This is a genomic window from Calyptranema fuscum S582, assembly GCF_055793305.1.
Window position 1 is genome coordinate 1 of sequence record NZ_JBSLYH010000044.1, and the last position, 57,671, is coordinate 57,671.

49 protein-coding genes, 1 tRNA gene, 1 pseudogene and 1 other annotated feature (1 of these 52 running past the window's edge) are annotated in these 57,671 nt (G+C 48.5%); of the genes and pseudogenes, 14 read left to right on the forward strand and 37 right to left on the reverse strand.

The features are described from left to right. Positions 1–99 precede the first annotated feature (99 nt). Positions 100–1,734, reverse strand: coding sequence for a protein kinase domain-containing protein (locus ACR6Z4_RS24235; RefSeq protein ID WP_479719910.1), 1,635 nt, complete (start codon positions 1,732–1,734; stop codon positions 100–102). 980 nt (positions 1,735–2,714) lie between these two features. On the opposite strand from ACR6Z4_RS24235, the gene pheT reads away from it, so the two are divergent. Both pheT and ACR6Z4_RS24245 read left to right on the forward strand, forming a co-directional pair. After that, positions 2,715–5,195 carry a phenylalanine--tRNA ligase subunit beta gene (gene pheT, locus ACR6Z4_RS24240; RefSeq protein WP_479719911.1) on the forward strand — a complete coding sequence of 827 codons (2,481 nt, stop codon included), beginning with the start codon at positions 2,715–2,717 and terminating at the stop codon, positions 5,193–5,195. Between the two features lie 83 nt (positions 5,196–5,278). Next, on the forward strand, positions 5,279–5,548 hold the full coding sequence (locus ACR6Z4_RS24245) for a YciI family protein (protein ID WP_479719912.1): 270 nt from the start codon (positions 5,279–5,281) through the stop codon (positions 5,546–5,548). Positions 5,549–5,700: 152 nt separating this feature from the next. Here ACR6Z4_RS24245 and ACR6Z4_RS24250 read toward each other — a convergent pair whose 3' ends face one another. The 15 genes from ACR6Z4_RS24250 to ACR6Z4_RS24320 all read right to left on the reverse strand — a co-directional run bounded on the left by ACR6Z4_RS24250 (position 5,701) and on the right by ACR6Z4_RS24320 (position 19,527). Further along, a complete protein-coding gene (locus tag ACR6Z4_RS24250; RefSeq protein WP_479719913.1) occupies positions 5,701–6,453 on the reverse strand; it encodes a tetratricopeptide repeat protein in 753 nt (250 codons plus the stop codon). A 434-nt stretch (positions 6,454–6,887) separates the two neighbouring features. Continuing rightward, positions 6,888–8,531 (reverse strand): hypothetical protein, encoded by a 1,644-nt coding sequence (locus ACR6Z4_RS24255; protein WP_479719914.1) that lies wholly within the window; start codon positions 8,529–8,531, stop codon positions 6,888–6,890. 258 nt (positions 8,532–8,789) lie between these two features. Beyond that, positions 8,790–10,754, reverse strand: coding sequence for an SPFH domain-containing protein (locus tag ACR6Z4_RS24260; RefSeq protein ID WP_479719915.1), 1,965 nt, complete (start codon positions 10,752–10,754; stop codon positions 8,790–8,792). Between the two features lie 11 nt (positions 10,755–10,765). Then, complete coding sequence (locus ACR6Z4_RS24265; protein WP_479719916.1) at positions 10,766–11,491, reverse strand: DUF1449 domain-containing protein; 726 nt, start codon at positions 11,489–11,491, stop codon at positions 10,766–10,768. Positions 11,492–11,862: 371 nt separating this feature from the next. Further along, the gene (gene mutY, locus ACR6Z4_RS24270) at positions 11,863–12,993 is read right to left on the reverse strand and encodes an A/G-specific adenine glycosylase (protein ID WP_479719953.1); all 1,131 of its coding nucleotides are present in this window, start codon (positions 12,991–12,993) and stop codon (positions 11,863–11,865) included. A gap of 60 nt (positions 12,994–13,053) precedes the next feature. Then, positions 13,054–13,398, reverse strand: a complete 345-nt coding sequence (locus ACR6Z4_RS24275) for a DUF760 domain-containing protein (protein ID WP_479719917.1) — start codon at positions 13,396–13,398, stop codon at positions 13,054–13,056. Positions 13,399–13,950: 552 nt separating this feature from the next. Then, positions 13,951–14,343, reverse strand: a complete 393-nt coding sequence (gene rplL, locus ACR6Z4_RS24280; RefSeq protein WP_479719918.1) for a 50S ribosomal protein L7/L12 — start codon at positions 14,341–14,343, stop codon at positions 13,951–13,953. A gap of 131 nt (positions 14,344–14,474) precedes the next feature. Continuing rightward, a complete protein-coding gene (gene rplJ, locus ACR6Z4_RS24285) occupies positions 14,475–15,014 on the reverse strand; it encodes a 50S ribosomal protein L10 (RefSeq protein ID WP_479719919.1) in 540 nt (179 codons plus the stop codon). A 51-nt stretch (positions 15,015–15,065) separates the two neighbouring features. Further along, positions 15,066–15,221, reverse strand: a sequence feature (ribosomal protein L10 leader region). A 59-nt stretch (positions 15,222–15,280) separates the two neighbouring features. Beyond that, entirely contained in the window at positions 15,281–15,997 is a 717-nt protein-coding gene (gene rplA / locus ACR6Z4_RS24290; protein WP_479719920.1) for a 50S ribosomal protein L1, read from the reverse strand. 77 nt (positions 15,998–16,074) lie between these two features. After that, on the reverse strand, positions 16,075–16,500 hold the full coding sequence (rplK, locus tag ACR6Z4_RS24295) for a 50S ribosomal protein L11 (protein WP_479719921.1): 426 nt from the start codon (positions 16,498–16,500) through the stop codon (positions 16,075–16,077). A gap of 7 nt (positions 16,501–16,507) precedes the next feature. Continuing rightward, a complete protein-coding gene (nusG, locus tag ACR6Z4_RS24300) occupies positions 16,508–17,134 on the reverse strand; it encodes a transcription termination/antitermination protein NusG (protein ID WP_479719922.1) in 627 nt (208 codons plus the stop codon). Between the two features lie 2 nt (positions 17,135–17,136). Then, on the reverse strand, positions 17,137–17,406 hold the full coding sequence (secE, locus tag ACR6Z4_RS24305; RefSeq protein ID WP_479719923.1) for a preprotein translocase subunit SecE: 270 nt from the start codon (positions 17,404–17,406) through the stop codon (positions 17,137–17,139). 60 nt (positions 17,407–17,466) lie between these two features. Continuing rightward, positions 17,467–17,539 (reverse strand) — tRNA-Trp (locus tag ACR6Z4_RS24310). Between the two features lie 146 nt (positions 17,540–17,685). Then, a complete protein-coding gene (gene rplS / locus ACR6Z4_RS24315) occupies positions 17,686–18,048 on the reverse strand; it encodes a 50S ribosomal protein L19 (protein WP_479719924.1) in 363 nt (120 codons plus the stop codon). A 273-nt stretch (positions 18,049–18,321) separates the two neighbouring features. Continuing rightward, on the reverse strand, positions 18,322–19,527 hold the full coding sequence (locus ACR6Z4_RS24320) for a phosphoglycerate kinase (protein ID WP_479719925.1): 1,206 nt from the start codon (positions 19,525–19,527) through the stop codon (positions 18,322–18,324). A 173-nt stretch (positions 19,528–19,700) separates the two neighbouring features. On the opposite strand from ACR6Z4_RS24320, the gene ACR6Z4_RS24325 reads away from it, so the two are divergent. Next, entirely contained in the window at positions 19,701–20,108 is a 408-nt protein-coding gene (locus ACR6Z4_RS24325) for a universal stress protein (RefSeq protein ID WP_479719926.1), read from the forward strand. A 285-nt stretch (positions 20,109–20,393) separates the two neighbouring features. Here the strand turns inward: ACR6Z4_RS24325 and hemJ are convergent, their stop codons facing one another. Both hemJ and ACR6Z4_RS24335 read right to left on the reverse strand, forming a co-directional pair. Continuing rightward, positions 20,394–21,014 carry a protoporphyrinogen oxidase HemJ gene (gene hemJ, locus ACR6Z4_RS24330; protein WP_479719927.1) on the reverse strand — a complete coding sequence of 207 codons (621 nt, stop codon included), beginning with the start codon at positions 21,012–21,014 and terminating at the stop codon, positions 20,394–20,396. A gap of 154 nt (positions 21,015–21,168) precedes the next feature. Then, positions 21,169–21,393: a DUF2811 domain-containing protein gene (locus tag ACR6Z4_RS24335; protein WP_479719928.1), complete on the reverse strand. Its 225-nt coding sequence runs from the start codon at positions 21,391–21,393 to the stop codon at positions 21,169–21,171. Between the two features lie 1,206 nt (positions 21,394–22,599). Here ACR6Z4_RS24335 and ACR6Z4_RS24340 point away from each other — a divergent pair. From ACR6Z4_RS24340 to ACR6Z4_RS24350, 3 genes are all read left to right on the forward strand, one after another. Further along, positions 22,600–23,805 (forward strand): N-acetylmuramoyl-L-alanine amidase family protein, encoded by a 1,206-nt coding sequence (locus ACR6Z4_RS24340; protein ID WP_479719929.1) that lies wholly within the window; start codon positions 22,600–22,602, stop codon positions 23,803–23,805. An 8-nt stretch (positions 23,806–23,813) separates the two neighbouring features. After that, entirely contained in the window at positions 23,814–24,740 is a 927-nt protein-coding gene (locus ACR6Z4_RS24345) for a 2-hydroxyacid dehydrogenase (protein WP_479719930.1), read from the forward strand. Between the two features lie 654 nt (positions 24,741–25,394). Next, on the forward strand, positions 25,395–27,266 hold the full coding sequence (locus ACR6Z4_RS24350) for an APC family permease (RefSeq protein ID WP_479719931.1): 1,872 nt from the start codon (positions 25,395–25,397) through the stop codon (positions 27,264–27,266). A gap of 176 nt (positions 27,267–27,442) precedes the next feature. Here the strand turns inward: ACR6Z4_RS24350 and ACR6Z4_RS24355 are convergent, their stop codons facing one another. From ACR6Z4_RS24355 to ACR6Z4_RS24375, 5 genes are all read right to left on the reverse strand, one after another. Continuing rightward, positions 27,443–28,783 (reverse strand): homoserine dehydrogenase, encoded by a 1,341-nt coding sequence (locus ACR6Z4_RS24355; protein WP_479719954.1) that lies wholly within the window; start codon positions 28,781–28,783, stop codon positions 27,443–27,445. A gap of 281 nt (positions 28,784–29,064) precedes the next feature. Further along, entirely contained in the window at positions 29,065–31,062 is a 1,998-nt protein-coding gene (locus tag ACR6Z4_RS24360) for a sensor histidine kinase (RefSeq protein ID WP_479719932.1), read from the reverse strand. A gap of 747 nt (positions 31,063–31,809) precedes the next feature. Further along, the gene (locus ACR6Z4_RS24365; RefSeq protein WP_479719933.1) at positions 31,810–33,504 is read right to left on the reverse strand and encodes a glycoside hydrolase family 3 N-terminal domain-containing protein; all 1,695 of its coding nucleotides are present in this window, start codon (positions 33,502–33,504) and stop codon (positions 31,810–31,812) included. A gap of 22 nt (positions 33,505–33,526) precedes the next feature. Continuing rightward, a complete protein-coding gene (gene rbfA, locus ACR6Z4_RS24370; RefSeq protein WP_479719934.1) occupies positions 33,527–33,904 on the reverse strand; it encodes a 30S ribosome-binding factor RbfA in 378 nt (125 codons plus the stop codon). A 65-nt stretch (positions 33,905–33,969) separates the two neighbouring features. After that, complete coding sequence (locus ACR6Z4_RS24375; RefSeq protein ID WP_479719935.1) at positions 33,970–34,173, reverse strand: DUF751 domain-containing protein; 204 nt, start codon at positions 34,171–34,173, stop codon at positions 33,970–33,972. Between the two features lie 881 nt (positions 34,174–35,054). Between ACR6Z4_RS24375 and ACR6Z4_RS24380 the strand changes: the two genes are divergently transcribed. Continuing rightward, positions 35,055–35,882, forward strand: coding sequence for a DNA adenine methylase (locus tag ACR6Z4_RS24380; protein WP_479719955.1), 828 nt, complete (start codon positions 35,055–35,057; stop codon positions 35,880–35,882). On the opposite strand, the gene ACR6Z4_RS24385 is transcribed toward ACR6Z4_RS24380, so the two are convergent. Beyond that, positions 35,883–36,881 carry a 3'(2'),5'-bisphosphate nucleotidase gene (locus tag ACR6Z4_RS24385; protein ID WP_479719936.1) on the reverse strand — a complete coding sequence of 333 codons (999 nt, stop codon included), beginning with the start codon at positions 36,879–36,881 and terminating at the stop codon, positions 35,883–35,885. It abuts the gene before it with no gap. A gap of 173 nt (positions 36,882–37,054) precedes the next feature. Here ACR6Z4_RS24385 and ACR6Z4_RS24390 point away from each other — a divergent pair, with 173 nt between their 5' ends. Together ACR6Z4_RS24390 and ACR6Z4_RS24395 are read left to right on the forward strand one after the other, a co-directional pair. After that, positions 37,055–38,026 carry a phosphodiester glycosidase family protein gene (locus ACR6Z4_RS24390; RefSeq protein ID WP_479719937.1) on the forward strand — a complete coding sequence of 324 codons (972 nt, stop codon included), beginning with the start codon at positions 37,055–37,057 and terminating at the stop codon, positions 38,024–38,026. Positions 38,027–38,468: 442 nt separating this feature from the next. Further along, the gene (locus ACR6Z4_RS24395; protein ID WP_479719956.1) at positions 38,469–39,302 is read left to right on the forward strand and encodes an alpha/beta fold hydrolase; all 834 of its coding nucleotides are present in this window, start codon (positions 38,469–38,471) and stop codon (positions 39,300–39,302) included. Between the two features lie 70 nt (positions 39,303–39,372). Here ACR6Z4_RS24395 and ACR6Z4_RS24400 read toward each other — a convergent pair whose 3' ends face one another. Together ACR6Z4_RS24400 and rlmB are read right to left on the reverse strand one after the other, a co-directional pair. After that, positions 39,373–39,651 (reverse strand): DUF1816 domain-containing protein, encoded by a 279-nt coding sequence (locus tag ACR6Z4_RS24400; RefSeq protein ID WP_479719938.1) that lies wholly within the window; start codon positions 39,649–39,651, stop codon positions 39,373–39,375. Positions 39,652–39,728: 77 nt separating this feature from the next. Further along, positions 39,729–40,607, reverse strand: coding sequence for a 23S rRNA (guanosine(2251)-2'-O)-methyltransferase RlmB (gene rlmB / locus ACR6Z4_RS24405; RefSeq protein ID WP_479719957.1), 879 nt, complete (start codon positions 40,605–40,607; stop codon positions 39,729–39,731). Between rlmB and ACR6Z4_RS24410 the strand changes: the two genes are divergently transcribed. After that, positions 40,606–41,019 (forward strand): hypothetical protein, encoded by a 414-nt coding sequence (locus tag ACR6Z4_RS24410; protein WP_479719961.1) that lies wholly within the window; start codon positions 40,606–40,608, stop codon positions 41,017–41,019. The genes rlmB and ACR6Z4_RS24410 overlap by 2 nt on opposite strands. Positions 41,020–41,416: 397 nt before the next feature. Here ACR6Z4_RS24410 and ACR6Z4_RS24415 read toward each other — a convergent pair whose 3' ends face one another. The 4 genes from ACR6Z4_RS24415 to ACR6Z4_RS24430 form a co-directional block, all read right to left on the reverse strand. Continuing rightward, positions 41,417–41,845, reverse strand: coding sequence for a Mini-ribonuclease 3 (locus ACR6Z4_RS24415; RefSeq protein ID WP_479719958.1), 429 nt, complete (start codon positions 41,843–41,845; stop codon positions 41,417–41,419). A gap of 655 nt (positions 41,846–42,500) precedes the next feature. Further along, the gene (locus tag ACR6Z4_RS24420; RefSeq protein WP_479719959.1) at positions 42,501–42,869 is read right to left on the reverse strand and encodes an STAS domain-containing protein; all 369 of its coding nucleotides are present in this window, start codon (positions 42,867–42,869) and stop codon (positions 42,501–42,503) included. Positions 42,870–42,983: 114 nt separating this feature from the next. Next, entirely contained in the window at positions 42,984–43,715 is a 732-nt protein-coding gene (gene radC / locus ACR6Z4_RS24425) for a RadC family protein (protein ID WP_479719939.1), read from the reverse strand. Between the two features lie 375 nt (positions 43,716–44,090). After that, on the reverse strand, positions 44,091–45,221 hold the full coding sequence (locus ACR6Z4_RS24430; RefSeq protein WP_479719940.1) for a geranylgeranyl reductase family protein: 1,131 nt from the start codon (positions 45,219–45,221) through the stop codon (positions 44,091–44,093). A gap of 699 nt (positions 45,222–45,920) precedes the next feature. On the opposite strand from ACR6Z4_RS24430, the gene ACR6Z4_RS24435 reads away from it, so the two are divergent. Further along, complete coding sequence (locus ACR6Z4_RS24435; protein ID WP_479719941.1) at positions 45,921–46,097, forward strand: family 2 glycosyl transferase; 177 nt, start codon at positions 45,921–45,923, stop codon at positions 46,095–46,097. A 179-nt stretch (positions 46,098–46,276) separates the two neighbouring features. Here the strand turns inward: ACR6Z4_RS24435 and ACR6Z4_RS24440 are convergent, their stop codons facing one another. Then, positions 46,277–47,566 (reverse strand): M23 family metallopeptidase, encoded by a 1,290-nt coding sequence (locus ACR6Z4_RS24440; RefSeq protein WP_479719942.1) that lies wholly within the window; start codon positions 47,564–47,566, stop codon positions 46,277–46,279. A 506-nt stretch (positions 47,567–48,072) separates the two neighbouring features. After that, entirely contained in the window at positions 48,073–48,945 is an 873-nt protein-coding gene (locus tag ACR6Z4_RS24445) for a biotin--[acetyl-CoA-carboxylase] ligase (protein ID WP_479719943.1), read from the reverse strand. An 88-nt stretch (positions 48,946–49,033) separates the two neighbouring features. Here ACR6Z4_RS24445 and pgeF point away from each other — a divergent pair, with 88 nt between their 5' ends. Then, complete coding sequence (gene pgeF, locus ACR6Z4_RS24450; protein ID WP_479719944.1) at positions 49,034–49,849, forward strand: peptidoglycan editing factor PgeF; 816 nt, start codon at positions 49,034–49,036, stop codon at positions 49,847–49,849. Between the two features lie 150 nt (positions 49,850–49,999). Next, positions 50,000–52,810: an O-linked N-acetylglucosamine transferase, SPINDLY family protein gene (locus ACR6Z4_RS24455; RefSeq protein WP_479719945.1), complete on the forward strand. Its 2,811-nt coding sequence runs from the start codon at positions 50,000–50,002 to the stop codon at positions 52,808–52,810. A gap of 171 nt (positions 52,811–52,981) precedes the next feature. Here the strand turns inward: ACR6Z4_RS24455 and ACR6Z4_RS24460 are convergent, their stop codons facing one another. From ACR6Z4_RS24460 to ACR6Z4_RS24480, 5 genes and pseudogenes are all read right to left on the reverse strand, one after another. After that, positions 52,982–53,407, reverse strand: a complete 426-nt coding sequence (locus tag ACR6Z4_RS24460; RefSeq protein ID WP_479719946.1) for an ExbD/TolR family protein — start codon at positions 53,405–53,407, stop codon at positions 52,982–52,984. Positions 53,408–53,542: 135 nt separating this feature from the next. Then, positions 53,543–53,950: an ExbD/TolR family protein gene (locus ACR6Z4_RS24465; protein WP_479719947.1), complete on the reverse strand. Its 408-nt coding sequence runs from the start codon at positions 53,948–53,950 to the stop codon at positions 53,543–53,545. Between the two features lie 17 nt (positions 53,951–53,967). Further along, the gene (locus ACR6Z4_RS24470; protein WP_479719948.1) at positions 53,968–54,660 is read right to left on the reverse strand and encodes a MotA/TolQ/ExbB proton channel family protein; all 693 of its coding nucleotides are present in this window, start codon (positions 54,658–54,660) and stop codon (positions 53,968–53,970) included. A 98-nt stretch (positions 54,661–54,758) separates the two neighbouring features. Further along, entirely contained in the window at positions 54,759–55,556 is a 798-nt protein-coding gene (locus ACR6Z4_RS24475; protein WP_479719960.1) for a sensor histidine kinase, read from the reverse strand. Between the two features lie 162 nt (positions 55,557–55,718). Next, positions 55,719–56,597 (reverse strand): annotated as a pseudogene (locus ACR6Z4_RS24480) (ROK family protein); the annotation flags it as partial. Between the two features lie 188 nt (positions 56,598–56,785). On the opposite strand from ACR6Z4_RS24480, the gene ACR6Z4_RS24485 reads away from it, so the two are divergent. After that, positions 56,786–57,671 carry the 5' end (the start) of a thioredoxin domain-containing protein gene (locus tag ACR6Z4_RS24485; RefSeq protein ID WP_479719949.1) on the forward strand. The gene runs 1,244 nt beyond the window's last position, so only the first 886 of its 2,130 coding nucleotides appear in the window; it begins with the start codon at positions 56,786–56,788; its stop codon lies beyond the right edge, outside the window.

Below are 57,671 nucleotides of genomic sequence, written 5' to 3' on the forward strand. Positions count from 1 at the left end.
TCGTGAGGCGACGTTGCTGATTTTGGGAATGAATTCGAACGTGAAACCGCAGGTTTCACGCTCGAATTCATTCTGATATTAGGCAATGTCTATATTGCTTTACCACAAGCCTCGCTTGCCACTGGGATGAACCGTAGCCCAATTTGTCCGAGCCATCGCTAATTGGTCATCTGTCACCTTTGCGCCGGTCAAATCAGCTCCGCAAAGATTGGCACCTCTCAAATTGGCATGGCTGAGATAGGCATAGCTTAAGTCTGCTCCACGCAGGTCTGCGCCTTGTAAATCGGAGTGGCTCAAATATGCCCGTGCCAAATTTGCATTTTTTAAGCTGGCTTGGGTGAGGCTGGCGCGTCCAAAGTCGGCACTGAAGAGGTTCGCGTTTTGAAAGTTGGTCTTTCGTAACTTGGATTGGTGGAAATTGGCACCGGAGAGATTGACTTTCGATAAATTCAACGCACTCAGCTCGTGAGAGGTAAAATCTCGTTTGCCTTTTCCGTAAGCAGCTAATAGCTCATCGGCAGATAGTTTGCGAGTGACAACAGCTTCACCGCCCGCAGAGTTGCTGCCACGTTCTGTGCTAGCAGGAACGGATCCGGGGTAAGTCGGCGATCGCTTACGAGAGATGCTAGTTTGAATGCCCGTAGAATCAGACATACCAGCCTTGGCATTGCGGGCACGAATCGCCGCTGCCATGCGGGCAGACGGAGAAGAGGGGGATGTGGCGTCGCCTAAGTCAATTGAATTATCAGAATTGGGAATGAAACCACCGCCCGCGACAGGTTTCTTTGGCGGGCGATTGGATTTCGACACCATGCTCTGTTCCAGGCTATCCAGATAGGGTTCCAAGTCGAGTGCTCGTAACACCTCTCCAGCGTTTTGATAGCGATGCCGAACCGAGACTTCCAACATTTTTCTCAGGACGGTGGCAAAGTGCTCACTGACATGCACCTGATCTTGCCAGAGCATTTCGCCATTAGCAGGGTCGTAGTCTAGATCTTTTGGAGATTTTCCGGTCAGTAAATAAATGCAGGTGACCCCTAGCGCATAGATATCACTGGCATAGACCGGACGCATTGCCATTTGTTCGGGGGGCGCATAGCCCGGAGTGCCGATTGCGTAGGCAGTGAGTGCGGTTTGCTCGGTAGCCCCGGCGCGGACTGGGTTCACCTGGTCTTTGACGGCACCAAAGTCGATGAGGACTAGTTTTTTGTCTTGCGAACGACGAATGAGGTTGGCGGGTTTGATATCTCGATGGATGACCTGCTGGGAATGAATGTATTGCAACATGGGCAATACTTCACTTAAAAATTGCTTAACCCCTGCCTCACTGAAGGGACCCGCTCGTTTAACCTCTTGTTGCAGGGTAAACCCACTGATGTATTCCTGGACCAGATAAAATTCTTGGTTGGCTTCGAAATAATCGAGCAGTCGGGGTACCTGAGGATGGTTGCCGATTTTACCTAACGTCTTAGCTTCTCGCTTAAATAAATCTCGCGCCATTTGTAGAACATGGGGCGAGGAGGCAGCCGGGCGCAGTTGTTTAATTACACAATAGGGGCTGCCGGGGAGAGATTCGTCTTGTGCCAAAAATGTAGCCCCAAACCCACCATGCCCAAGCGCCTGGATGACCCGATAGCGATCGCGCAGTAGCAATTTAGACCCACACGCCTGACAGAGCTCTGTGTGGGTTAAATTTTCAGGGTTAGGGCACGCTGGGTTTAAGCAATAGCTCATTCGGCATTACTCGCTTGATTAACCGCGCGGTGTCTCTCATTCAATCTTAAATATTCGACACCCTTCTTCTCTATTATCTTTCCAACAAAAGGGTTGGAAAGCGCCAATTCTTCGAGAAATCTCTTAAAGAGTTGCTAAAGCTATTTCTATTTTGCTTGAAGTCTGGATTAAAACCCATAGATTTATCGTGAATCTCTATTTTCCTTTATCAAAACAACGTATTGGAATCCGGCATGGCTAAACAAGATTGGAGCGGATCTTAGCATTGAGTGGTGATCAATCAGATGCTCTACGTATCTTTACTGAGTTATTTCTGCTCCCGATTCAGCCATCAATTTGGTAGTGCAGCAATCAAACCTATGAGCAGGAGTGTAGACTGCAAGCCCTGACATTTCTGAACCCCAATTTATCAGCCATTAGGCTTAGAGTGTTTTCACTTAACCTGGATTCTTGCCATTGATTCATACCTGATTCATACCAGGAAATAGAACACAGCGGAGTTGCAGAAGAACGTTTTACAAAGGTTTTACCCCAGCATGACACCGCTTGAATTGGAGTGAGGTGGGGTGTAGGACTTGACGGGGGTAATACTCGTTTTGCAAGGCAGTAGGGGATAATTACAGAAGATTCCTGACCTATTATCCGATCTCTTTACAAATCTAATGGATCTCAGCTGTCTGCTGAAGCCCCTCATCCACCCTTAAGATAGAGAGTGTCTTAACCCTTGACCAGATTTTTTGCAGGATGGGGGTAGTGATTGAGGGTGGTTTGACAGGCTTATGTTTTTTAGACGTAGAACATTCAGAAAAATTAATTTTATAAAGCAGACATTAGTGTTGTAAATTATCTATTTTGAAACCTTGGGTTGAGGGGTTTCACCCCCTACGAACGCTGAAAAATTTATGTTTTGAAGTGCTAAACCCTGCAAACGTTACTAACACAAAACGAGTTAAAGACTGTACCGAGGAAAGAGTAAGTAAATGCGTATTTCTCTCAACTGGTTGCGGGAACTGGTAGACCTGACCCTGACGCCAGAAGAACTGGCGGATACTTTGACAATGGCAGGGTTTGAAGTAGAAGACATTGAAGATCGCCGCACCTGGGCAAATGGTGTGGTGGTTGGGAAGGTGTTGAGCTGCGATCGCCATCCCAATGCCGACAAGCTGAGCGTTTGCCAGGTGGATATTGGTGCAGCAACGCCATCCAACATCGTCTGTGGAGCGAGTAACGTTAGAGCCGATATTTATGTACCCGTGGCAACGTTAGGCACCTATCTGCCGACGGTGGATATTACCATTCAACCCCGAAAATTGCGCAGTGTGCCGTCTGAAGGCATGATTTGCTCATTGGCAGAGGTTGGTCTAGCAAAAGAGTCTGAAGGAATTCATATTTTCCCAAATGACACCTTAGAAGTGGGTGCCGATGCGCGCCCCCTGCTGGGATTAGATGATGTCATTTTGGATTTGACATCGACTGCGAACCGGGCAGATGCCTTGAGTATGGTTGGGATTGCCCGTGAGGTGGCTGCCCTCACCGGAGCAACGTTGAAACTCCCGACGATTGAAGAGATGGCGGTGGATTTAGAGGGTGCCGACCTTGCCATCTCGATTCGTGAAACAGGAGCCTGCCCCATTTACATTGGTACCCTGGTCAACCATGTCAAGATTGCCCCGTCTCCGGTATGGCTGCAACGTCGATTGCAAGCGGCGGGTACCCGCCCGATCAATAACGTGGTTGATATTACCAATTACATCTTGTTGGAATGGGGGCAGCCGCTTCATGCCTTTGATCGCGATCGCTTACAGACGGTTGCCGAACACTCAAATCTCGATATTGGAGTTCGTTTTGCTTACTCTGGCGAAACCCTCACGACTCTGGATAGCCAACAGCGGACTTTGCAAGAACAAACCCTGCTGATTACGGCGAATGACAAACCTGTGGCGCTTGCAGGGGTCATGGGAGGTGAAAGCACGGAAGTTCATTCAGAAACTCAAAATTTGCTATTAGAAGCTGCGATCTTTGACTCGGTTGCGATTCGGCGCTCGGCGCGCACTCAAGGCTTACGCACAGAAGCGTCAGCTCGTTATGAACGCGGGGTCAACCAGGCTGAGTTGGCGATCGCCTGTCGTCGGGCACTTCAATTGCTGACCGAATTGGCGGGTGGAACCGTGACCACCCAAGCGATCGCCGATGCTCGACCCGACAGAGCGATCGCAACCCGCACGATTGAACTCCGTCTTGAACGAGTCAATCAGGTTTTAGGACCTGTACAACTCAATGGCGCTGCCACCGGGCAACTGGCTCAAGACGATGAAGAGATTGAAGTCACTGAGCTACAGGCAGCAGATATTGAACGCACGTTGACTGCGTTGGGATGTCAGCTGACCCCGGTGACGGCAGGGCAGGTTTGGTCGGTGGTGCCGCCACCTTATCGTTACCGTGATTTAGAACGGGAAATTGATCTGATCGAAGAGATTGCCCGTTTGTATGGCTACAACAAGTTTTGCGATACCTTGCCGAGTAAGTCTGAACTGGGCTACCTATCGATTGATCAGTTGCTAACGCGAAAAATCCACAGTGCCCTGCGGGCAGTCGGTCTGACGGAAGTGATGAACTATTCGTTGGTCAAACAATTGGGCACTGAAACTCAAGTAGTTTTGACGAATCCTCTGTTCACCGAGTATTCTGCACTGCGGACGGCTTTGATTCCCGGGTTAATTGACTCGTTCCAATACAACCTGGAGCAGGGCAACGGTTCCCTCAATGCCTTTGAGATCGGGCGTGTCTTTGGTCGTGACCAAGATGGGTTGGGAGAAGCCGATCGGGTTGCTGGCATTATGGGGGGTGATAATCGCTATGGGCGATGGCTCAATAGCGGTCGAGAGCAGCCAATGAGCTGGTTTGAGGCAAAAGGAATTTTGGAAAGTGTCTTTCGTCGCTTGGGTGTGGGGGTTGAGTTTCAGCCAGATCGACGCGATCCTTTACTTCATCCCGGACGCACTGCTTCACTTTGGATTCAGGGCGATCGCCTGGGTACCTTAGGACAACTCCACCCGCAAGTGCGTCGAGAACGGGGGTTGCCCGATGAAGTCTATGCCTTTGAACTGAGTGTTGATGTGTTGCTCAATCATATGGATCAGGATGAAGCCCTGGTGCCTGTGTTCAAGGCTTATTCGTCCTATCCGTCCTCCGATCGAGATATTGCCTTTTTTGTCCCGGTTCAGTTTTCGGTTGCAGAAATTGAACGGGCGATTAGAAAAGCGGGGGGAACGTTGTTAGAATCGGTCGAACTCTTTGATGAGTATCGCGGAGAGAATGTACCGACGGGCAAGCGCAGTCTGGCATTGCGACTCGTGTATCGGGCAGGCGATCGCACCCTGACCGAAGAAGATGTCGAACCGATTCACCAAAAAGTTAGAGAAGCGCTGGAAGAAAAATTCTCTGTCGCACTCAGAAGTTAAATCTTGTTCCCATGAACGTCAGAAGGTTTCCCTGTAGGGAAACCTTCTGACGTCGATTTAGATTGAGTTAAGGAAATGAACTGATGCCAAAATATGTGTTGTGGGGAAGTTACTGCGACAACGTTTTAGAGAAACGGGCACCCTTTCGCCAAGCCCATCTCGATCGCTTAGCGCAACTCAAGCAATCAGGTGCTCTGGTCACCCTGGGACCTACGCAAGACCTGACCAAAGTGTTTGGTGTTTATGAAGCTGCTGATGAAGCTTCTGTTCGGCAACTGGTCGAAGCCGATCCCTATTGGCAAAATGGGATTTGGACGGAATACGAAGTCATGGAATGGATTCAAGCGTTTTAAGCAACGTGAAAGGAGAGTCGCTAAGGAATGGGAATTAAATAACTCCGGTGATGTATTGTACGGGCGAACGGCCGTTCGCCCCTCCAGACGATTCAATATTCGATCTTATTCAATCCACAATCCTAAACGTCTGACCTTTCACATTGGGCAAGTTATCGTGCCAATGCTTTCAGCATCTTTTCGCCTTCACGAACAAAGCTTCGATTTCTGCGGAAGTGATAAGGGGTCGAACTCTTAATTTTGATAATCATTGTTTCCAGTACTTCGCGAGCCTGGTGCATATTGCCCTGACGCTGTTCAATTTTTGCCAACAGCATATAGGCTTCTGGATGTGTCCATGATTTCAGATGTTGTTCTAAATGTGCCTTGGCAGCATCTAAAACGCCCATTTGAAACAGCACACGTCCGTAAGTCAGTGATGGATCGCCATACATAAAATCAGGTCTTACCCGTACCAATTCTTTTAAATAAGGTTGGGCATCGCTAAATTTCTTTTGATCGAGTGCAATGCAGGCATTGCCCCAAAGTGCCTGGACGTTGTCTGGTTCGCGGTTTAATGCCTGAGTGTATGCCTCTGCTGCTTTAATGCGATCGCCCATGTCATACAAAATATTGCCCAACTGCACATACTGATGGGCTTTGCCAATATTTCGAGCCGCTGCTTCTGCTTGCCACAGGTCATCTTGCCGAGTCCAGCGTCTGAAGAAAGCAGGGAGGGGGAACTGAGCGCGGGGCAGCCAACGACTGATGAAGTAGAGAAAAGCCCCAATGACGTTGAGAAAGATCAAAAGCCATAGCCAGGTCTGGCGATCGCGCTCATTTTGAATGCAGTCGTAGAGCATCCAAACCCAAAATACCGTACCGACCATGCCAAGGGGACCAAGCAATGAAAACAGTTGCAGCACAAGACACCTCTGGGGCAATTACAACTCTTCTTTAAAGACTTCCCGGTCAACCTTGAGGATTAACGATCAACCGGGCTAATTGTGACGACCAAAATAACCGACTGCATTCGGTTAAATTTTCCGAAAACTACAATATTTTTTTGCCGGATTCCTAACTTCCAGACAAAATGAATCATTGCTTGCAACAATTTTCAATTCTTAAGCCACGGTTTTTTGTTGTGTGCCGCGCAGAGCAAGACACACAACAAAAAACTAAACATACCCAATCGCGAAGTGCGGTAACTCAAATCCGCGACGTCAAATAACCCTCTTCTCCTAGTTGAGAGAGAAGAGGGCAAAGGTTTTAGCAATTAAGTGTTAGCTCGACTTTTAGCGTTTCTCGGGCAGGCGATGCAGAAATAGAATCTAAAAACCAGTTTTTGAAATCTCAAGCTTTAAGTTTGATTGAGAATTGTTCGGGCGATCGCACTGTAATCCTGTTTTAACTCTTCAATCTTTTCTGGATTGGGTGGCTTGGCTCCGACTGCCTGTTCAAATTCGTTAATATGTTGCGAGGTATCAAAATAGTTGGGTTCAACCCGCAAAATTGTGGCTGCATAGCTTTCAACGCATTTAAGCTCTACCGCCTGCGGATCTGAGGAGATCAAATCTGAGATAGGAATTCTAAACGATAGGGCGATCTCGCCATTTTCATCGAGCAAACATTGACTGCGAACTAGAGCTGCGAGAACATCTTGGACTGGACTTTTGGGTAGGGCAAGTCGCTCTGCCAAGATCTCTTTGATATCAGCTAGGGGAGTGGGTTGTGCCTGCGCATCAATTAATTCGATGAGCGCTGTAATCACAGGGAGGCGATATTCTGGCAACGGACGCAAGCCAGATTTATTTAAAAATGCTGACAGGTTATTAATTTGATTAGGAGATATTTGCAGAGCATCTGACGTCAGTTCATTGTCTGAAAGTCCTAAAGCCTCTCGAACTTTGTCTAGAAAATTACCTTGATTGGAAACCGTAATGTCGTGTAGATCGGTAAGTTCATTGGTTAACTCGTTGGGTAGTCCTAAGATCACCAAAAGCGATCGCTGTTTTGGAATACTAAGAATTCTACGAATAGAACTATATTTCAGAACATGTCTGTTGTAATCGCCTGTTTTACATTCGATCCAGAGCGGTTGTTGATCAATTAAGAAAAAGATATCAATTTCAAAATCATTTTCATTTGGGAGAATGATCCTTGAGTTTGCTAGATAGCTATAATCCAGTTTTAATTGAGTAAATAAAGCACTAATTTTAAGATAAACAAAGCGTTCGAACCAATCACCTGTCAAGAAATTATTAACCTTGCCATCTCGCAATGGTGTCACTCGAATAACTTTTGTTTCTTTGTTATATTTACAGGGCACTAATGCATATTTATCGAGCCGATTACCAAAACTCGTAATATCGTTGATCTCTTTTGGATCTTTTCCGGATAGGTTAAGGCTGAAGCTGTTGCCGTCCGATATGTTGCGTTTGAGACGGTTATAAAACTTTGATAGATGTTCAAAGCGATCGCCTAAAAATGTGGCAATTTCATCGAGAATTTTATCTTCCGCAGCGGGTTGACGATAACTTCTGATCGTAATCCCTCGATTAATTAACCAACTGGCAGCTTTCGGTAAGTTTTCATCTTTTGGTAGAGCATCATCTCTGATTAAAGAATCTGCGGCAAGCGTTGGTAATAATACCTGAGAAATCTCTCGTTTGGTTCGTTCTGTTAATTCTAATGACTGAGATCCTGCGGAATTAGATAATGAATCGTCTGCTAGAGTTTGACCGGATTCAAACTTTAGATGTTTAATTTCAGTCGTCAGTTCTTCCAGCCGATTTAACAGTCCAGATTCTATCTCTTGTTCTGCTTTATTCGTCTGATGAATGACTTTTTGAGCTGCGGGTAATCGATATCTAACTAAATTAAAAATTTCATCAAGCCGAGCGTTTAATTGCTGACGTTGTTTATTGTGCAATTGGTTCTGTCGAATATTCAGCCCAATTAATATGGCGATACCAATGATTTGTGCAATGTCAAGCGATGTCATGGCTTGCCTGCTCCTGCATGGTTAGACTCACTGGGAGAATGAGTCTTGAACGCTGCATAAATCAGGAAGACTGCATTCTCAGAGCATATCGATATCCCGGTATATTAGCCCGATCATAGAAGAGCGATTCGATTTATTTCATGTTTTTTGAGAAATTGTATCGCAGTTTCCCATCATGGCTCCTAAAATACACATCCTGGAATGGAGGAACTGGAGTTTTCCCAGCAGGAAAACTCCAGTTTCTTCAATCGATGGGGTCTAAACTGAATCTGAGCCTTCTTCTTTGATAATTTCAACGGTCGCAGAATTATCTTTTTTCATCAGCTGGCTAATCTGATTCAAAATAGTGCCCAATTTTCCTTCATCCAGCAAGGTATTGATCAAGGACAAACCACTGGTCGAGAGCAACAATTTGCTGATATCTTGGGCACCGTTGCTACCGTTGCCATTGGCACCTGGAAATGAATAAATCCGGGCATCTCCCAAAACGCCGGGTTGGGGAGCGAGTGCTTGCAAAACTTCGGGCAGTTTTGCCGATAGGTCGGGCCAAATGGTTTTAATCACTTCAGCCGTTAAGTTGGCATCGCTAATGAGATTGTTGGCTCGCATTTGGGCTTCTATCCCTTCGGCTTCTGCGATCGCCTTAAGGCGATTTGCCTGAGCCAGGGTTTGAATCGCTTCGGCTTCTAGCTCAGCGGCTTGCTTGGCAATTTCGGCTTGCCGACGCCGACGGAACACATCGATTTCAACCACGTTTTGGTCAGCAATCCGACGTTCTTCGGCTTCTCGTTGGGCAGCAATCACGGTTAATTGTCGTTGCCGTTCTGCCACCTCGATCTCTGTAGCCGTTGCTACTGAGGCTTCTGCCCTGGCGCGTTGTGCTTCTGCCTCAAAGCTTTCTTTGCGTTTTCCGGCAATGGCGATCGCCACATTTTCTTGAGCAATCCTAGCCAACCGCTCCGACTCTGCCACCTGCACCTGCGATTCTAAGCGATTAGATTCAACGGTCTTCTGTCGCGTAATCTCAGCGACTTCAGCATCTTGCTGTTGCAATGCCTGTGCCACTTTTAACTGTTTATTGCGTTCTTCCAGGGCAATATCGGCATCGATTTGGCTTTGCTGAAGCGACAGTTTTCTGCGAATTTCTTCTTCGGCAACCGATTTTTCTTGCAAAATTTTGGTTCGCTGAGTGGTCGCCGCTTCCCGATCTTTAGCTTCTTGAATTTCGCGTTCTTTCTGAGCTTTCAAACCCTCGACCTGGAGTTGTTGTTCGAGTCGAGCGCTTTCTGTTTCTTGCTGAATTTGCAGCGTTCGCTTTTCGGCATCTAATTCTTTCTGCTCAATTGCCACTTGTGTGGTCAATTCTACTTCCCGTTTTTGTTGAATCGAACGCTGAATGGTCTCTGTTCTTAACCGCACCCCTTGAGCATCGAAGAAATTATTTTCATCGTAGGTATCGCTTTCTTGAATTTCAGAAATGGCGATATTGTTCAACGTCAATCCCACTTTGGCTAGGTCGGGTTGCATCAGATTCAAAACTTCTTGAGCAAACCCTAATTTGTCGGAATCAATTTCTGCCAAACTCTTAGTTTTTGCAGCTGCCCGAATGGCATCATCTGCCCGTTTTTCTAGAGCATTCTTAATATCATCAGGGGTAATTCGATTGCCCTGAGATAGCCGCGCGGCAGCTGTCAATACATCTTCTTCAGAGGCATTAATGCAGACATAAAACGTCACTCGCATATCTGCTCGCAAATAATCCTGCGTGCGAACCGCTAGTTTGCCTGTGCGTTCTACATCAATTGAAATCTCTCGTAAAGGGACACGAGTTAATTCATGAAAAGCGGGAATAACAACGCAGCCACCGTTCAAAATAACTTTCTTGCGCTTTGAAAATAATCCTCCTGTATGAACGAAGGCTTCGTTGTTGGGGGTGATCACATATAGCCGACTGAGTGACCACAGGGTAATGAGAATAAAAATGACAAATCCGACAACGGCTGCTGCACTAAAGGTGAGGCTATTGAGTTGCCCAGCCGGAGGTAATGTGGCAATTGAAGAGGTTGAATTTAACGGATGTTGTGGAGGAGATTGGGCTAAAACGATGGGTTCTGTAGAGTCATTTTGGGAATGATGGATGGCAGATGCGATCGCATCAAAGTTATCGATGTCTTGAGTTGAAATAGCCGGTAAGGATTGAATGAATGTCAGCCAAAATAACATAAGTCAGATACCTAGCGAGAATCTTTTAATCGCGATGAATTTGTAAACCAATTGTCTTGATCAGTACTATCTTTGACGACAACGCAGTAGATTGAATTGGATCGTTCAATTACTAAAACCTTTTCACCTCTTTGTGGAACTACAACTGCCCAATTGGGTAAAACGGCATTTACTGTAACCAAATTTTTTGCCGGATCAAGAACATCAACCTGACCAATTTTTCCCTCACTTAAAAGCGGAATTTTGCCGGTGCTAACGGTACCCAGGCAGCCTACTAAGCGATCGGCACTAGCGTCTTCGCCAAACGCCGCAAACAGTTGACCAATGGGACGGGAAATTTGTCCGCCAATAATAAATGCCAGCACCATCGATCCGAGAAAAATGAAACCTGTCAAAATGCCGCTCACAAGGCTGCCCAAGGTATCTGCGATCGCTACATTTAGACCCCAGCCCAGCAACCCCCAAAGGCTTAGATCCATGGCAATGAGTAGCAACAGCGGAGCTTTGCCGACACCAAACCATCCCAGTAGCGAAGCAAAGCTAAAACCTCCGTCTCCATCGACCTCCGTGTCTATATGAAGCGGTGTGTGATGGACATCCGCATCCACATCCACATCCGCATCCGTATCGATATCTATATCGTCATCGCCTGTCCCCGAAATAACAATGAACAGGAAAAGCAATATGCCTGCTCCTAAAAGAATCCAATAGGGCAGGTTAGAAAGATCAAACAACATGGTGGAGCCAGATAAAACTGTAGCGAACCAAACCTAAGATAGCTGTCCTGGCAGGCAATTAGTGATGGAAAAACAAGTTTTTTAATCTTCGGGGTACAAGACTGCCATGTTGTAACGGTTTGTGTTTGAGCGCACGGCAACGCCGTGCGCTCAAACACAAACCTCTTGAGGCACAAGATTTTAAGGCATGTTTTAAAACTCGCTAAGAAAGTTGTTTTTTCGTGCGCGAAGCGCACGAAAAAGCAACTTTTAAAACAGAACCCCAGGAATTTGACTATTAGGATCACAAATTAAATAACCTGTAATTCTTTTTGAGGGAGCGACGGCTCCGCCGTCGCTCCCTCAAAAAGAATTGGGTTTTACTAAATCTACTATCCTTGGAAGGTTGCAGGTTTACCAGCTTGTTTCAAAGCTTCGATAATTTCTATATTTGCTTTAGGAAAGGGATATTGCTCTAAATCGTCTGGCGTCACCCAACGGACTTCATCGCATTCTAAAGGTTGGGGTTCGCCACTGAGATGTCGGCAGTGATAGACGTTGAGGGTCACTCGAAAATGGCTGTAGGCATGGTCAACGGTAGTCAGGCGATCGCCCACCTCAATTTCGATGCCTAATTCTTCTTGAATTTCTCGTCGAATGCACTCTTCAACCGTTTCTCCGGGTTCAATTTTGCCTCCGGGAAATTCCCAAAGCCCGCCCAATAGACCTTCTTGACGACGTCGATCGATCAAAATCTGCTGGCGATCGTTCCAGATCACAGCGACCCCAATGTGTTTGTGGGGGATGGGCAGACGGCTTTCAGAGATAGGGAGTTCGTTTTGCATCTTCAACGTGTAAGCGCGACACTGTGTAATCCAGGGGCAGGCAAGACAGTCGGGGTTTTTGGGCGTACAAAGGGTGGCACCCAGATCCATTAATGCCTGGTTAAAATCGCGCGGATTAATCGGATCAACCAGCGCTGTTGAGCAGTTCCAGAGGTATTTCAGTGCTTTGTTGGGTGGGATAGTTAACCCCAAGACGCGTGCCAGTACCCGTTTTACATTACCATCTAAAATCGCCCATGGTTGGTTAAATGCGGCACTGAGAATGCCACCTGCGGTGGTTTGACCAATTCCCGGTAAGCTTAAAACTTGTGCGAATTCCGTGGGAAAGTATCCTTGATGCTGCTGTGCGATCGCCTGTGCAGCTCGATGTAAATTGCGCGCTCTGGCATAATAACCCAGCCCTTGCCATGCCTTGAGAACTTGCTGCTGATCGGCTGCTGCCAGGGCTGCAATGGTGGGAAATTGGGTTAGCCAGCGTTCGTAATATGGAATGACGGTTTTGACCTGGGTTTGTTGCAGCATAATTTCTGAAACCCATATGTGATATGGATCACGGCTCTGCCTCCAGGGTAAATCTCGGCCTGATTTCCCATACCAATTCAATAAGCTCCGGCGCAATTCCCCTACAACAGAACTCGGCAGATCAAGAGGCTGACCTGCCGAGCTTTTATCCCGCAATAATGACTTAGACTTCAATTTGGACTTCAACGCTTACTCGTCGTCACTTACTCATTGTCTTTACTCACCGTCTTGAGCAGCCGCATTAACCGCTTGCAAAGAAGTCTCAAAATTCATCCGCTGCTCCGCATTCCGCAAGAAGTAACCGCTGACCATTGCCGATGCCAACAAACGACCTAAATTTTCGCGGCTGGTTGTAATCATGACATTGAAGTTGTCAGATGGCAACGCACCCAGCATTCCGATAATATTTCGCTCAATGACCTGAAAAACTTCTTTTGACCCCGGATTTGAAAGGTGTGCGATCGTTTCGGGAGGCATGGACTGCACGTACTGCCACAGCTTGTTGGCTGATTCAGCATCACCTCCAAACAATTCGGAAACCTGATTAGATGTATTGTTCACGATTGGAACCTCACTCAAACAGCTGATAACAAGTGTTTCTGTTGCTTTAGTTAATACTTTAACAGTCCAAACAAAATGTCACAGTCGGTGGAACCGAACCCCAAATGGTGGGTTTATTCACCCAAACAATCCCTTTCCTATGAGGTAACGCCAGGTGAGTTTCGCGAATGTAATGGTGAAAAAGCGGCACTCCGTGCTGCTTTTTCACCATTACATTCGATTGCTGAGTGAGTCGCAGCCTTTACGCTAATGCTGACGGAAATTGTCTACCAATTTAAACAGATTGCACGGCACATCAATCTAGTGTAAGGACGCATGGCGATGCGTCCCTACTGTATCTGGTGCGATCGCTAATTAAATTGGTATCAGTCGCTATATTGGGCACAAGAAAGGGGGCACATTGTGCCCCCTTTCTTGTAGATGAACGTTATTTGTCGCAACCGAAGGGCTGGTGAGGACGGGATACAGATCTCGTCCTAATTAACCATTCAATTGCTACAGAATCGCTTTGAACCGCAATTTGCAGGATTCGGCTCAACCTTAAGACGCAAATTACTTGATGGCTACTTTGCCACCAGCGGCTTCGAGGGCTTTCTTAGCTTCTTCGGCAGCTTCTTTAGCGATCGCTTCTTTGACGGCTTTAGGTGTAGATTCGACCAATTCTTTAGCTTCTTTCAGACCTAGCCCAGTCAATTCACGCACTGCTTTAAGCACGGCGATCTTCTTATCAGCTGGAACTTCTTCCAAAATCACGTCAAATTCAGTTTGCTCTTCAACTTCCTCAGCCGGAGCAGCTGCACCCGGAGCTGCCATCATCATCATCCCGCCCGCAGGAGCCGCAGCGGTTACACCAAATGCCTCTTCGATTTGCTTGACTAGTTCAGCCGCTTCTAGCAAAGTAATCGATTTGAGCTTTTCCAAAATATCATCAGTTGCAGCAGACATGGATTGAACTCCTGTAATTGTGTCAGCAATGTATGGTCAGTAATCAAGTGGGGTCGCGATGCGCGAACTCTCACTTACGAGTGGCAAGCTTTTCTTCACAATCAATGCTGGAAAAGCTAATTTGGCAAAGCTTATGCAGCTTTGTCGTCTTGCTCTTTGTCTGCAACAGCTTGCAAAGCACGAGCCAACGATGCCGGAACTTCGTTGATTCCAGTTGCAACCTTGGCAGTCACAGCGTTGATCGCTCCAGCAATTTGAGCAATCAGCTGTTCCTTGGATGGTAAATCTCCAATAGCCTTGACATCTGCCTCGGTCAATTGGCGTCCTTCCATGACACCGCCACGAATGACGGTCTTTTTGGACACCTTCTGGAAGTCTTGATATGCCTTGATTGCGCCGCCAATATCGTCTTTAATCAGCAAAAATGCGGAAGATTCTTTGCATAAATCGGACAGATTTTGCCAATTGGCATCGTCTTGAATCGCGATCTTCATCAAGGTATTTTTCGTGACCTTGCACTCTGTTCCTGATGGACGAAGACGATTACGCAGATCGGTAATCTCAGCCACTGACAATCCTTTGTAGTCGATGACAATCGTCATCTGAGACTGACTCAAGCTTTGCTTAAGCTCAGTAACAATCTCTTGCTTGCCCTTTAGCGTTCTACCCATTCTTGTCTCACCTCCTTGTAGTCGGGTATAGAATTTGCCAAACTTTATTATTCAACTGATTAAAAAACCTCGGACATAAGCCCGAGGTTACAAGCAAAATCCAACGTCTGCCCAATGCAGTTTTTGGTTGGTATCTATGCTTACAAACCTCGGCAGGAAATTAAGCGTCTCAGCACCTGCTGTCTTTGGCTTGGCTATTCAGTTGAACAAAATGTCTATACAGCTCTAATCCTTGAAAAAATTGGATAATGCAGAATCACCGAAACCTAAGCCGTTTCACCTGCTTTCATGTCACGCAGAGCGTTGATATCTACCTGGATAGAAGGTCCCATTGTGGACGCGACATAGATCGTGCGCCAGTAACGACCTTTAGCCCCAGATGGACGGTTGCGGTCAATGGTTTCTTGCAATGCTTTGAGGTTGACTAACAAATCTTCCACAGAAAATGCAGCCTTCCCAAACATAACATGGACGATCCCGGTTCGATCGGCACGGAATTCTAATTTACCTGCTTTGAATTCTGCGATCGCTTGTGCCACATCAAAGGTAACAGTTCCACCCTTCGGAGACGGCATCAAGCCGCGAGGACCTAAGAGACGTCCTAACTTAGCAACCTGTGGCATCATGTCGGGGGTTGCAATCAACACATCGAAATCCATCATGCCTTTTTGGATTTCGTCAATCAATTCTTCGGAGCCAGAGATATCTGCACCTGAGTTAGAGGCTTCCGTAACTTTTTCACCTCTAGCAATGACTGCCACCCGTACTAACTGACCTGTTCCCTTTGGCAGAGCCACCGTTGTCCGCAACTGTTGGTCGCTATATTTGGGATCAATTCCCAAGCGAATATGCGCTTCAGCAGATTCAGGGAACTTGGCAGTTGCCGTTTCTTTGAGTAGGCTCAGCGCTTCTAATGGTTCGTAAGCGCGATCTTCTACTTTCTTTTGCAACTCTTGCAATCGACGAGATACTTTTCCAGACATGGTTTATGCTTCTCCTGGGGTAATGGCGAGATAGCAATCTCTCCCCCAATAAAGGTCTAAAAAATTCTTGTGGGAAACTAGCTTGTAACCGTAACACCCATGTTACGGGCTGTTCCTTCGATAATATTCATCGCTGCCTCAACATCATTGGCGTTAAGGTCAGGCATTTTTGTTTCTGCAATTTCACGCAACTGCGCTCTAGTAATCGAACCCACCTTTTTCTTGTTGGGTTCGCCTGAGCCTCGCTCAATTCCGGCTGCCTTTTGAATTAAGACAGATGCCGGAGGTGTTTTTAGGACAAATGTGAAACTCCGATCTTCATAGACAGAAATTTCAACCGGGATAACAAATCCAACTTTTTCAGCTGTTCTTGCGTTGTATTCTTTGCAGAACATCATGATGTTGACACCATGCTGACCCAGTGCAGGACCAACCGGCGGAGCAGGGTTTGCCTTGCCTGCTTGAAGTGCCAACTTAATAATTGCAACTACTTTCTTTGCCATTGAATGACTAACTCTGTTTCTGAACCTGATTAAATTCCAATTCGACGGGCGTGTCTCGACCAAAGATCGATAGTAAGGCTTTCAGCTTACTGCGTTCAGGGCTAACTTCAATGACCTCGCCCTCAAAGTCTTTGAATGGTCCCGATAGAACTAGAATCTTGTCGCCAGCAGCCATATCAACCTTGACGACAGGTTTTTGTTCTTGCGCTTGCTTGAAGATACGTTCGACCTCTGAAGCCCCGAGGGGAACAGGCTTAACGTGTCCTCGACCTCTACCATACCGACGCTTTTGTTCTGCTCCAACAAAGTTGATGACGTTCGGCGTGTTTTTGACGACCTGCCAACTTTCATCGTCCATAACCATGCGAATGAGCACATAGCCAGGAAAGACTTTCTCCGCTGATTCTTTAGGCTTACTTCCTTTTTGCTGCTTCAGAATCGGGGTTTGAGGAATCTCAATTTGCAAAATGCGATCGACGACATCCAATGTTTCGATGCGCTGCAATAAGTTGAGCTTCACGCGGTTCTCGCAACCAGAAGCAACCTGAACGGCATACCATCTGGCGGACGTTGCCGGAATGGCATCGTCTTCGTCAGATGGCAAAAAGTTTTCTGAATCTTCTGAGGCAAGCATGGTCAAAAAATTTGGTGAGAAGCCCAACTAAACAATTTATCAACCAAATAAATGATTGAGGCAGATAAGCTGACCATTAAGATAACGGCGATAGATTCACTGATGAGTTGCTGACGGCTAGGCCAAACGACTTTATCAAGCTCTTCTCTCGTTCCTTTGGCAAACTCAACAACGCTGAACCCCCCTTGGGTTTCTTGTGTGGCTGAGTCATTCTTTTTAGCTACCTCTTTTTTCGGAGCTTCGTCCTTTGTAGCTTCGTCTTTATTTGCCACAATACCCCTGCCCCATCAATTTATTTAGTACCAGGATGTCTGAAATTACGAAAAATCGAGCGCGCCCTGGAGGACTCGAACCCCCGACATCAGGTTTTGGAGACCTGCGTTCTACCAACTGAACTAAGAGCGCATGACCTGAGCTGTTTTGATTGGAATGCCTTTCCTAGTCTAGCAGGTAGTTGGCAATTCCCCTTAGCTCTTAACAATATAGTGTTTTATCGCGCTTTGCCTCAACGTGTGAAGACTCGAAGAGATTTTGAAGCGTGACTACATTGTTTAGATTGCCCGATCAAAACGCTGTTTGAGGCGAGTTGCCTTACCAATGCGATCGCGCAAGTAGTACAGCTTGGCTCGACGAGCTTTACCTCGACGGATAATCTGGATACTGGCAATGCGGGGAGAATGGAGCAAGAAGACTCGCTCAACGCCGACTCCCTGGAAAATGCGGCGTACAGTCACGGTTTGGTTAATCCCGGAGCCACCTTTGGCAATGACTGTGCCTTCGTAGGGCTGTACCCGTTCTTTACCACCTTCTTGAATGACTACGCCAAACTTGACGGTGTCGCCCACATGGATGATGGGCAAATCTTGCTTCATTTGCTCCGCTTCAATAGAGCGGATGATTTCCTGGGCACTCATATACCAAATATTAAAAGTCGCAACTTCTCAGTATAGTCAAAGGGAAGTCCGGAAGTCTAGATTTAAACTCAAATCTGTTTTGAGTCGAAAGTGGACTTCTTCCTGGCGCTACGCACCGGGGTTTGGACGGGATCCAGGGGTAGAACCTGAATACGATACATAAAAAGGTTTATGGCGTGGGCGAAGCCCACGCCATAAACCTTTTTGCTTGGCAGCCTAACAAAGGGGGAGCATTGCTCCCCCTTTGTTAGGCTGACTTAGCTGTGATCAAAATTAGGCATCGTCAAGAGCCGCAATTCCTGGCAATTCTTTGCCTTCGAGCAGCTCAAGACTTGCGCCACCCCCTGTGGAAATGTGGCTCATTTTTTCAGCGACACCGACTTTTTCGACGGCTGCCACGGAGTCTCCACCCCCGATGATGGTGATGACGCCTTTGCCCGTTAAATCTGCCAGCGTGTGGGCGATCGCTTCCGTCCCGGCGGCAAATTTATCGAACTCAAATACGCCCATTGGCCCGTTCCAAATGGCGCTCTTGCACTGTTCCAGGGCTGCCTGGAAGACTTTTACAGAGTCAGGACCGATGTCTAGACCCATCCAGCCATCTGGAATATTGTTGATGCTAACGGTTTGAGCGTTGGCATCTGGGGAAAAGTTGTCGGCGACCACTACATCGGTGGGCAAGAGTAAGTCAACACCTTTCTCTTTTGCCTTGATTTCTAGCATCTTTGCTAGTTCTAGCTTGTCTTCTTCGACCAGAGATTTACCCACATTTAAGCCTCTGGCTTTGTAGAAGGTAAAGATCATGCCGCCGCCGATTAAAAGTTTGTCTACTTTTTCGAGCAGGGTTTCGATGACCCCAATTTTACTAGAGACTTTCGATCCACCCACGATCGCCGCCAGGGGTCGTTGGGGATTTTCAATGGCATTTTGTAAATATTGCAGTTCTTTTTCGATCAAAAAGCCAGCTACAGACGGCTTGAGGAAGTGGGTTACCCCTTCGGTAGAGGCATGCGCCCGGTGTGCCGTACCAAAGGCATCGTTGACATACAGATCGGCAACAGATGCCAGTTTTTTGGCAAATTCCGGATCGTTTGCTTCTTCTTCCGCATAGAAACGGACGTTTTCGAGCAAGGCAACATCGCCGTTTTTCATTCCAGCAACGGCATTGGCAACCTCATCACCGATGCAATCGTTGCACTTGATCACAGATTGACCGAGTTGCTCAGAAAGACGATTGGCGACTGGCGTCAAACGCATCGATTCATTTACCTTCCCTTTGGGGCGACCAAAGTGGCTGGTTAAAATGACTTTTGCACCCTTGGATGTTAGATATTGAATGGTGGGTAAAGCCGCTCGAATGCGGGTGTCGTCAGTGATGTTACCCTTGTCGTCTAAAGGCACATTGAAATCAACCCGTACTAAAACTCGCTTCCCTGATAGATCTGATTCCGTTAAGCTGGCTAAAGCTTTTTTTGCCACCGCGTTAACCCCCTAAATGAGTCTTTTTACCTATTTAGTATTGTAAAGCGTTGGGGATCATTAACGGTTAGTATCTGGGTGCTCAGCTTTTGAGAAAATTGTAGTAGAGAGCTAAGAACTATAAAGTATGTTGAGTGATCGTGCTCAAGAGCTAGACATCAGAGAGGCGCATTATGTTTAAGACTGTCTTATTTCCGTTGGACGAGAGCCGTGAATCTCGTGAGGCAGCTGATATGGTGGCAAATTTAGTCAAGACGTTAGGCAGTCGGTTGTTTCTCCTGTCGGTTGTGGAATCTTCAGAAGAGGGTGAGCCAGCAGCGGCAGAGATGGCTTCGCCAGAGGCGATCGCCGAACTCTTGCAAAGTGCTAAACAGCTTTTTGATACCCAGGGAATTACGGCTGAAGCGATCGAACGACAGGGTAAACCGGCATTTGTCATTTGTGATGTGGCAGATGAAATTGGGGCAGACCTGATTATTATGGGTTGCCGAGGTCTGGGTTTGACGGAGGAAGGGGTCGCCGAAAGCGTGACCAATCGAGTCATCAACTTATCTCCTTGCCCAGTTTTGATCGTGCCTTAAGGTCTCAGATAAATGAACCTGTCATTTTTTTGGAGAGAGCGATGGCTTCGCCGTCGCTCTCTCCAAAAAAATGACAGGTTCACTTAGGACGGCTAAAGCGATCGCATGGTTCATCAGGACGATGTTGTGGGGCGCTTCGCGCCCCACAACATCGTTTCTGGACTTAACGAACGTGCATACCGCTATATCATCTGCTTTTCAGGCGTAAACAGCGAAGTGGCATCCTCTGGAGGATGCCACTTCGCTGTTATTTAATTGTTATTTAGAGAGTATTAGCGATGGCTTTCAGGTGGAAGCTTTAGTAGCAGGTTCACTAACACTTGCCTCATGACTGGCTGCCATAGAAGAGGTTAGGGTTGCCATCTTCTCTTTATCTAAGCGACGTTTTTTGGCATAGAGCTGAATGGTGGCTGCCATCGCTATAATCATTGCCAAAATTGCCCAAGCCGTGATGTCAGTTGGCAAGCTGCCTTTAAATACAACTAGCAAGACGATGATGACTAAAAGCACGGTGGGTGCTTCGTTGAGCCATCGCATTTGTTGCCCATTCCAGGTAAATTGCCCCTTTGCCATCTGTTTCATTAGGCGACCACAGTAAAAGTGGTAGGCAATGGTGGCGGCAACAAAGGCTAGCTTAATGTGCAGCCAGGTGTTTTTGAGTAAGTCTGGAGCAACGATAAGAAGGGCGATCGCCATAGAGACGGTCAATACCATACCTGGTGTTGTAATCAGGTTGTATAGCCGTTTCTCCATGATTTGATACTGCTGCTGGAGAATAGAGCGAGCAGGCTCTGGCTGTTCATTTGCTTCCACGTGATAGACAAATAGACGCACCAGGTAGAACAAGCCAGCAAACCAGACTACAACCCCGATAATGTGAAATGCTTTGAACCAAAGATAAGACATGGTCTAGATCCTACGTCTCCTACCAGATCTATCTGAAATTGTCCTGGGATAAAAGCTTAAAGATGGTGCCAAAACAACGTTCAGATACATCTGCTATGCAGACTTTATTCTATCGACTTGAGTCATGTCAGGCATAGAGCAGAGGACGGAATGACTAAACAGCGTGTTTAAACAGAGTATCGAGATACACTCTCGCGGCTCTGCGGTAGCTGCGGGATGAATCTGGCGTCTCACTACATCCATTTTGCAAAAGAAAAAGGGACAAAGCAGCGCAGAATACACGGTCTTGATCCCAATCAGGATGAGAATCTAAGTAGACCTGAAGTGATTCATGCAGTTCCTCTGGAATTTCTGCCAGGATGCTGACGGTTGCGTTCATAGGAACCTCTATAAGGCATTAGGTGAACAAAATTAGACATCTTAGAGCCTCTATCCGGAGCGTTAACGGTTCGTGCCAATGGGCGCAATACGCTAACGTTTCCAATCACGGTGCGGATAGGTGCTGCATTTGAACTCTCAGACAGGCGATCGCCTGACGTAGAAATAAACAGGACAAATCAGACCCTATTGGTGCCCAGAGCGTTGTCGAAATGGTTTGGACAAGTTCTGAGTGACCTCAAGTCGATCTGGATTGGTTAGGTGGGTCGCATCATTGTGCGTCAGGAGGGGGTGGGGTTGTCAACTTGAAAAAATGGGAGAGCGAATTTCATACAAAAACCAGATTTACGAATGAATCAGCTTTTGAATGCGATCCCCGTTACAATCCGTTACAAAAACCTGGCTCTTCTCATTAAATTTGTCGTAGGTGGCAAATTCCCCAGATCCATCCGCTAACCTTTATCCCCCCGTTGCCGGTTGTGGAAAACGCGAAGCTGCCTGTGGAAAACTTCGATACTCCTGTGGAAACTATGTGGAACAGGTGGGGAAAAGAAAGTGATAAGTTAAGAATTGTTTCATGTGGGACAACGTCTGGAAAAGTCAGAAATCGATGAACAGAAGTCTTGAAAATGGTAGGTTTCTGTTACACTGATCGGCGGATTGATCGATCGGGTAGCGCAGACGAAAAACAAAAATGTTTAGATTTCGTAATCTAAAATTTGATGAATGCTACCGTTTGCTTACAAATCAGGAATGCGCCGAACTGTGGGAAGGCTGTGGAATTCTAAAGGGAACGGCGGCAAAATCGCGGTTGATGGGGTGCCGATTGTTCGGGCGTGTGGAGTTGTGAACAATCTCGGCTGAAGGCGATCGCCGTTGGGCTTTTTCGGGCTGATGTTTGAGGGCAATCGGTTTTGCGTCGCCTGTCTGAGCAAAGTCCCTTTAAGTGTTGCCCTGAAGTTTTTAGGTCAAATCAAGCTTGACTGATATAAAAAACCCTGGTATTTCTACCAGGGTACAAGGTGATCTCATCCAACAACTAAATTTCAGTATTCCCAGGTTTGCGTTGACCGTAACGAGAACAACCGTTTCTGCCGATAGTTTCTCGGTGGAAGGGAGTTTTACACCGGATCTGCTGTTCAACGCCCGGACTGATCAGGTCTGAGACAGCAGTATCCTGTTTTTGATTTACTGAAGGAGATTAAATTTGGGTTGGTGTCGCTTCCTATCCGCTAGTTTTGGTGTTTCTGTTGTTCTTTTAGGAGTTTCCCCAACTCAAGCCCAGGTCAAACAGACTTGTGTATCGCAAGATACTTCGCCCAGTGCATTGGCTCAGTCCGGTTCATTGGCTCAGTTGACCGATTTTTGTATGGCAGGCGATCGCACCGCTGCATCGATCATGGCGATCGCCTCCGTCCCCGCTATACTGACCGCTCAAACCTCTTCTGAACCAACCACCGATAGCCCTCGCCAACGGGCACAGATTCAATCGCTGAGTTGGTCGGCAGAGGGTAATCAGCTGATCATTACTGCCGATCAGCCGATCACATTCAGCAATGGCTGGGATCGAGCCACCGCAGATTATCAAATCACCATTCCCCATGCCCGCTTAACGCCATCGGCGATCGCCCCCCAACCTCCTGAAAATAGTCCCTTCTTGCAAATTCGGTTGCGGCAGGCAGACCCCGATACTGTGGTGATTTTGGTGAAACCTGCGGCTGGGATTCACATCGGCAGAGTTGTTCAGCCCGACAATCAATCGATTGCGTTGCCCCTCTTACCGGCAGGCACCACGAGTCCTGTGGTGGGTTGGACATCGGGTGATTCTGTGTCAGCGATCGCATTACCCTCTGTTGGCGATCGTCAGATTGTGATCGTGATTGACCCTGGTCATGGAGGCAACGATCCGGGGGCGATTGGCATTAACCGCCTGCGCGAAGTAGATGTGGTCAATCCGATCGCCTTTCAGGTTGCTGAATTGCTAGAGCAGCAAGGGGCACAAGTCGTGTTAACCCGTTCTGACAATCGCACGCTGACGTTAGACCAGCGGGTACAAACGGCAAGTCGTGCCAGAGCTAACCTGTTTGTTAGCATTCACGCCAATGCCATTAATCTCAGCCGTCCAGATGTTAATGGGTTAGAAACTTACTACTATTCATCTTCTAGTCTGCGGTTAGCCGAAACGATTCATGCGAGTGTGTTGAGTGCATCGGGTGTTCCCGATCGCAGAGTGCGGCAAGCCCGATTTTATGTCTTACGGCACACTACAATGCCCGCTGTTTTGGTAGAAGTTGGGTTTGTGACGGGTGCCGAAGATGCTCAACGGTTGTCTGATGCCGAATATCGTTATTTGATGGCACAGGCGATCGCCCGTGGCATTTTACAATATGTCACCAGCAGTTCATCGCCTTAGAATTACTTATGAAAATCGTGTTTCCTGACTACGCCGATCTGCTGGAAGACGACAAAACTCGCATTCGCCAGCTGGGAGACGTCACTTTCTACGACGATACGCAGGATAGTGAAGCAGAAACGATTCGTCGGATTGCTGGGGCAGAGCTGATTGGGGTGAGCTGGGTCGATATTACGGCAGCAGTGATGCAGCAGTCGCCCAATTTGAAATATATTGTGGCGTTAGCGGTGGGCTATGACCAGATTGATGTCAAAGCGGCAACAGCCGCAGGCATTCGAGTGATCAATTGCCCGACTCACAATGCCCTGGCAGTGGCGGAATATACGATTGGGGTGATGATTGCGGTCACCCGGCAGATTTTGCCTGCCAATCGGGCACTTCAGTTGGGCGAATGGACACCAGTTCAATATTTGGGGACAGAGTTACAGGGAAAGACGCTGGGTTTGATCGGCTATGGCACGATTGGTCAAGAGACGGCACGGTTGGCACGAGCCTTAGGGATGCAGGTAAAGTGGGCAACATCAACAACCTCATCAGAAGCGTTAGACGATCTGATTGCCACTGCCGATATTCTGAGTTTGCATGTGCCACTGACTCCCAAAACCCATCATTTGCTGGACGAGCGTCGGTTGCATTTACTCAAACCGTCAGCCTATCTAATTAACACGGCGCGAGGGGCGATCGCCGATCAGTCTGCGCTACTCAAAATTTTGCAAGCCCATCAAATTGCTGGAGCCGCGCTGGATGTGTTTGACCATGAACCCGTTACGGGGGCACCCAATGCAGAAATTATGGAGCTGGTCAAACTGGGGCAGGTGCTGGCAACGCCTCATATTGCTTATAACACCGAAGAGACGATCGTCAGGCTTGGGGCAGAATTAATCCGCAATATCCAGGCTTGTCTGACGGGAGCACCGATTAATCTGGTGAATTAAACGTGAATTTCAGTCCCGTTGAGAGTGAAAATTAAAACGTAAGTTAATGGATCAGGCAATGTCTGAATCTCTAACCCGTTTGCTTGAAAAAAGGATATCTCTCTAACCTGAAAGCCTACGTTTTTATGTTAGAAAAACACCTGAATCAGCGATCGCATAGTGTCCGTTGGCACAGCATAAAACTCTCGATAAAACTATAGTGCGACGCGCTCAAAACCGGGATAGTGATGGGTTGAGATACTGTACTCTACATAGCGTCTCAACGCACTATAGCGGTACGCATTAGAGTTAGGACGGGGCGTAGGGGTGGAACTCCTGCGTAGGGGCACCGCCCCCACCCCCCAATGTCCTGACTAGATTGCGTAGAACCATATTCGTCTTAACTCGATAACGTCGGGCTAGATCGCGATCGCCAATAGATTATCAGAGGCGTACCCCGAAGAGGTTCGTCTCTCACAACTCGCGTATTTTACAGCTCCTTTCAGACTGCTATCATTCATGGAATTCATCTCTGCTTTTGGCGCTGCGGATGGCAGAGATCGGTGTTCTGCATAGAAATATGTATCCCCAAATTGTTCTACCCAACATCAGTTTTCTCCGTCATGCCCCGTTCGTAAAACTGATTTATTACCTTAATCGCTTCAATAGTTGTCTATGGCTGTTCTGTCTTCGCTCAAACGGTTTTTTATTGGTAAGACACTCCCAACCAGTGCTCACACCGAAGAAAGGCTCAGCAAAGCTGAAGCTCTTGCAGTTCTCTCGTCGGATGCATTGTCTTCGGTCGCCTATGCGACACAGGAAGCACTCCTGGTTTTAGTGGCAGCAGGAACAAGTTCTAATGTGTTGGGATTATCGATCCCTATCTCATTTTCTATTGTGTTGCTGTTGGGTATTGTAGTCGTGTCTTATCGGCAGACCATTCGTGCTTACCCCAAGGGGGGTGGATCGTATATTGTTGCTCGCGAAAATTTGGGGCTTTACCCCGGCTTGATTGCTGGGGGGTCGTTGATGATCGACTATGTCTTAACCGTGACGGTCAGTGTGACTGCCGGGGTAGAAAACTTAGTTGCTGCCTTACCTGCGTTGCATGGGTTTTCCGTTGATTTGTGTCTCACCTTTATTGTGTTGTTGACACTCGTCAACTTACGAGGGGTACGGGAAACGGGCAAGTTGTTCATGCTGCCGACTTATACCTTTGTGTTCAGCATGTTTATGCTGATTATTTTGGGATTGGTTAGACAGGCGACCGGAGATGTGGTGACGGACGCGGCATCGGTGAGTGTGGCAACGGGGGCAACCGAAAGCCTGAGTTTATTTCTCATCCTTCGAGCTTTTTCTGCGGGCTGTACGGCTTTGACTGGGGTAGAAGCAATTTCTGACGGAGTTCTGGCGTTTAAACCGCCCGAATGGAAACATGCTCGTCAGACTTTAATCTATCTGGGCGTTTTGCTCAGTGTGATGTTTTTGGGAATTAGTTATGTTGCCCATCTCTACCACATCGTGCCGGATCTATCGGGTAAGCAGACGGTGATCTCGCAACTGGGGAACCAAATTTTTGGCTCCGATCCGCTGGGTAGAGGAATGTACTATTTTGTCCAGATTTCTACACTTCTGGTCTTGTTATTAGCTGCCAATACGAGTTTTGCGGATTTCCCCCGGTTGTGTTATTTCCTGGCGCGAGATGGATTTTTGCCCAGACAGTTATCGATCCTGGGCGATCGCCTGGTGTATTCCAACGGCATCTTGATGCTCAGCGTATTTGCTGCCATTTTGGTAATTATTTTTGGTGGCAGCACGACGGCATTAATCCCACTCTATGCCGTTGGGGTGTTTACCTCATTTACCCTATCGCAAGCCGGAATGGTGCGGCATTGGTTTAAAGAGCGATCGTCCGGATGGCAACCCAGTGCCTTAATGAATGGCATTGGCACCTTCTGCACGGCTCTTGTCTTGATCGTGGTGATTTGGACAAAGTTTAGTCGGGGTGCATGGCTGGTCATTTTAGCAATTCCCTTATTAGTCCGCTTTTTTGTTGCCGTGCATCGCCACTATGAAGATTTTGCCGCCAGAATTAGCCTGAAAGAATTACCTCCCCGTAGCTACATTGAACGACCCAAAGGATGGGTTGTGACCCATCCGGCTCTGGTGGTGATTGGACAACTCAATCGCGGTACGATCGAAACGCTCGACTATGCCCGTAGCATTGCGGACGAAATCGTTGCAGTCCACGTCGATATTGGTTCTACCGATCGAGAGGAAATGCAACGGCGCTGGCAGCAAGTCGCGCCCGATATTCCTTTGGTGATTTTAGATTCGCCCTATCGCTCGGTGGTCAGCCCAATTTTGGATTATGCCAAGCAGTTTGAAGCTCGATACCCGGGTATCTTATCCACCATCATCATTCCGGCAGTGGTGCCCCGCAACTGGTGGGAAAGTATTTTGCACAACCAGACTACATTTTTCCTCAAAGCTTCACTGAGAGCCAAACGAAGTCGCGTTGTTACGACCGTTCGCTATTACTTATAGTAGCCGAAGGGCTGGTTAGGGCAGATAGGACAGGGGTTCTACCCCTGCACCCCGTTCTAATTGACCATTCAATTGCTATATAAATGGTAGTCCTGAATCAGAGCTGATGCAGAGCGTTGGGATTCCTGCCCAAAGGGCAGGAATCCCAACGCTCCCCAGTGCTTTTGCATAGGGGGTTAAAGCACTCGCAGCAAACTCGCAACGCTATCTAAAGCGTCAAAGCTGCGAATTTCTTCGAGCGCCCGATGGAAGTTGCCCTCTTGGACAGAGTGGGTAACGACAACAATTTCAGCTCTGCCGTCGCGCATACCAATCTGCACAACCGATTCTAAGCTGACATTGTGGTTGCCAAAACAGGTTCCTAGTTTGCCAATTACACCCGGACTATCTTTGGTTAAGAACCGGACATAAAACCGTGTTTCCAGTTCTTCCATGGGCGTAATCGTGCAATAGTGCTGGTGTGAACACGCCAACAGTGGGTCGAGCAGAGGGGTGCCGTCTGCTTGCGTAGCGGTGGTTCGACCGACTTTGAGAATGGCAGCAATATTGAGAATATCGGATACTACAGCACTGGCGGTCGGACCTGCCCCCGCACCGGGTCCGAAGAACATGACTTGTCCGATAGGTTCTCCTTCGATCAAGATGGCGTTATAAACACCACTGACGCTTGCCAGGGGATGGCTCTTGGCGACCAGGGTGGGGTGGACTCTGACCTGAAGTTGATCTTTTTTCTCCAGGGCTTCGTCGTCGAGTGGATAGATATCTCGTTTGGCAGTAGCTAATAGCTTGATCACAAACCCCAGTCGGTCGGCATAGCTGATGTCGGCAGCCGTGACCTTGCGAATGCCTTCGCAGTAGACTTCTTGTAACTTAATCCGTCCACCAAAGGCTAAAGATGCCAGGATAGCAATTTTGTCGGCAGCATCAAGTCCTTCGACATCGGCGGTGGGGTCGGCTTCGGCATATCCTAATCTCTGGGCATCCGCCAGAATTGTTTCAAAATCTCCCCCTTCGGTTTGCATCCGGCTGAGGATGTAGTTGGTGGTGCCGTTAATAATGCCCATTACCGTGTGAATTCGGTTGGAGCAAAGGGATTGTTTTAACGGCTCAATAACAGGAATACCACCTGCCACAGCTGCTTCGAGCAAGACATAGACGCCTGCTTTGTTAGCCGCTTCAAAAATCTCTTCGCCAAACCGAGCGATCGCCGCTTTATTCGCCGTAACGATGTGTTTACCATGGGCGATCGCCTGAAGCATCAGCGATCGCGCCGGTTCCAGCCCACCGATCACTTCTACGACAACATCAACCGCTGGATCAGTGACGATGGATTCCAGGTCGGTCGTCAACATGTCTTGGGGTAAGTCAACAGAGCGAGGTCTATCGAGCGATCGCACGCCTACTTTATAAAGTTCAATTTCTTTCAGCAGAGGATGCCGAAAAGAAGGATTGAGCAAAATATCTGCTGTTCCTGCACCAACCGTTCCGAGTCCGAGTAAACCGACCTTAAATGCCACGATTTCAACCTGTTTCAAACATCTTCCTTCCAATTGTAAGGATGTGTGGTCAATCAGTGCAGTAGTTCTTAAAGACGCTGATATATAGCAATCCTATGTGATTTGTGAAAATGATCAGTTGTGAAAGCGCTCGCCCGGAGGGCGGGCGCTTTCACAACTGATTTAGGATTGCTATAGCAGGTCTAAATGAGGTGTGAGATAAGCGGGTTATGAGAGGCGAACCCCGCAGGGGTTCGCCTCTCACACCTCATTTGGGATTGCTATAGTTCAGGGTCATTGCGTTAGGACGGCGGCTCTAGTTTGGTCGGCAAATAGATTGTGAATATGGAACCCTGACCGCTTTCACTGCTCACCGTAATCGCTCCACCCATGAGCTGGCAGAGTTTGTGGGTAATGGCTAACCCCAGCCCTGTTCCCCCATATCGCCGGGTTGTAGATTCATCGGCTTGGGTGAAGGGTTGAAAGACTCGTTTAACCTGATCGGGGGTCATGCCAATGCCGGTATCGATGACTTGAAAACGAATCAGGGAGGGGTGGAGGGATGAAGGGGTGGAGGGGTGGAGGGGTGAAGGGGGGGACAACTCTTGAACGTTGTCGTGTTTCGTCGATCTGCCTTCTATGGCTTCGATCGCTGCGTCCTGTTGCTCTTTCGCTCTGTCTCGTTTTATCGCTTCATCCGTTAGGGTTGCGATGGTGCCATCGAGTTGTAGCTCTGCGGTTTCTGCGGGTTGGACGATGAGCGTAATTGTGCCGTTGTGGGTAAATTTGCAGGCATTGCTAATCAAATTGAGCAAGCACTGGCGAATGCGAACGGGGTCGCCGTACATTTTTCCCAGATCTGCTGAGTAATCGACGGTGACGATATTAGAGTTTTGATTTGCCAGGAGCTTCAGCGTTGCTGCAATGTCTTCGATCAGGTCTGACACTTCAAAGGTTTCCAGAGACAAGTTCATCCGCCCAGATTCAATTTTGGTCAGATCTAGCATGTCTTTGATTAAACCCAGGAGATGTCTACCCGCACTGTGAATTCGTTGTAGATCTTCGACAAAATGAGAATTTTGACTGACTTTAAAGTCCTCCAGAAGCATTTCGCTATAGCCAATGATCGCGGTTAGGGGGGTGCGGAGTTCGTGACTCATGTTAGCGAGGAACTGGCTTTTGGTGCGGCTGGCAACTTCGGCGGCTTCTTTGGCTTGTTGCAAAGAAAGGGCAACTTTTTGGCGATCGCCCTCATAGCTTTCTAATGCTTGCAACATCTGGTTAATCGCGGTTGCCAGGTCTGCCAGCTCATCTGCACCTCGGACGGAAACCCGACCCGACAACCCAGTCTTAATATCGATCGCCCCTACTTCGGTGCTGAGATTGGTTAACCGTGCCAACACAAGTTTCTCTAACAACAGCACAGCTGCCAGTCCAAAGATTAGATCTAACAGCACAATCGCGGCGGCAAAATAGCGGAGGGTGACTTGGCTCTGCTGATAAATGGTGCGTTTGCTATCCACCCGGACTAACACCGTGGGTTGGTCGTAGATATCAGGTAGCAGCGTGTATCCGGCAATGATGTCCTTGCTGAGCGGCTTGATGACAATGGGTATCTCAGTCGAGAGTTGGCGTGAGATATGGTCTAGATCGGGCGGTAGCGTCGTATCGGTTGCCGATTTTAAAACCAGTGACAACCGAGTAATTTCTGCCAGATGCTGCATTTCTGACTGGTCGATGTATTGACCAAAAACCATCGTTCCACTCACGGGTCCTTCGCCTTCGTCATTAAGAATCGGGAGGGACGCAATCAGCATCAATTTTTCTGACAAAACCATAATTCCGGTAATCGTGCTGTCTGGATCGGGATGATCCAACAGGCGATCGCCGGGCACCAAACGAGTCTGAATAGCCGCTGGCAACGGCAGAGGTTGTTGTGTGTCGGGATCTAAAACCGTGCCATACAAAAGCTGCCCGCTGGTATCTAAAACAGCCACCATATCGGCTTGCAAGACTTGCAAAGCAGAGGGGTTGAGATAATTTTCAGGAAAGTCTGGGTTACGACCCTGGGCAAAGTCTCGGGTTGCACTCCAGGATGACTCGCCCGAAAAACGGTCGCTAAACTGGCTACTAAACTGATTCAGGGCATTGACGGCACTATCTACCAGTTCTGCCGTCTTCTCGGTTTCGACACGCTGAAAACTACCCCCCAGAATGATAGCGGCGATCGCATATAATCCTAGATTCGCACCGACTAAGATTGCACCGACAATAAGCAGAGCCTTCTGACGCAGCTTCATGAATTTGAGCGAAGACGTTGGTTGAGTAGAACTGAGTAGCTGGGGGCAAGTGACTGACAGATACGTTGGGGGGTTCCAGCATCACGGATCGGGGATTGAACCAAACTCATACCAATTTAATTAAGAGCACAACAGATCTCTGTACGGGCTTGGCAGTGCCAAGCCCCTTCTGAACTTTTACGTGCCTAAAGATTCGTTTAAATCGGTATCAATTCTGGTTCAGAGAGCGACGGCAGAGCCGTCGCTCTCTGAACCAGCCTGACAGGTTAGGAAATCCGTCAGGCTAAGGATCACAAATTCATTAAAACCCGGACGTTTATGTTTGGAAGCGCGGCGGAGCCGCGCTTCCAAACATAAACCTTCGGTTTATTCAATCCACGATCCTAAGTAAAGTTTCGGGTCTATCGTTCGATTAGGTTCGAGACGAAATCCATCCTGATCTCATGTGAAAACAGTCATACAATATCGATCCACCCGTTCGAGCGAGAGTCCGGACAGCTCTTTTGGCAAAATCGGGTATGGCTAAACCCTGGTACGAATTTGGCGATCAACGCAAAGGTCTCATCGCCAAGTTCATCGCCAAGTTCATCGCCAAACCAGCAACGCGTTTGGCAAAATTGACACGGTAATCGGTAGGGACGCTTGAGCAGGGAATGGGCGTGTTTTTAACTCAGTATAAAGTGCTACTCCTGGCGGAGCCTCGTTTTGTTGGACACTTTTACAGATTGCACGAGTCCTGCATTCCGGTCAGGTCGTAAATTGGCGATCGCCTGATATAAGGGTTTGAGATACCAAATCCGCGTGGGAAAAGAGCTTGTTAAGAGCGATCGCCTGGGCGCTGGGCATCTGTCCGTAGGTAAAGACATAGGGAATGTCGGGAGCCAGGTGCGGCAAAAACTGCTCCAGGCTGTAAGGGCTGCCGTAGAGCACCAATGCTTGTAATTGCCGAGTTTTTTGCAAAGCGTGCAACCAATCTTGAGCCATTTGGGTGAGTTTGGCATTGCCCCGAAATGGATTGCCTCGGATAAACACTTGTAATAAGGTCGGTTGTTGCGGCTGAGAGGCAGATTCAAATGCCAGGGGTGGTGTATGGCAATCAATCAGATGCAGTTGATAGCCCCGTGTTTGGGGTAAAGCGATCGCTGGAGCCTGTCGCCCTAGAAAATGGCTCTGGAGGATGTCATCGAGCAGGATGAGATTGAGCGGGGGAGATTGGGGGGAGGTGGGAGGTGGGGAGGATAGGGGAGATGGGGAGGATAGGGGAGATGGGAAATGGGAGTGGAGGGATTGGTGTAGGATTGCGTCAACGGTGGCGATCGCATCGGGTTGAGCTATCTGATTCAGCTGAATTGGGGGTGGAGCAATGGTTTCCCATTGGTGAGATGTGTCGCCTGTTAATGAAGCAGCGCAGGTTTTTTGTTTGGCGCGCCAGATGCGTTCAACAGATGCCTGAATCTGGTCTAGCGAAATTCGTCCGGTTTCTACAGCATGGCAGACGGCGGCGATCGCGGCTTCTGGGTCGGCAGGCATCAGCAGAATATCGGCTCCGGCTTCGACTGCCAGCACGGGGGCTTCGTTGCTGCCATAGTGCTGAGCGATCGCTCCCATAATCAGGGCATCGGTCACAATCAGCCCGTCAAATCCCAATCTCTGGCGTAGGATATCGGTAAGAATGGGGCGCGATAGTGTTGCCGGATAGGTGGTATCGATAGCGGGGAGTTGCAGATGGGCGGTCATGACCGCATCAACACCGGCGGCGATCGCGGTTTGAAAGGGCAGCCATTCAATGGTTGCCAGTCGCTCTAGAGAATGGGGCAAAACAGGCAGGCTGAGATGAGAATCGGTTGCGGTGTCTCCATGCCCTGGAAAGTGCTTGGCAGCAGTCAATACAGGATGCTGTTGTGCTCCGCGAATAAAGGCAGTGGTTAATTGACTGACGATCTCAGGCGTTTCTGCAAATGCCCGCACGTTAATCACCGGATTTTGGGGATTATTATTCACATCCACGACGGGAGCCAAAGTCCAATTCAGCCCAATCGCCAATGCTTCTCTGGCAATCACATCTCCCATCTGTTCGGCAAGTCGCAGGGCAGTGGGCAAATCTTGACGGGCGATCGCCCCTAATGCCATGGGGGGTGGAAACCAGGTTGCTCCAGTAAATCTTTGCCCCACGCCTTCTTCAATATCTGTGGCTAAGAGCAAAGGAATGGTTGCCCAAGCTTGTAATTGCTGCGATCGCAATCCCAGCTCAGCGGCGCTCCCGCCCAGCACAATCACGCCCCCAACGCCCAACGTTTCTATCCAATGCTGCAACGTTTTTGCAGGGGGTTCCCAGGCAGGATATTGAATTTGGTGGTCAAACAAATAGCCCGATGCCCGCACCACGACCATCTGCGCAACAAGTTGGGCAAGCGATAAATTTTCCCAATCGGGCAAAAGCATAACGCAAGGAAACAAGAGAAAATTAGTCGTCTAAGGCTTCTGGCTTACGCTCTTGGCTCAAACGATTGAGTAACGACAACACCTGTGTTCCCCGTTCAATCGACCGATCTTCCAAAAACACAACTTCTGGGGTACGGCGTAACCGAATTCGCTGACCTAACTCACTGCGAACAAAGCCTGTTGCAGATTTCAACCCTTGCATCGTTTCAGATCTGGCTTCATCTGTGCCGTAAATACTGACAAAGACTTTGGCGTGTTGTAAATCGCCCGACACTTCTACATCTGTAACGCTGACCATGCCCACCTGCACCCGGTCGTCTTTAATTTCGGAGATCAGCATTTGGCTGACTTCACGCTTAATTAATTCAGCTACGCGGGCAACCCGCCGATCCGTAGCCATACTTTTCACCCCTTCAGCAACGATCCGGCAAAGTAGTTCTTCAAACCCATGTCTCAAAGCCTACTTCAAACACCATTTAACCCCAGCATAGCGCGCAAGGTAAAGAAGATGAAGGAAAGGGCAGACAGTAATAGCAGGCTGGTGGCGATCGCGGTAGAAGGTCGTTTGAATAAAGACAGGAATGGACTGAGCAGCGTGTACAACACACCCAGAGAGAAAGAGATCAGATATCGAGGATATCGGGAAACATTCGTGAAAAAGTCTTGCATGGATCTAGCCTACTGACGGGATGGATAACTGCGTTAGAGCATCACTACTGTTGAAACATTGTACGAGACAACCTCGCCCTGACGCAGCTGTTGCGCTCCCCAAAAGAATTGAGGTTGAGTCAATTCACCGTCCTTAGGAGCACAAATTAATTAAAACCCGGACGTTTATGTTTGGAAGCGCGGCTCTGCCGCGCTTCCAAACATAAACGTCCGGGTTTATCAAATCCACGATCCTTGGGAGTGGGAATTAAATAACGTCGGTGATTTGTTGGAAGGGGCGAACGGCCGTTCGCCCCTTCCAACAAATCAATAGTCGATCTTATTTAATCCACGATCCTTAGTCCTGCTATTCACAAATAGGGTTCAACCAGGGGGTGCGGGGGCGCAGCCCCCGCACCCCTGTCCGAACCAGATCTGGGATTGTATGAAATTTTTATCAAAAAGTTAGCCGTGTGAATTTACTAGATATAGTGCTGACTTTTATGGTTTTTGATCAGCTAACACTATCTGCAAGATCATGGGAAATATTTGGCATCTTTAGGCTGATTCTTATTTTCTAAAATACTTATCTTTTATTGAATAGATAATGTTTAATAAGGTATCAATGGACTAGTACAGTTTTTTGAGAGCGTCATCTTTAATCATCGATCAATGCAGGATGACACATGAAATAAAACCCGGACGTTTATTTTGGCAAGCGCAGCGTCGCCGTGCTTCTCAAAAAGAGTTACAGGTTGATGAATCTGTAATCTTTAGTGCTGACAACACCAGTGTCTAAACGTGCGCCATGGATTGAGATTTGTACTGAAACTGGGCTGAGTGGTCGCAAACCATCTACAAATCGCACCGGACGTATCACCCAATTTAATACCGAAATATGTATGGTTTATTCTCCTGTTCAGGCGGTTTCGGCTCGCCCATTTCTCAAGTGGGCAGGTGGAAAAGGTCGATTACTGCAACAATATATTTCTTATTTCCCCAGTTCCTTTGACACCTATTACGAGCCATTTTTAGGCGGTGGGGCTGTTTTTTTCTATCTGTCGCCCCGACGTTCTCACTTGATGGATATTAATCCAGAGTTGGTGAATGTCTATCGCTGTATTCGTGACCAAATTGAAGGGGTCATTGGCTTGCTGTGGGAGCATCAGCGCAATCATTCCAATGAATATTATTACTACCTGCGATCGCATCCTGGCTCCAGTGAAATTGAACGAGCCGCCCGACTGATTTATCTCAATAAAACCTGCTTTAACGGACTGTATCGAGAAAATTCTCAGGGCAAATTTAACGTGCCGATGGGACGCTATAAAGATCCAAAAATTTGCAACCCAGCGTTACTCTATGCGGCATCCTCTGCTTTAAAGCGGGCAACGATCAACGTCTATCCATTTGATATGACGTTAGAAGATGCGAGAACGAGTCAAGATTTTGTGTATTTTGATCCGCCTTATCATCCCATCAGCGCCACGAGTTGCTTTACATCCTATTGCCGCTATTCATTCAATCAATCCGATCAAATTCGCCTCAGAGATACGTTTGTAGAATTGGCGCGACGGGGGGTTAAGGTGATGCTTTCTAATTCCGATTGTCCTTTCATCCGCGAGCTCTATCAGGACTTCACCATCCACACTATTTATGCGTCCAGAGCCATCAATTCCAATGCCCAACGACGAGGAAAAATCTCTGAGGTGTTGGTGACTTCTTATTAACTAAAGGTTGAGCGATTCGACGGAGGTCAGTTGGCGAATGGTGTCGAGGGCTTGGTCGTGTAGGTCAGCATTCCCCGCCACAATGCCCTGATTATTGATCAATTTAAAGCCAGCGGAGAAGTCTAATGGCTTGCCATGCATATCGGTCACTCGTCCCCCTGCTTCTTCCAATACAATCACTCCGGCGGCGTGATCCCAGATGTTTTCGCGGTAGTCGAGTTCACCAACCCAGGGCAGTCGAATATACAAAGCGGCTTGCCCACAGGCTACTAAGCCATACTTGGCAAGACTATCTACTTCCAGAGGTGGGTTGTGTAACCCAATAGTTTTAGCAACCTGTTGCTGCAAGGCGCGATCGCCATGTTCTTTTTCAACACTTTCGGCAAGGCGGAGCTGCACTCCCTGCAACTGTTTTGCGGTTTGGATGACACAGGCATTGTCGTGCTTCAGGCTGAGCAACGTGGTGCCCTGACCTTTTGCCGCTACAAATAAGACCCCTGTTTCCTCTACCCCGTTGATCGTCAGAGTTAGCGCCGGACAACCCAAGACGCCTACCGTTACGGTTCCTGCTTCAACCAGTGCCAGCGCGATCGCATATTGATCGCCACGGATAAATCCTTTGGTGCCGTCGATCGGATCTAGGGTCCAATAGCGATCGCACACGTTGCCAGTGCCTTGATCAATCCATTGGAGGATCGTATCGCTGGTCGCGTCGGGTGCGATCGTCTGGACGTACGTTGTAATGTGTTGCAATCGTTCTGCCATCTCTGGCTGACGCAACATGGTTGTACTTTCTTCACCCACAACTGGATCGTGTGGAAAAGCGTTTGCCAATGCTCGACAGATCACGGCTTGGGCGCTGAAGTCAGCGATTGTCACAGGGCTGCGGTCTTGCTTTTGCAGGGTGCTTTCGCTCCGGCTCTGGCGCACTTGCTCACACAGATGAGCTGCCACTTTCACCGCAGCGATCGCAATCTCTCTTTCTTGTTCGTATGCCATGGGTTGAGGGTGTTCTTCAATTTCCTAAGCTAATCATTACAAATCTTGCCTGAAGTTGCCGAACAAAAAAAGAATAGGCTGACACCAGCGAGTTAGGACAGATGATGTGATGAAAAGCGTCGCGTCGCGACGCTTTTCATCACATTACTCTTCCGGTTTTGAGCGAGAGCGGTATGGGAGATTACAATAGACACCGTCCCCAACGAGAACTGAGTGAAGGTGGAATAGGGCGTGTGCGGAAAATCGGGCTAACAGGATTACTGCTGGCAATTTTGGCAGGGTGGTTGGGGGTGATCCTGTACTCAAAAATGATGCCTCTGTTAGTGGCGAAAGCCATGGCACCCTATGCCGTTGTCTCTTTACCTCCCCGACCTGTGGACTATCAAACGTACAGAGTTGAGCAAAGTCTGGTACACACGTTACGTATTCCAACAGACGCCTATAGGGTCATACCTGCGATCGCATCTACGACCCGCACAGTAGAAGACTTCGCTCAAGCAACGGGAGCGATCGCCGTCCTCAATGGTGGGTTCTTCGATCCGGTGAATCAGCAAACAACCTCATACGTCTTGATCAATGGCGAAACCGTTGCTGATCCCAGCCAAAATTCAAGATTGATGGACAATCCACGCCTGACTCCTTATCTCGATCAAATCCTCAATCGCAGTGAATTTCGTCGCTATCAATGTGACCAGACCATTCGCTACGCCATCGTTCCCCACTCAGACGCGGTGGCGTCAGACTGTCAGTTAATCGACTCTCTGGCGGCGGGGCCCCGCCTGTTACCCGAGCTCACCTTGGAGGCGGAAGCGTTTGTTGAAAGGGTTGATGGTACGGTGATTCGAGATGCCATCGGCAGCAGTCAAGCCAATGCCAGAACCGCGATTGGAATTGCTGAGAATGGCGATATGGTCTGGGTGATGGTAGCCCAGTTGCCCGAGGCTCCGGAAAATTCGGGCTTATCGTTAGAGGCGATCGCCGATTTCATGACGTCTCTGGGTGTAACTCAGGCATTGAACCTGGATGGGGGCAGCTCTTCCTCGCTGTATTACAATGGCGAAACTTTCTATGGCAAGCTGGATGACGCTGGCAATCCGGTGCAACGTCCAGTAAAGTCTGTACTCATCCTCCAGCAACAGTCTTAGACTTATGGATTTCCTGTTGAGTAGAATCTCAGCGTTATTGCGGCGCTATGGACTTACAGCCATTTTCAATTGATTAAGCCACAGATTTTTTGTTGTGTGCCGCGCGGAGCGCGGCACACAACAAAAAATCTAAACATATTCAAGCGCGAAGCGCTGTAGGTTTGAACAGGGTGTAGGGGTAGAACCCCTGTCCGGGGACGCAGCCCTCGCGCCCCTGTGCTAACTAGCCCTCCGGCTACTGTAAGACTGTTTTTGGGATGAAACTTTTAAGCTTGTCTCAACACTTGGGATGAGCCATCCTGGTCAAAATTGTGCCAGATTAGAACCTGGGATCAACGACATCGAAGCTATTTCTTGCGTCGAAACTGCCATCATTGCTCCCAATTGAGGAACTGTAAATCACTGTCCGGGTGAGTGCTTGCCGCGTAAAACTTGCGAATTTATAGAAACCTCAGCCCATACGCAACTAGCCGTATGGCAGCAGGGGACTGGTTTCCCGATCCTGTGTTTACATGGGCATCCGGGTTCGGGTGAGAGCATGTCGATCTTTACCGACTTCTTATCCCAGCGGTTTCGCACGATCGCGCCCGATTTGCGAGGCTATGGCAAAAGTCGGACAAAGACAGCCTTTCAGATGTCGGATCATTTGCCCGATCTGGAAGCGATTTTGGATCACTATCAAATTCCCCAATGCCTGGTTTTGGGATGGTCTTTGGGTGGAATTCTGGCAATGGAATTAGCCTTGCGTCAGCTCCATCGAGTGCGGGGTATGATCCTGGTCGCCACTGCTGCCCGACCGAGAGGCAATCACCCGCCAATCACCTGGCAAGACAATGCTTATACGGGGTTAGCTTCAATTTTTAATAAGTTACAACCGGGCGCACAATGGACTATCGACTGGTTGGGTAAGCGATCGCTCTATCGCTACTTAATTCAACAGCATACGCCGCTTGCCTATCACTATCTGGCAGAGGCAGCGTTGCCTGCTTACTTGCAAACCTCTAATGTTGCCCATCAAGCTCTGAATGCAGCTTTACAAAAAAGGTACGACAGGCTCGAAGCAATCGAGCAGATTCAATGTCCAAGCCTGGTACTAGCTGGATCATGCGATCGCCACATTACAGCTGCGTCTAGCCTGGAAACCGCTCAACATCTACAGAAATCAGAGTGGAACTGTTATGAAAACGTTGCCCACCTGTTTCCCTGGGAAATTCCCCATCGGGTGCTGCAAGATATTAACGATTGGTTGGATAGACATCCAGAGTGCTATGGCTAAGGGCTAGAACCCTGCATGGATCCCTGCTAATGCGTTACATCAGCGAAATAATTAGCCGCTAAAGCAACCACTAGCCGCTGTAAGCGGGTGAGGTATTTTGGGGCATGGCGACATCCGAAAATTCATCGTAAATCGTCAATTTATCAGGCTTACAGCGTTTAATTTGTACTCTTATGTTTTGTGCACCCTCTTGCTCTAAATCCTCAATGTATCCAGGCTGATGCATGGCTGCTTCAGCCTCAGATAGAAAAGGACCGAAGTAGTAGGTACAGTGGGGTGCTTCAGTGATGATTTCAACCCACCATGCCTGACCCAAAGATTTAAGAATATTAGTCCAGATTTCCTTCATAGTCCTCAAAAATTTGTTTGAGTGTGGTGTAGATGCAAGCAGGATATTAACAGATCTTTAATAACCCACATATTTTGTTATACTCTGTCGGATTTCCTTTGCAAAGAGTCCATCGATAGAATGTTAGACCAACGTTGCCGATAAATTTCGTAAAGTGCCATACCAGCAGCTACTGAAGCATTAAGGCTGGGGGTCTTTCCTTGTAGCGGAATTGAGACTAAAACATCGCATTGACGTTGAATCAACAAACCTAAACCATCTCCTTCAGAACCCATCACCAAGACGGCAGATTTGGAAAACTCAACGGTGTGCACGGGCTGACTGCCATCTACGGCAGTGCCATAAATCCAAAATCCCGCGCTCTTTAATTCTTCCAATGCTCTCGCCAGATTGACAACCCTGGCAACTGGAAAACTTTCTAAAGCTCCGGCAGCGACTTTGACTACCGTAGACGTGATCCCAACAGAGCGTCGCTGCGGGATCACCAGACCTTGTGCCCCTAGTGCTTCAGCCGTGCGGATGATGGCTCCTAAATTATGGGGATCGGTGATGCCATCCACCGCCACAATCACGGGATGTTCGGTTTTTGCTTTTGCCTGATCAATCAACTCGCCCAGATCCAGATAACCGTAGGGTGCAATCTGTGCGGCGATCCCCTGGTGGTTGCCACCCTGAACCATTTGGCTTAGACGGCGAGAATCAACTTCATCGACAATGGCACCATTGGCTTTTGCTTTTAACAACAATCCGCGAAAGCGGGGATCGTAATGAAGCTTGGGCAAAATCCAAATGCGATGCAGCGATCGCTCACTTTCTAAGGCGGCTAAAACCGGATGCCGACCATAAATTAAATCACTGTCAATATCTGATTCCGTTGGTGGGATCGTTTCTGGCTCTGGCATTGACGATCTGGAAACGGCTGGCAGACTCAGGCGATTTTTAATGCGGTGAGGGATGGTGTGCCCACTCGCAACGACAACCCGTTTCTTAAATTTATCCGGTGAGTTTGGATCTGATCCCCTAACCCGAGGCGAGGCTGAATCGTATTTAGCAGATGGGGATCGTCTGGGTCGATCGCTATCGGCTGACCGTTTTGGTCGATCGCTATCTGAAAAAGACCGCTTGGGACGATCGCTATCCGAAAAGGAACGGTTTGACCGATCGCTATCTGCAAAGGAACGCTTAGGGCGATCGCCGTCTGAAAAGGAACGGTTTGACCGATCGTTATCTGAAAAAGAGCGCTTGGGGCGATCGCCATCTGAAAAAGAGCGCTTGGGACGATCGCTATCCGAAGCGGCTCGTCTGGATCGATCGCTATCCGATGAACGTCTGGGGCGATCGTTGTCAGATCCTGCCCGCCTGGGATAATCGCTATCCGATGAACGTCTGGGGCGATCGCTATTACCTGGGGATCGTTTAGGGCGATCGCTGCCCGAAGCAGAACGTCTGGGGCGATCGCTCTCACCATTTTGGTCTTGTGGCGCGGGTAAATTGTCACGCTTGACTTTGCGTTTAGAGCCAAAATTTCGATTCTTATTAATTGCCATTGTCATGATCCCCTAACATTCTGTGTTCACAATTCGATATATAAGTGTTCCGAGATCAACAGATAGGCGCTACATCTCGACACTCAACCCCTCGGAAAAGGTCGCAAAGCGCTGACATTCTTGCATCAATGCCAACAACCAACGTCTTTTCCTCAATGCAGATCAATTTTTTGGGACATTACACCCAACTTGAGCTGACCTAGAACCGTTGAATCTGCTTACTCATTCGTCGGTTCAGCCGCGTCTGGCGGTAAATCAAAATTAATTTGAGACAAAATTTGAGTTAGACGTGAAGGGTTCGTCAGATACAGATATCCAATCAAAGCTTCCAAACTACTAGCCTGCTGATAAATACTAAGTGCAACGCGCCTGGGCCCTTTAGCAGCGGCATTTCGCCCCCGTCTCACAACTTCACGTTCTAAATCCGTTAACGTTGGTTCCAGCGATCGCAACTGACGCATCTGGCTTTCTGCTCGCACCTGATCAACCACCTGTTGATGATAGGTTTTCAGGCTTCTTGGGGGTACCAAATAGTGGAGCCGGACATATAACTCATAGACGGCATCCCCAATATAAGCCAAAGAGGCTGGAGATAGGCGTTCAATATCCGTAGGGTGCTGGAGTCCTGCGGCTAAGACTCCATGCAATTGAGTAGCGGCGAATGTCTTCCAGTCATCTGGCAACAGTGGCGAATTTAGCTCTTCCTCAGCTTGCACATTTACAGCCCTTGAGATCCATAGTTCTCATCAATGCTATATTCGACGGCATCTTGCACTCCCTAGTTTGGACTCACTAATTAGTTTGGACTCACTAATGGGTTGGCGTTGCTAATTTAGGCTATGAAATTTGGTGTGAGTGCCTCACTCTGTGGGGCACTCACACCAAATTTCATAGCTGGATTCAACAATGCCATTGATTTATAAAGATAAAGATATATTGGTCTTCTATACCGCGATCTTCTAGCCGCTTGCCAGGATTTATATCGAATCATGGGTCGTCAGGCTGACATCGCTACCCAAATGAAGCTATTAGGGGTTTGATAAACTACTTGGGCGGCAGGAAGACCTACCGCCCAAAAGCTTTAAATACATTGCCACAAAATATCCATGGAGGTTTTTGGAAGATAGATGATGAGTACAAGCCTTAGCCAAGGGATCTGACTCACTTAATCTTTATAGGCTCCACACATCCAAAAACGTGATGCAAGGGCTTGAAACCGTTTAGCGATCGCGCGAGATAAACCTAAACGGGACAAAATTAAAGATTGATGATGACAAGAGCAATCTCACCTGAAAGATGCACTCAAGACTGCTTCAAATTCTCTAATGCAACGTCAACGGATGGCTGCAATGCCAAAAATTGCTCTAATCGGACTAACTTGACGGTTTGAGTAACCCGTGGATTTGTGACAATTTGTAGTTTTCCGCTCGATCCTTGAACTTTTTTGGCGAGTTGTACTAACGCGCCTAGACCGGAGCTATCTACAAAATCAATTTGAGCCAGATCCAAAATAATGTTTTTGGGTCCTTCCTCAACAAATTTATCGAAAACCTTGCGGAATGTCGGCTCAGAAAAAGCATCCAACAATCCAGCAAGACGGAACAATTGACAGTTATCCCTAACTTCGCGAGTACCTCTTAAACTGACGGTTAGGGTGAGTGGCTCAGGAATAGAAACCTCCTAACAAATGTTCTAAAACGGCTTACGTGTATAGTTCGAGGCTTAAGTATAAGTTAGCTTGCGTTCTTGTGCAACCTTTGCGTCGAATTCTTTAATAGACTATCACTAATCGTCTTGAGGAACCTCCTGCCAAAGGGTTGTAGTTTGGCGCAAGCTAAGATGATTGCCACTCCCTAAGATTAAATGATCTAGCAACGGAATGCCTAGCAATTTTGCTCCTGTGAGTAATTGTCGGGTCAGGCAAATGTCTTCTGGGCTAGGTTCTACACTACCAGATGGATGATTGTGGGCAACAATCAGGCGAATGGCTCCCTGGCGAATGGCTTCCCGAAAAATATCACGAGGATGGGCGAGCGTTTCGGTAGCGGTACCGATGCTCACCACCTGACTGCCGATGAGCCGATGTTTCACATCTAATAAAAGAACTGCAAACCGCTCTTGCGTTTGCCACATTAAATCGGTACTGAGAATGGCGGCGGCGATCGCCGGATCATCAATCACAGGTTTATCAGAAGGTCGCGAGTACAGCACCCGTTTGCCCAGCTCAATGGCTGCCAGAATAGATGCCGCTTTGGCAAGCCCAATCCCTTGAATTTGCATCAACTCTTGGGCTGTGATGTGGCGCAACACATCCAGCGAATCGCGTTGATGTTCGCCCAGTTTTTTTAAAATATATTGTCCTAAGCCAATCGCCGATAGTTTTCCAGGACCCTGACCTGTGCCAATTAAAATGGCGATGAGTTCGGCAGTCGAAAGGTTATGAGCCCCTTGTTCTATCAGCCGCTCACGCGGTCGCTCTGTAGTTGGTAAATCTGCAACGCGAAGTGTATAGACCATGAATGCACCCCAGAAGCCAACGAGAATCACGAAAGCTCTTGCACCATAAAACCTTAAAACCCTGCATGGGCAGGGCTTTTGATCTAGTTTTCAAGTCGGTTGAAATACTTCGACAATGGCACAGATCTCACCCAACCTGATGTGCAAAAGAATTCGTATGGTTTAGTTATTCCCAAAGACGGCAACTGTGTGACAGGGTAACTCAGGATTGTAGTGCGATGCATTCAGATGCGGAAAGGCGATGTGAAAAGCGGCGCGCCGCGCCGCTTTTCACATCGCCTGCGGTTTAGGATATAGCTGAATCTGGCTATGAATTTGCCTGTGAAACCTTTGGTTTCACAGGCAAATTCATAGCCAAAACTAGCACCGCCCGGTTTATTTCATGCCGGGGATGAGACCTGCGCCCAGGCGCTTGATGGCACGGTTGGCAATATCGGCATAGCGCATTTCTCCGCACAAAATCCGACCCATTTGTTTGGTTGCAGAAGGACGCTTCACGCCTAGACGGTAGCCGACACCGGGCATCCGGTAGAAGACACCTGCCAGCCGTTGTGCCCATGCCATGTCTGTGCCCCAATCCTGGCTGATGACCTGGGTATATTTCTCTAGAGCATTGATGTCACCGGCGATCGCCGCATTAATAGCCGCCGCTGCTTTAACACCTGAGAAGATCGACGGGCGAATGCCTTCGGCAGTAAAGGGGTCTACAACGCACGCCGCTTCACCTGCCAAAAGTGCATTTTGGGTATGTAAAACCTGGTCGCCATCCCAAAGGCAAAGCGGATGACCATATTGTTGGCAATTTTTAACATCAATGCCAAACATGGTGGCGTATTTCGACAGAATACTCTTGAAATCTTGGGGTTCTCCACCCCGGAAGGTTCCCACCCCAATCGAGTAGCCGTCTGCCTTGGGGAAATTCCAGATATAACCATTTTTGATCATGCCAAATTCGAAGTGAATTGGCTCATTGCTATGGATAGGGGCAGCAGCTTCTGCTTCTAATGCCCCTCCCAAACGGCGTTTTCGTTCTTTAAACCCTAGCCATTTTGCCATTGGACCTTTGGCTCCATCGGCAGCAATCAAATAACGCCCGACGACAGGACCGTTGGCTGTATTGACTTGCCAGCGATCGCTTTGGAATTCAATGCCTGTGACCTCAGTATTATCCCGGAGTTCAGCACCTTGCTTTTGGGCTTGCTGCACCAAAAAATGGTCAAACACGTCCCGACGTACCATCCAAATCGGCTCTGAGGGTTTCAGGTCAGCTTCTACTGGGTCTTCCATGTTCCAGGTATAGCGAACCACATCGACCTTGAGTGAGATAGCTGGAGTGAAGTCAAAGTCAAACCATTGTGCAATTTGAGGCGAAACACCACCGCCGCAGGGTTTGTAACGTGGCAGAGTGGCTTTTTCTAAAATTAAAACCGATCGACCTTGCTTTGCCAGATGATAGGCAGCAGCTCCGCCTGCTGGACCTGCGCCAACAATAATACAGTCATACATATGGTTTGAAACCTACTTTTCACTACACCGTACAAATCTGGACGGAGAGTCCATCAATTACTCCTCCACAGTCTAATTGTCACTTTAGATGGGAGTGTGTGATTCTTTCAAAATTTTCTTTAGCTTCTATAAAGCTGACTTGAAGAAAAGATTTTGGACACAGTAGGTTTTCTGATTCTCTACGGAGGCAATGGAGCGATTTATTACACCTTTATTTCATGGGGATAACGAATCTAAAAAGGGTGTTGTCATGCGCCAGGGTGCGTTGGCTTACAGAAGGTGAATCTCGTCGAATTTTGCAACTCAAGTTTTATAACCATTCTCAATAGCGTGATATCCATGGTGTTGTGTGAGAGCCGCGCCCCGTGCGGCTCTCACACAACACCTGTAATTTATCCAGGCGTGAAGCTTTATAGATGGTTGAGTAATGAATTTAAGTGAGGGGTTAGACCCTCTAACCTCTCTAGATTTTGCTGACTTAGCATGGGTGCTTAATACTACATCAGCTTTGAAATGACCCATTAACGTAGTTTTACTATTGCAAGCATTCAATAATTGCACGGAGTGCAAAGCTTCTATGAAAGCATAAGATTTTGTATGAAAGGGTTGTAAAGTTACGACCAAGTTTTGTAAAGCTCTGAACATGATTTTGAAAGTGGCTGCATGAATTTTTAGTTGTATTGGGCTGGGGTAGGCATCATGATCTGGCAACTGTGCATTCTCTACGCAAATGGTACTGAGCAAGTTCTCCGTTCTTATAGAAATCGTGAGGCAGCTCTCAAAGGGGTTGATAAGCTCTATTCGCAGGGTTATCCCCTTCACATTGCTTATGTTGTCCGTCATGCGCAGCTTAGCCCTGCTTTATCTGCCGCTTAGACGCATGAAACAAACAAAATCCCCATTCTTTTGTGCCCCTGTGGAGTAGGAACACGAAAGGATGGGGATTTATATTAGGGCGTGTTTTAAAACTCGCTAAGAGGGGGTGTTTTTTTCGGGCGCGAAGCGCCCAAAAAAATACTCCTTTAAACAGACCCTGGCTTGAAGCGATACAAACTCTACTGTTTGGGTTCAGTAGCTTGTAACTCAGAGGGTTTTGGGCTTTCCTCTTTGGCTAGAAAAGAATAAGCAGTGCCTGCGGCTTTGCTAGCTTTGCTGAGGTTTTTTAGAGCCACTAAGGTCTCTTCTCCGTCAGGTTTTACATCGGCAATCTGCAAATTATTAGAAAAGTTTGCCAGGGCTGTTTCTAGCAGATGACCTGGGTCTACAGCTACCCAACCATCAGACGTTCTTTGGCGAACTTCAAAGTGCAGGTGAGGTCCGGTTGAGTTGCCCGTGCTACCAACGCGACCGATGACCGTACCTTGCTCAATGCGATCGCCTGGACGGACGTAGATTTCGGAAAGATGCGCGTACAGCGTTTGTTGCGTGTCACCGTGTTGCACCACGATGGCTAATCCATAGCCCCGCATCATACTGGCGATCGCCACTTGACCTGAATAAGCCGCTAACACCGGGGTACCCATGGGCGCACCGATATCTGTCCCTGAGTGAAAGCGCATATCTCCGTAGATAGGATGCATCCGCCAGCCAAACAAGGAGGTGATGGGTTCAGGTACCGATAGAGGGAAGATCAGGGCAATGTTGCCATTTCCTGGTAGTCCTGCTGGACGGGGACTGAGGTTGTAATAATTTTGGGCGGAGCCGCCATTCAGCCGGATGCCGTTGGGACTTAACGTAATCGGACCAACGCTAATGGAGTTGACTCGTCCGGGGCGTTGACCACCGCTAGAGGCAGTTTGGCAGAGGCTGGCAGGCACGCTTTGACCTCGTTGCAACACTGCCTGACATCCGGTGGAGCGTTCTGAAAACACAACGGTAGGCTGGTCAGAGTAGGTTGCGCCCAGATTGTAGTTGGTTGTGTCGATGTAAGGACTGCTAAAATCGCCGACGACTTGAGGTGTGTCATCTAGCTCAGAAGCATCGAGAGCGGGTACATGGGCAGGTGTTCCAGCCGTAGTTGGTTGTGGAGAAGCTGCGCTGTTTTCTTGGGGCGATGGTTCTTGGGGTGCTGCCTGAGGCTCTGGAACGCTGGCGGGTTCTGGATTTTGGATGACAGGCGCTGCGGGTGCCTGAGGGGCAGCCTCGATGTGCACATCTGCTCCCAGTAAATCTGAAGCACTTGGTACGGCATCGGTGCTGGAAGAGGGAGGCGTTTGGGCAAAGACCATGCCGCATGTAAGAACGCCTACACTACTAAGCAAGCCCAATCCTTGAGCAAGTAACGATGGATAGGAGGATGGCTTTCTGGGCTGATGCATAGGGGGTAACTCGCGTTTTTGTGTCATAGCTGGAATCGCGATTCGATATTAAGCGCTTAAGGCGCAAATAAAGTTCTATCTAAATATTGAGAATTACGTGGGAATTACAAAATAGCGAGTCCGAAAGTGAATGTTTCGAGAACTTCAACTATGAAGGTTAACATTTTTTCATATCCAGTAGCGTTCATCTTAACGATGCATCTGACCGAACTGATTATCGCTATCGACGAGAGTGCTGATCTTCATCCAGCGGATTCATCCACTCGGACGAGTTTCACAGACCTCTCTAAGTTGACGAGGTATCCAGTGCGGGGTGCAGGGGTGGAACCCCTGTCTGGGAGCGAAGCCCCCAGCCCCCTTTTACCTTTATTAATATGAAATACGCTGTAAGGGTGTGAGCAGATCGGACTCACCTCAATAGGGTAGTATAAACTGCTTGAAGTTGAGGGCGTTGGATTAGAGATAGAGAGTCAGTGAGCGTTGGCGATCGCTCTGGTTAGTTTTGCAGACGCTAGTTCAAAGAACCGGATCGATTAATCAACGGGGCACCCTAATTCATTGGCATTATCGCAGACATACCCGAGGCTGATGCTGCCAGGTTGCACATCAACCTCTTCATATATAGGCGGAATTGCTTGAACTTGCAATTTTACTTTGAGTGCGCCTGTTGAGGTGACGCCCACAAGTTGACCAATGTGCCCGTCAAATTCGATCGTTGTGCCGATGCCAGCCATGATTGCGTGATAGCAAGGCAGAATCGCGTCAATGCCCTGGTGCTGCCAGCGTCGATAGCCGTTGATTGCCCCTAGCAGGACGATCGCCGCCAGTTCTTCTAACGAGGCGATCGCCAGGTGCGGATAGTTGACCTGGACTTGGCTGAGGTTGATTCCGGTTGGGGGAACAGGATTACACCAGTTGATGCCAATGCCGACGACAGCTTTAGTGACCCGTCCCTTTTGAAGTCGAGTTTCAGTAAGAATACCCCCCAACTTCAACCCATCCACCACCAGATCATTCGGCCATTTTAGGTGGACGGGCACCCCCCGACTTCTTAAGCCATTGCCGATGCCCCAAGCTATACAAAGGGTGAGTTGTCCACTCTGGGCTGCGATCAGGTTGGGCATTAATGCCAGGGAAAGGTATAAGCCACCCGGCAACGACAACCATTGGTGGCCCCATTGTCCGCGTCCGGCACGTTGTTGTAGGGCGATCGCCACGGTTCCTTCTTCGGCACCCTGCTCGATCCACTCCCATACGGTGGAACTGGTGGACGCAAGTTCGTCAAAAACTTGGATTTTGAAGGCGGGGTAGGATGGAGCTAACGTTGCATTTGCAGATTTGTATTGTTCTAGCGGATTGTTTTCTGACTGAATGAGAGACTGCAAATGGTTGACATCAAACGGCACAAGAAATTCCCCAGAGCAGGCTCAACTGATCATAGAATGTCGCCAGCGTTAAAGACGACTCGTTTATTCTCTATACGTTCTAATTTCTATGCAAACCTGGCATTGGCATCACTGGCAAGATATGCCCTATCTAACGTGTAGTTTGTTAGATGGGTTTCCCCACGGCTTTTTTACCCAGCATTATTCTCCCCAACTGCCAGAAAATTTGGTGCAGGTACTCCATCCAACGGCATCGGTTTATCGAGCCAAGCAGGTGCATGGCAATACGGTGCTAACCCCATCTGAAATTGCCAGCTTGACGGCTGAACAGGCGATCGCCACAGACGCTTCGTTGCCGTTAGCCGATGCCGATGGAGTGGTGACGGAGCAGTTAGAACAGGCGGTTTGGGTTTGTTCTGCCGATTGTGTTCCGGCATTAGTGGCAGATATCGAAACCGGGCAGGTGGCAGCGGTTCATGCAGGGTGGCGGGGGACGGCGTTAGAAATTTTGCCTAAAGCGATCGCTCGTTTGCAAACGCAGGGCAGTCAGCTACAAAACCTGCGAATAGCCCTGGGTCCGGCGATCGCGGGAGAGGTATATCAGGTTTCAACAACCGTCGCAGCTGAGGTGGGGGCAACGGTGTTAAACGATATTGAGCGCACGGCAGCGGTTGACAATCCAGATGCCATTTTAGATGCGTTGCGGCAACTTCCCGATTCACCCTTACTTCCCGATCCCCAACCCGGACGGGCGCGCCTGGATGTCCGGCGGATTAATCTATTGCAGCTGGCGCAGCTAGGGTTGACCTCTGCACAAGTGGCGATCGCCCCTTACTGCACCTATCAACACGCAGACCACTTTTTTTCCTATCGCCGCGATCGCCTGAAAAAAGTGCAATGGTCAGGAATTGTCAGCATGAAGTGACTGAGGATCAGGATTCATAGAACCTAATTCTTTTTGAGAGAGCGACAGCGCCGCTGTCGCTCTCTCAAAAAGATAATTTGTGCTCCTAAGAATTAGATGTAGACGGGGTACGCTAAAGGCAGATGCTGCAACAGGTTGAGGGGATTGAACATGGACTATCGGCAGTTTATTGCTCAGCTTCCTGCCTACTACGATCAGTGGGGACGCGATCGCCTGCAACCTCGTTCTCAAGTCTGGCACGATCTGCAAGATTCCCTTCAGACAGACACCCCAGCCAGCGCGTTACAGTTGCTCAATTTAGCAGTGGCACATCTGGAGGCTGGCGAAATTTATTGTCAGGTCGGCTGTCCCGATGCGGCAAGCTTAGTCGGCGCACTGCTGCATCACCCCGATGCAATGGCATACGCCGTTCACGATTTTTCCAGCCAAACGGGCGAGTCAGATTGGTATGACGGATTTGTCAGCGCTTTAGAGCAAGTGGGTATCAGCGACCAGGTAGGGCTGTGTGACCAATCTGCCAACGCGTTTTTTTACCAGCTCAGACAGATGGGGAGTGACGATGCCATTGGTGTCTATGTGGAGCATGGGGCGCAAGATTATCGAGATTGTCTGCTGCGATTGCTATCGGTTCAGCCTTTTTTGGCAAACCGGGCTGTCATGATTTTGGTTGGGAGTAACTCCAGTGCGATCCAGCAAGCGATCTGGGATTTTTTGATGCTGCATCCCCAGAGTCACAGTGCTTTGACGTTGCCGATCGCCAATGGCATTCATTTGCTCACCTGGGATAGAGAGCAAAGTGAACATTATGACTATGAAACGCTGGAACAACACAGCCAACCCCAATTCCTTCAAGCGTTGCGACAATTTCACAAGGAGTTTGGCGATCGCCAGTCTCAGGTTGATCACCTCTATCAAACCGCGTTGCAATCTCATCAGGCGGGTGATCTCGATCAGGCTGAACAGGCATATCACGCGGTGGTATCGCTTGATCCTCATCATGCCGATGGCTGGCGCAATTTAGGACTGTTGTATTACATGAAAGGAGTGTATGACCGTGCCTTAGAGGCTGCTTTAAAGGCAGTGCAAATTGCTCCAAATCAGGCGGTTCAACACTACAGTTTGGGTTTAGTGCTGGAACGGGGGCAGGAGGATGCTCAGGCAATTCAGGCATACCAAACGGCGATCGCCCTCGATGCAACTTTTACAGATGCCTACAATAATTTGGCAAATCTTTTAACTCGGTGTCGTCAAGAACATGAGGCAGAATCTGTTTATCGATCGGCTATATCGACGAACCCAAATCATGTCGGCAGCTATCTTAATCTGGGCAATTTATTAATGGCTCAAAATCGCGCAGAAGAGGCGATCGCCATTTATCAAATGGCTCTAAAAATAGAGGCAACTCAATACGATGTGTTGAATAATTTAGCACTCGCCTATTTTGCAACCAATCAACATCAAGAAGCAGCAAAGGTTTACGAAACAGCGCTAAGTCTCTATCCTAATTCGATTGAGCTACGGTTTGAAAATCAACGATTGTTGCCTGTGCTGTATGAATCTGAAGCGGAAATTTATACCTATCGACAGCGATTTACCGATGCTTTAGACGACTTGATCCGAACGCTGAGGTTAGATCAACTTTCTGATCGACAGGCAGCCATCACGGCAATCAGTCGGGGCAGTAATTTTTATCTGGCATATCAAAACGAGAATGATCTGGAGTTGCAGAAGCAATATGGAGAATTGGTGCATCAGATTATGGTTGCCAATTATCCTCAGTTGGTTGCACCCCGACCGATGCCACCGCTTACGGAACATGGAAAGATCCGCGTTGGCTATATTTCAGGATTTATGCGACTCCATTCGGTGGCAAAAACATCAATTGGGTATTTTAAATATTGCGATCGCAATCAGTTTGAAATTTATTCGTATTACACCGATACTCAGCACGATTCATTGACCGATCAATTCAAATCCTATAGCGATCACTTTAGAGAATATGACAATCCTGCTCACTATTTTGGCGAGCAGATTAACGATCCATTAGACGCGATCGCCCAACAAATTATTGACGATCAACTGCATATTTTGGTGCATCTTGATTTGGGGATGAATGTGTTAGCGGCTAAATTGGCAGGGTTGCGGTTAGCCCCGATTCAGTGCAGTGTTGGCTCTCATCCCATTACCTCCGGTTCACCCGTGATTGACTATTTCATTTCCAGCGATTTAATGGAACCTGAGGATGCCGATAGCCAGTATTCAGAAACGCTGATTCGCTTGCCCAATCTGGGGTTTGCCTATCCCAAACCCAATATTCCTGCCCCCACCCAGACACGGGCTGATTTTGGGTTGCGAGACGATGCGATCATCTATCTTTCGTGCCAATCGCTCTATAAATATCTACCGCAACATGACGATATCTTTGCCGCGATCGCTCAGCGGGTACCCAATGCCCAGATTGCGTTTTTAGCGGCTAATACGGGCACTTACACCACCCAAACGTTCCGGCAACGTCTCCAGCACGCCTTTGCTAAGGTGGGATTGGATAGTGAGCAGTATTGCGTCATTCTGCCGCGCCAGGATCAGGTTGGCTTTTTTCAGCTCAATCAGGTGGTTGATGTCTTTTTAGATGGCTTGAGCTGGTCAGGGTGCAACACAACGTTTGAAACCTCTGCCTGCCATGTGCCGGTGGTCACTCGTCCCGGTCGGTTTATGCGCGGTCGCCATGCTTACGCCATTTTGACCATGATGGGGATGACAGAAACAATTGCCCGCGACGAAGCAGAGTACGTCGAGATTGCGGTGAAGTTAGGGTGCGATCGCCCATGGCGACAGTCCATCGTCGAGAAAATTCGTCAGCGCTACAGCATCATTTACGACGATCGCCAGTGTGTTCAGGGGTTAGATGCGTTTTATCAACAAGCTGTGCGATCGGTTATGACGCAAGAAGCCATGAAATAAAATTCACATAATTTGTGTTGGTCAGCGTGGCAGTGCCACGCTGACCAACATAGATCTTTCTTTATATCGCGCTACGCGCTCAGAACCAGGAAGGTGATGGGTTGAAAAGGGGCGCGGAGCGCCCCTTTTCAACCCATCAGCTGTCTTTATATTATTGAGACTTAGTTTATATTATTGAGGCTTGGTTTCGATGCCTAATGAAACCCTGCCGCCGCCTACATCTCGCATGGTTTTGAGCAACGCCGAAACATTTTTGTATGCCAATTCGCGATCGGCTTTTAAGATCACGATGCCTTCAGGGTGCTGCTGAAGAAAGGTCTGCATCTCCTGAATCATGGCGTCGCGACTGACGGGCTGATTGTGTAATAGGATTTCGTTTTGCGTGGTCAGTCCGACGACTAGCGTGGGTGCTAAATCGCTGTCGGTTGCGGCTGTGTCCGATTCTGTGACTTGGGGCAGAAACACATTGACGACTTCGCCATTTAAGGTCATGGCGATAATGATGAAAAAGGTTAGGACGGTCATGAGCACGTCCATCATCGGCACCAGGTTAACTTCTGGCAGATCGTTGCCAGGTCGGTGTTGGTTAAATCGCATGGCTCAAGCTTGCGTTAAGCAGTAATGGATCATTACAAAATTAAAACCCACACTTTTTATGGGAAAGTGTGGCGGAGCCGCACTCTCCCATAAAAAGTATTCAAGTTATGTTTATGAGGATTCTAAGGGTCTGAATTATTCGATCGCCAGAGAAACGCGATCGCCCCCGATATCCTTTAAGTCCGTTAGCAGATCGATGACATGTTCATACGGTAAATCCGGATCTGCCTGCAAAATCACCACGCCTTCCGCATGAGCCGTGAGATAGGCACGGGTCTGCGAGGCTAATTCCTCATAGGTGCTGGGTGTGTTGTTGAGTCGGATCTGACCCGTTGCATCGAGCTGAACTACTAACGGTGTTGGGGATAGAGGTGGCGAGGCAGACTCTTCACGACCGGGCAACTCTAGGTCTACTCCCTGTTCTAGCGATAGACTCATTGCCACAATAATGAAAAACGTGAGAACCGTCATCAACACATCTAGCATGGGAACCAGATTGAGGATGGGCATTTGCTGAGGGGCTTGCCGATTCTTAAAACGCATAGGAAGGGGTTAACTTTTTAAGACGGGGCAATGCTGCCGCTCGTGGCAGACGACAGGTAGGAGGCTTGCTCGCTCACCGATGGTTCGTACCAGATCTGGCGGTAAATTAATTCCATTTCAGACCCGACTTCTGAAAAATAATCGATTTGATGAGATTGCAACGTCACAAACAATCGGAAAAACATCAGGGCGATGATGGCTACCACCATTCCACCCGCTGTGGTGATCAGAGCTTCTCCGATGCCTGATGCTGCCTGCGTTGCCTGGGTAGTTGTACCACCCCCGCCAACCTGAAGGTTAGCAAAGGTGATAATCAGCCCGGTGACAGTGCCTAACAAGCCTAATAAGGGTGCGATCGCCACTACCGTTTCTAATAGCTTGTCGCCTTTGCGCATTTTGATAAATTCTTTATCGGCGGCAGCTTCCATAGCCAGGCGAAAGGTTTCCGGCGTCGGACTTTTCAGTTTTAAAGGGGCTAACAAAAAGCGACCAATGGGTAAATCTTTAGCGTGTTCGGCGATCGCCTCTGCTTGATCTAAATCGTATCGAGCAGCTTCTAAAACATCGTGAACAATCCGATCTTCTTTCGCTAAAAAGCGATACCAAAACCAGGCTCGTTCTAAACCACACGCCAGGGTCAGCACCGATAACCCCACTATCGGGATCATCACAGGTCCCCCTTTTAGAATCAGACTCAACAGGTTAGACATAAAGTACTCAAATGAAATAAATGACCCATTGTTGGACGGATGCGACAGTGGAGCCGTTACCTTCTCAAAAAGAATGACAGGTTGATTAATTAGTGAGCTTAAGGGGCAAGGGGAATCGAGCATTGAATGCGGGTGAGATCAGAGGTCGCTTCGATATTCAGACTAGAAGGCAGTCCTTCAAGCAGACAGTCTTCTGGGGCGGCGACCAGCTCCAAGCGCCCCTGCATCAATTCCAATAACGTCTGGCTAATAAACAGCGTCAGCCCTGGTTTCTTCAGGTGGTTGAGTGACTTGGCGATCGCCTTGACCTGTTCTTTTGCCTCTTGTGACGTCGTGGGTTGCTCGGCATGCTGTTTATTAAAGGTGGCTTTCAACAGCTCCAACGGTTCATTCCAGGTTTCCACCGGGCGTTGATCTTCGATGCAAATGTAAACTCGATGTTCTTCAGCGGCAACTCGATGGGTGACGCGAATGTTGCCCTCTTGCATCAGGGCTAGGGGTGTATCGATCAGATTTAACACCACCTGTTTGAACCAGCGTTGATCTGCCAAAACAGAGATATCGGGATCGGGAAACTCGATTGTCATGCGCAAATTGCGATTTTGCGCTTGCAAATAGGTGAGATGGTAAATCTCATGCAGCATATCGGACAACGAAAAGGGCTGAAACTGCGGCTGAATAGAACCGTAGTCGGCTTTGGAAACGCTAATCAGTTCATCCAAAAGCCCCAACATCTTTTTTGCAGCTGTGTCTGCCTGGGCAATAAATTCTTTTTCTTCTTCTGGGCTGTCATACAGCTCTGCCAAAATGAGTTGGTGCAAGCTGATTACACTGTTGATCGGCGATCGCAACTCATGGGAGGTGCGCGATAAAAAACCGGACTTAAACTGCGCCATTTCTACAGCCCGATCGTAGGCGAGGCGAAGATAGGTCAGTTCAGTTTGCAGGGATTCAATGCTGGGCAGCGGTGCCGATGGAGGAGTGGGGGGATGGGGAAGCTGGGGGATAGACGCCGACTCCACTACCTGTTTTCCTGTGGCTAACCCTTGACTCTGGTCTAATGTTTGCCATGCCAGCTTGGCTGCCCCTGCGATACCAGCTTGATTGCCTAATTCGGCGGTCAACAGTTGCAAGCCTTCACGCGAGCTGGGAAGCACCCGTTGCTCGATTTCTGCCCAGATGGCGGGAAAAAAGAATTTTGCACTGGCACTGACGCCCCCGCCAATAATCACAGCTTCAGGGGTAAGGATATAAATCAGGCTAGCCAATCCGGCTCCCAAATCGCGTCCATAGCTCTGCCAAAAGGCGATCGCTGCTTCATCTCCAGCTTCAGCCTGTGCCCCCAAGACATCGGGTTCTAAACCCATCCGGCGGCGAATGGCTTGCACTGACGCATATTGTTCTAACGAGCCGCGATTACCACTGTTGCATTCCGGACCATCGGGATTTAGCGTAATTAGCCCTAACTCTCCTGCGGTGCCCTGGGCTCCAACAAAGAGTTCGCCATTGAGAATCACCGCACCGCCAACGCCCGTTCCCAGTGTCAGTACGATCAGATTGCGAAATGACCGACCTGCCCCCAGCCAATACTCTCCCATGCCAGCGCAGTTCGCATCATTGGCTAAAATCGTCGGTTTTCCGGTTTGTTTTTCCAGCCAGTCTGCCAGTGGCACATCTCGCCAACCCTGGAGGTTAATCGCAACACGGGCAATGCGTCCGGCAGCATCAGCAGGTCCGGGGGTGCCGACCCCAATCGCCATAGACTCGTGGTTGGGATCAAGTTGTGCGATCGCCTCCACCATCGCTGTCAAAACAGCGTTTGGGTAGGCAGGTTGTGGCGTAGGTACGGTCAACGATTGTAAGCAATTGCCGTCTCGGTCAAACCGTCCTAATTTGATTGCAGTGCCGCCCAGATCAATGCCAATAACTTGATCCAACGTCTACCCCCAAAACGAATGCTGAATCTATTGTTGTGACTGCCCAATCATTATAGGTTGCCTGGAGAGAGACGTATGTATGCATAACAATGCTTTCCTGGAAACTGCTGACCTCGACTGCTCTGAATCGTGCTGGGCGCTATACACTCAAGGAAGTCGTACTCATGTCGAGTTTTGGTTAGTGGTCTATGTCCAATCGTCTTGCCCAGGCTCAGAGCCTTTATCTCCGCAAACATGCCGACAATCCGATCGACTGGTGGTCGTGGTGTGATGCAGCCCTGGAAACGGCAAAGCAAGAAAATAAACCCATTTTTCTGTCGATTGGCTATTCCAGTTGCCACTGGTGCACGGTGATGGAGGGAGAAGCCTTTTCAGACCCGGCGATCGCAGAGTATATGAATGCCTATTTTTTGCCGATCAAGGTCGATCGAGAAGAGCGCCCTGACATCGATAGCATCTATATGCAAGCTCTACAAATGATGGCAGGACAGGGGGGATGGCCGCTCAATGTGTTTCTTTCTCCCGATGATCTCGTCCCGTTTTATGGCGGCACGTATTTTCCGCTGGAACCCAAATATGGACGACCCGGATTTTTACAAGTACTTCAGGCAATCCGGCAGTTTTACGACACTGAGAAAACCAAAATTCAATCGGTCAAACACGAAATTCTAGAACGGCTCCAGCAAGCCACGCTGACTCAAACGGTAGAACCCTTAGATGGCGATGTCTTGACTCGGGGCTTAATCTATAGTGCCGGAATTTTGACCGGACGGGGGCACGGCACCAGTTTCCCCATGATTCCCTACGCCGCAGCTGCATTGCGAGCCGTACGGTTTGCCATTGAAGATGCCAAATATGATGCCGCAGTCGCCTGTCGTCAGCGCGGCTTAGATTTAGCCCTGGGGGGTATTTTTGACCATGTGGCGGGCGGTTTTCATCGCTATACCGTTGATCCCAACTGGACAGTGCCTCATTTCGAAAAAATGCTCTACGACAATGGCCAGATTGTCGAATTTTTGGCAGATCTCTGGAGTGTCGGAGTCGAGGAACCCTGTTTTAAACGGGCGATCGCCC

Bases quoted from the DNA above. Each gene is read 5' to 3' on its own strand.
- rplA (WP_479719920.1), bottom strand. From the start codon at position 15,997: ATGTCTGGAAAAGTATCTCGTCGATTGCAAGAGTTGCAAAAGAAAGTA.
- ACR6Z4_RS24400 (WP_479719938.1), bottom strand. From the start codon at position 39,651: ATGAAGGAAATCTGGACTAATATTCTTAAATCTTTGGGTCAGGCATGG.
- ACR6Z4_RS24255 (WP_479719914.1), bottom strand. From the start codon at position 8,531: ATGACATCGCTTGACATTGCACAAATCATTGGTATCGCCATATTAATT.
- ACR6Z4_RS24460 (WP_479719946.1), bottom strand. From the start codon at position 53,407: ATGCGATTTAACCAACACCGACCTGGCAACGATCTGCCAGAAGTTAAC.
- ACR6Z4_RS24470 (WP_479719948.1), bottom strand. From the start codon at position 54,660: ATGTCTAACCTGTTGAGTCTGATTCTAAAAGGGGGACCTGTGATGATC.
- ACR6Z4_RS24325 (WP_479719926.1), top strand. From the start codon at position 19,701: ATGTTTAAGACTGTCTTATTTCCGTTGGACGAGAGCCGTGAATCTCGT.
- rplK (WP_479719921.1), bottom strand. From the start codon at position 16,500: ATGGCAAAGAAAGTAGTTGCAATTATTAAGTTGGCACTTCAAGCAGGC.
- ACR6Z4_RS24345 (WP_479719930.1), top strand. From the start codon at position 23,814: ATGAAAATCGTGTTTCCTGACTACGCCGATCTGCTGGAAGACGACAAA.
- ACR6Z4_RS24380 (WP_479719955.1), top strand. From the start codon at position 35,055: ATGGTTTATTCTCCTGTTCAGGCGGTTTCGGCTCGCCCATTTCTCAAG.
- pheT (WP_479719911.1), top strand. From the start codon at position 2,715: ATGCGTATTTCTCTCAACTGGTTGCGGGAACTGGTAGACCTGACCCTG.
- hemJ (WP_479719927.1), bottom strand. From the start codon at position 21,014: ATGTCTTATCTTTGGTTCAAAGCATTTCACATTATCGGGGTTGTAGTC.
- ACR6Z4_RS24245 (WP_479719912.1), top strand. From the start codon at position 5,279: ATGCCAAAATATGTGTTGTGGGGAAGTTACTGCGACAACGTTTTAGAG.
- nusG (WP_479719922.1), bottom strand. From the start codon at position 17,134: ATGCTTGCCTCAGAAGATTCAGAAAACTTTTTGCCATCTGACGAAGAC.
- ACR6Z4_RS24475 (WP_479719960.1), bottom strand. From the start codon at position 55,556: ATGGCGCAGTTTAAGTCCGGTTTTTTATCGCGCACCTCCCATGAGTTG.
- ACR6Z4_RS24375 (WP_479719935.1), bottom strand. From the start codon at position 34,173: ATGCAAGACTTTTTCACGAATGTTTCCCGATATCCTCGATATCTGATC.
- rplJ (WP_479719919.1), bottom strand. From the start codon at position 15,014: ATGGGTAGAACGCTAAAGGGCAAGCAAGAGATTGTTACTGAGCTTAAG.
- rplL (WP_479719918.1), bottom strand. From the start codon at position 14,343: ATGTCTGCTGCAACTGATGATATTTTGGAAAAGCTCAAATCGATTACT.
- ACR6Z4_RS24265 (WP_479719916.1), bottom strand. From the start codon at position 11,491: ATGTTGTTTGATCTTTCTAACCTGCCCTATTGGATTCTTTTAGGAGCA.
- ACR6Z4_RS24335 (WP_479719928.1), bottom strand. From the start codon at position 21,393: ATGAACGCAACCGTCAGCATCCTGGCAGAAATTCCAGAGGAACTGCAT.
- rplS (WP_479719924.1), bottom strand. From the start codon at position 18,048: ATGAGTGCCCAGGAAATCATCCGCTCTATTGAAGCGGAGCAAATGAAG.
- rbfA (WP_479719934.1), bottom strand. From the start codon at position 33,904: ATGGCTACGGATCGGCGGGTTGCCCGCGTAGCTGAATTAATTAAGCGT.
- ACR6Z4_RS24390 (WP_479719937.1), top strand. From the start codon at position 37,055: ATGGGAGATTACAATAGACACCGTCCCCAACGAGAACTGAGTGAAGGT.
- ACR6Z4_RS24440 (WP_479719942.1), bottom strand. From the start codon at position 47,566: ATGACACAAAAACGCGAGTTACCCCCTATGCATCAGCCCAGAAAGCCA.
- ACR6Z4_RS24385 (WP_479719936.1), bottom strand. From the start codon at position 36,881: ATGGCATACGAACAAGAAAGAGAGATTGCGATCGCTGCGGTGAAAGTG.
- pgeF (WP_479719944.1), top strand. From the start codon at position 49,034: ATGCAAACCTGGCATTGGCATCACTGGCAAGATATGCCCTATCTAACG.
- ACR6Z4_RS24235 (WP_479719910.1), bottom strand. From the start codon at position 1,734: ATGAGCTATTGCTTAAACCCAGCGTGCCCTAACCCTGAAAATTTAACC.
- ACR6Z4_RS24360 (WP_479719932.1), bottom strand. From the start codon at position 31,062: ATGAAGCTGCGTCAGAAGGCTCTGCTTATTGTCGGTGCAATCTTAGTC.
- ACR6Z4_RS24365 (WP_479719933.1), bottom strand. From the start codon at position 33,504: ATGCTTTTGCCCGATTGGGAAAATTTATCGCTTGCCCAACTTGTTGCG.
- ACR6Z4_RS24465 (WP_479719947.1), bottom strand. From the start codon at position 53,950: ATGCGTTTTAAGAATCGGCAAGCCCCTCAGCAAATGCCCATCCTCAAT.
- ACR6Z4_RS24350 (WP_479719931.1), top strand. From the start codon at position 25,395: ATGGCTGTTCTGTCTTCGCTCAAACGGTTTTTTATTGGTAAGACACTC.
- ACR6Z4_RS24410 (WP_479719961.1), top strand. From the start codon at position 40,606: ATGGTGTGCCCACTCGCAACGACAACCCGTTTCTTAAATTTATCCGGT.
- ACR6Z4_RS24455 (WP_479719945.1), top strand. From the start codon at position 50,000: ATGGACTATCGGCAGTTTATTGCTCAGCTTCCTGCCTACTACGATCAG.
- ACR6Z4_RS24430 (WP_479719940.1), bottom strand. From the start codon at position 45,221: ATGTATGACTGTATTATTGTTGGCGCAGGTCCAGCAGGCGGAGCTGCT.
- radC (WP_479719939.1), bottom strand. From the start codon at position 43,715: ATGGTCTATACACTTCGCGTTGCAGATTTACCAACTACAGAGCGACCG.
- ACR6Z4_RS24435 (WP_479719941.1), top strand. From the start codon at position 45,921: ATGATCTGGCAACTGTGCATTCTCTACGCAAATGGTACTGAGCAAGTT.
- ACR6Z4_RS24260 (WP_479719915.1), bottom strand. From the start codon at position 10,754: ATGTTATTTTGGCTGACATTCATTCAATCCTTACCGGCTATTTCAACT.